Below are 57,671 nucleotides of genomic sequence, written 5' to 3'. Positions count from 1 at the left end.
AAAAATTACAGCTACCGTAGCTACGGCAGCTCCAATTCTTTGCATGGCCATTACCATAATGACAATATACGGCACTCCACACATAGCACCCAACAACTGCCATTTGGGAACATCTAACAAGGTTAAGGTTTGTTTAGGTTCAAAGTAAAAAATAAGGAGTGCTGTAATTAAAGCACCGACCGAGAAAGTCAAAAAAGCACTACGAAATACACCAACCTTAGCTCCAAGTTGACCATTAATTGCAGCTTGCACACTCAGTAAAGCACCACCAATGACGGCGAGAAGAATCATTAAAATTGTCATGCGCGTCTCCTATGCTTTTGCGACAAGTACAAGTGCAACAACAATAAAGATGAGTGCCAAAATTCGTTTACGGTCTACCTTTCGGTGTGGAGTCCCCAACAAACCATAGTGGTCGATGATCAGACTTTTAGACACCTGCCCCGCTAAAATGCCTATCATCGTCATGGCAATACCGATAATTGGAGTGGTAATGGTCAAAATAATGACGTAAGCAGGGCCAAGAACACCACCGAGTAATTGCCAAGAAGGAAGCGTAAAAAATGAAGGACTATTACGTGGACTAAAAAACAGCATGAGTAAAAAGGTAAGTGCTGCACCCACGCCAAAAATACTAAACGTGGCCCACAACTCACCCACCTCCTTTCCTAACGGCCCTAAAAGCCCTGCTTCGACCGATAGCCCCATTCCCCCTAAAATCGTTAGGAGTAGTAATAGAATTTGCATCTACATTGCCTCTTCTGTATCTAGGCAACGAATACTAAAGTAGCCAATTCATCAGAAAAACAGCATAATTCATGAATCACTTTTGCAGAAATTGCACAAATGGATTTAACAAATTCGATTGATATCCGCACGCTTCGCTTCTTTATTAGTGTTTATAACGCACAAAACTTCTCGAATGTAGCGCGTAAAGAAGATGTGTCTGCATCTATGATTTCTCGAACCATCCAACAGCTTGAAGATGCATTGGGACAGCAACTTTTCTACCGTAATACGCGAGCAATCACACCGACCGAATCGGGCAAATTATTTTTTGAATATGCAAAAAGAATTACCGAACAATTTGATGAAGCACAAAAGGCATTACAAGATAAAACTATAGAGCCATCCGGACTCGTCCGAATTAATGCCCCTATGTTTTTTGGTCAACGGCATATTGCGCCGTGGTTGGCAGGTTTATCAGAACGTTATCCAAGACTCTTAATAGAACTAATACAAACCGATGAATTTATAGATCCGTTACGCGAAAGCACCGATTTAATATTTCGCATTGGAACGCTGACCGACTCATCATTTCATGCACGTATTTTTGGTACACAAAAGTATCATTTGGCCGCCTCTCCTCAGTATGTTGCCGAATATGGTGTTCTTGATCAGCCAACAGAACTTAATCAACACAAATGCTTAGTCTATAAAGGTTTTGAAGGTCCTAACCGTTGGTTAGTGAGAAAGCCCAATGAAGAATGGATACATTATCCAATTACCCCCTTACTTTCTTCAAACAATGCCGAGAGTTTAATGACAGCTGCGCTTCATGGTATGGGGATTGTTTTATTTCCGGACTGGTTGATTGGCGAGGCTTTAAAACAAGGCGACTTAATCAAGCTTTTACCTGAATATGAAGTCGCGATTAAATCACAGCCCCAGCATATTGCAGCCATTTATCCAAATGTCCGCCATCCGCCACTCAATATTAGAGCAGTGATAGATTATTTTTCAGAAATCTATGGAGACACACCGTATTGGCAGAATTAATTTTTGATTTATAACAAATCTTAAAGACTAAGATGTATCAATGTTTTCCTATTCGTATACGAAAACTATGAGGACTTACATCCGTAATTTTAATCGTATATAGATATTTAAGCTGTTCTTGATCTTTTCTCATATCAATTTCAACTATCCCATCAGCTTTCTCACCAGTTATATCAACCTTATAAGAGTAAGCTGGTCGCTTAGGACTAGAATAATGGTCCGATCCAAAACTACGAATACTATAACTTTTAATTTCTCCAAATTTCTCACTTATAGTTTTATCGGTATATATCGCTGATTCAACTCTTTGAATATTTCCCTTATTGTTAACAACTAAATACCCACCACTAAAAATAAGAAAAATTACAATTAATAAAGCTATGTTTCGTTTTTTCTTCAAATCTTTAAATTCTATAAACATGTTATTTTAACGTTACTTAGAAGAATTAATTATACAAACTATAATGGCTTAATAGACCAATTAACAAATTTAATTTCAATTGGTAGATTTGGATTTTTCCAAAGGGATTGTATCTGTTCAACCTTCTTTAAATTTTCAATAGTAATTTTTCCTTCAACTTCTGCAACAATATTCCCATTTTTTCATTGTAGCTAACTGTTTGAATGGTATAAAAATAATTTTTTACAAGCTTTAGTACTTTATTTATCTGACTTCTAGCCTCTTCTCTACTTTCTTTAGCCCCGTATTGAATATCAATAGGCAGCTCACCTTTAGAAATTGCGTTTCCTACTACTATATTTCTCTTTTCATTCTGGCCATAACCTTTGACTCTGACCACAATTTTATATGTAGGCAAGTTTTCAATATAAATGCCAGCGATACGTCCTTTAAATTCTTCTTCAATAGCATCTAAGGCAGAGTTTCGGTTAGCTTCTAAAAATAATGCTTTATTTGCTTCTGCTGTGCTAACGCCATGCAATAAAGAATAACTATGGATGTCCTGCTCAATTCCTTCATTTGATGCAGCAAATGTACAAGATGATGAAATTAAAATTGTTAGCGCTAATATTTTTTTCATTTTTACCTTCTGGTCAAAAATAAGACTTAAATATAGCGATATATTGTTTATATAAAAACCAACCAAAATTGAGGCGAAAGCCAAATCCCCTAAAGATTTCCCTTAATATTTTATAAGTAAATATAATATTTTTAAGGAAAAGCTTGGAAATTACAGTTTCTAAAACAAAAAATTATAATCCGTTATTTTTTGTTTATTTTCTAAGTTAACCACACATACTAGCAACTATTCTTTTAGTTTCTGGGTTGATTACTATAGTGACTCTGTCGGGGCGAAATTCTTCTGTAACTGGCTCCCCAATGTAAGCACTTCGATAGACTCTTGCATTAGTCATCGATAGGATCTGCTTTTCTGTTAAATCAGTTTTACCTATGAGATTCTTAGCTTTAACTGGATCACAATCAAAAGACGCATCCCATTCTTTACTTTTGCTAGGTACTAGAGGCTTAGATTCTATCTTTTGTTGCTGTTCTTGAGCTTGTTTAGGAGCTTCAGCATTTAATACATTATTTGAGCAAGCTGAAAGTAGGCTTATCACAAGCCCCCAAAGAATATACTTTTTCATATTTCTAAATACTAATTATCTATTTAGAATCAATATATCATAAATTAGAAAGGTAACCCCCCGCCCACAGCCCATATAGCATAGGGCTTACTGTATTGTTATAATCTATTAATTTTTAAAATAAAATCAGTCAATTTCTTTTTAGCGTAAAGAATTGAAAGACAAATATCATACATCACAAAACTTGCTTAAGCGTGAACACTTCATCCATATTTCTAGAATATTTCTCCACTTTTTTCCCGCTCTATGTTGAAAATATTTTACCAAAATCCCCTCTACTCACCACAATTTAGTAATTTTTCCGTAGCCTTAATAAGAATATCAGTTGGGCTATTCTTTTTAACAACTGGTTATAACAAGCTATTTGTAGAAAAGAATCAGCAAATTATGTTGGATACTATAATTCATGCAGGAATACCATTTCCTGAATTCATGGCTGTCTTTGTGTCTCTTTGTGAGTTTGTACTAGGGCTATTGCTTACCATCGGGCTGTTTACTCAACTTTCTTGTTTGATCTTAATCTTTATTTGTTTTATTGCATTCATCACAGTAGGCATCTATACAATTCCATCAGGACTAGATTTAATAACTTGGACAAGTTGGTTTTTTTATATTCATGATCTGCTTTATATATTTATTCTAACTTTTATTCTTTCCAAAAAGCCTGATCCTTTAACTCTTGATCATTTGTTATTTAAAAATTATATGAAAATAAAAGTTCTGCTAATAATAAATCTTTAGCAGGACTTCCTATAGCTAAACATGTTCGACTAATAGAGACCAATTAACTGGTCTTTTTATATATAGATCACTCATAAAAAACCCACCGAAGTAGGTCATTTATATTCTATATAATAGCTGTTGCCATCAGAACTGTTGAAAACCATATTTAAAGTAGGGTAAATAAATTCACCTCTTAATAAAATATATTCAACTTTAGTTCTCTGAACTCTAGATGAATGATTGATTCTATTAGTATTTTCCTCTGTATAGTTTGCCTGTGCCCTTGTTTCTTTTCCTTGGTAATCAATAATTGTAATGTCTTTTAGCATTTATATGCTCCAATTTAATTAGACATATTATGCTTAACAAAATTTTTATACTATCAATATTTTGTAGGCAACTAATTTAAATTAATTTTTAAAATTTAATCATCTGTACATTGAGAAAATTTATATATGTGTGCTTTATGTACCCCTACTTGAAATTGAGATAGGATAATTTCTAGTTTTAAAGGATAAGACTCAACAGGTTACATATAATTGATTTTATTTACGAAATATACAGTCGAAATAAAGTCCATTTCTATGACATATCAACACATATCAGTCTTAAAACAACCGTAATGTAAAGTGATTTAAAGCGTAGTATGAACTTTCCTTAGTGAAGATAAGAAGATAAAAATGTCAGGTTTTAAAAGTTTTTCTCAAAATACAACTAACAACGCTAATGTCGTTAAAGCCCAAATGAATAAGCATTCTGCAACACAACCATCTACTGAAACTCAACCATCAGAAGTTCCTGGCACCGTAAAAGATCTGCCTGAGAATAATGATCAACCTGATCCAAATAACAAATAATTTCTTATTAACAGTGCCTTGGAAGTTATTTTGAGGTCTTGCTACTATTAAGAATAAATTAGTGCACTGATTTATTATACTATTAACTACTTTTATCAATTTGATTTGTTTAGTTATTTTAAGAAATTGCAGCCATTCATTCCAGAAAATTGATATGACTAGTCTCTCAGATATGAGGGGCTTTTTTAATTGTATTTCTAGTTAACCAGTACTTACCCACTCATTAAAAAGAGCACCTCAGTGCTCTCTCATCCTTATTGATTTTTGTATAAGGCAAAATTTATTGCCCTTTCATATGCCTGTTCCTGTAACTCCGTATATACATAAAAGTGCTGTTCTGCTTTGGTAACAGGATTAATAAGTTTCATGGGTTCATAACTATGAGTATTTAAATCATTAGGATCAACATCAAAAGCTTCTAATTGCTGCTCTCTCCATTCTCCACTTAGTACACCACCTACACAAAGCCATTTCGTTGTATTGTCTGACATATCTAATCCATATTTTGGAGGTGTTTACATACCATAACACGCCGTTCTTTGAGCTGTATTATTTTTTTCATGACTAAAAAATCGATCATCTAATTAAATGACTTCTTCAGTAAAGTAATTTTAAGATCCATCACAATAAAAAAGCCCATCTTCCGATGAGCTTTTTAGTTAATTAAGATTATTAAATGCATTAGGCTTTAAATTCTGCTAATACAAAGTTTTTTACTATTTCATCAAAATTAGGTTTCAGAAGAGTTGGCTTGCTATCTTTTATAGTTTTATACCAATAACTCGCTGCAACTCCCATACTAATCAAAGCTAACAATTTCATTGCTCACCTCACTTATTGGGAAGAGTGAAACTTAAAGTATCATTCGTGTTTGTAGCGTTCCAACTCGTTTTAGGGTGGTTTCTGTATATTTTTTAAGCACTATGTAATAAATAAAGCCCATATCTTTGTGAGCTTTCTTTAAGGTCAGTAGTGCAATTTACTTACATCACATCCATTATAACGCAAAAAAGATTTATTCTTCGGTTTTAACTTCGTCTGTAGCTGGAGTAATTATAAATGGTTGAGTGAAGTAAACTGGATAATCCAGATTCTTATATCTAAGATTCAGCTTTTCCTGAAATTTCATAAAGTTTGCAGCTCTTATCATTTTTAAAATTTTTTCATCTTGCTCTAGATCACCACTACTCTTAGTAAGAACTACCTCAAATGAACCATTTTTATAAAGTTTTATACGTGCCTCTGCTGTTAGATCTTTTGGCGCTGATTTAGAAATATGAGTACTTGGAACTTTATCATTTCCATAGACAGACATGCCAAGAGTTAAAACAAATAGTCCTTTTACTAAATATCTTTTTATCATATTTTACCTATAGTTACGTTTACTCATATTTTTATAAATGCTAGGATTAAATAAATCATTGAATAACCTAAATAATATGAGCTTTAGTATTTATTTACCAGCTAAATCTTTTAAAGGGACACATAACAATACTATTATCGAAGGTAGTTTCGAATCTGGTTCATTTGAAGGCCATCTTTTCTTTAATGGAAATTATTTACTATTACCATCCAAGAGCTGCGGCAATTTGAACTGCTCCTATTGCAGAAGCTAGGAACAAAAAGATTGCAGGCACTTCTATAGCGACAAAAAGTCGCATTACTTGCCAAAAAATTACTTTATCATGTTTTCATGATAGATAAATTCTCTTAAAAAAATTAATAAAATTCTGTTTTAAAGTATCTTTCTTATTCATTGGAATGCCCAAACTTTTAATTCGCTCATCCAATTCATTATTTAATGGTTTAATAAATTGCATAAAGCTAGAGAAACACCAGAAAAATAAAAAACTGATAATTGCTAAAGTAAATATCCAAAAAACTAACCACTGATAAGTCCAGATAGGTAAATGAACAGCTCGATAAAGTAATAATAAGCAAATCGAACCTAATACTGATTGAGTAACTAGATTTGACATAAATTTAGAAAAGGCTTCTTGCCCGTTCTCACTTAAAATATACATAGAAAATTCCTAAAAATATTAATTTTCATAAAGTTAAAGTTATTATGTTTGCAAACATGTGAGTAAAGATAATTGTATTTTTAATCTTCAGCAAGATACTTAATAATTGTTATTCAACAAATTATATACTTTTTTACAACTGATTTTTTACATTAATTATGGTCTAATTCTTTTTAAATCCAAAGCGCCAACTTTTCCCAGTTAGCGCTTTTTTTGTTTACAATTTTCTGATTATTTTTTATAAAATTCTCTAGCGGTGTATTAAGCCAATGATCAATTTACAGCTTATTCTCAGCTAAAAATAACTGATTAATGTACCCGAACAAAAAAACCTCACCACCACATCCCTCTCTTCCAAACTTTTTGAGCTTAAAATCTGGAACATCAAGCCATCAATTAAGTTTAAAAAAAAATTGGCATCGGGCTTTAATGAATGAGTGTCCAAACTAAAAAACAAATCAAAAAGTTCTTTAAGCAGCTATTTTCTATACTCAATTGCCATGTGGTAGGCCTGCGAGTAAATCTGTTTAGTTTCAAAAATGGCTTTAAGTATGCTGTGCCGCCCAATTATGCCACCACACCTCAAGCAGTAAAACTAAGAAAAAAGAGACCTTTTATGGCCTCTTTTTCTAAAAAATAGAACTTGGTAAAAGATTTTAAATTTATTTTTTCATTAGTTTAAAAGCAACTACATAGTCACCGGGCGGTGTTTGCATAAAGTAATGGCCACCTGCAACAATAACAACATACTGCTCTCCATCAATAGAATAAGTCATAGGTGTTGCTTGTCCACCCGCAGGTAATTTGGCACTCCAGATCGACTTACCAGTTTTACTGTCAAAGGCATGCAAACGGTTATCAGTTGCAGCAGCAACGAATACAACTCCACCATCTGTAATAATAGGCCCACCATTATTAGGTGTACCAATATTAATAGGTAAATATGTTGGCAATCCAAATGGACCATTGTGCTCTGCTGTTCCCAAAGGTTTTTGCCAAATCACTTTCTTGGTGTTCATATTAATAGCAGTAACCATTCCATATGGTGGTTCATTACAAAGCACATTGGTAATTGGAGCATAGAATGGTTGAACATTTACTGCATAAGGAGATTCAGCCATTGCTGCAATTGAGCCATTTTTCTTAGCACTAAATTTCGGATCATCCATCGGTAAAATACCTTCTTGATCTGCTTTAGCTCTTGCAACCAACTGATTGTACATTGGGGTATTACTCCAGTTAGCGATCAAAATACCATTTTTAGGGTTATAGGCTATGCTTCCCCAATCACTACCACCATTAAATCCAGGATATTGAATCCATGGTTTATTAACCGTAGGAGGAGTAAATTCACCAACATAATATGCTTGTCTATATTTAATACGACAAAGCATTTGATCAATTGGTGATATGCCCCACATTTTTGATTCTGTTAAATCTGAAAACCCTAATCGAGGAATATCTACAGACCATGGTTGTGTAGGCGAACGCACATCATCTGGAATAACAGATTCAGGAGCTTGGCGCTCGACAACTTTTGAAATGGGTTTGCCTGTAATTCGGTTTAATACAAATGTTTGTCCTCTTTTTGTTGGCATAATGAGCGCTGGAACAATCTTTCCTGATTGATCTTTATAATCAAGTAGAGTTGCTTGTGATCCTAAATCATAATCCCATGCGTCCTTATGAACAGTTTGAAAGCTCCATTTTTTTACCCCTGTTTGAGCATCCAATGCAACAACTGCGGTAGAAACTTGATTTTCTTCTTCTGTACGTAAAGCGCTATAGTAGTCGGGCGCCGAACTTCCAGTTGGAACATAGACTGTATTTAATTTTTCATCAACAGTCATAACTGTCCAAGAGTTAGGCGTACCACGGCTATAGGTTTCACCTTTTGGAGGTAATCCATGTCGATTTGGTTGTCTTACATCCCAAGCCCATTTAAGAGAACCAGTATCAACATCATATGCACGTATTACCCCGGATGGTGCTGTACGGCGTTGGTTATCTTGAACTTTATGGTTGACTACAATTACTCCATTTACGACAGGGGGTGGCGATGTAACAGCCATGAATCCTGGAACTGTATGACCAATTCCTTCTAGCAAGTTCACATGTCCGTTTGTACCAAATTGGGGACATGCCTTTCCTGTTTTTGCATCTACCGCTATAAGTTGCATATCTAGCGTGCCTTCAATCACCTTTTCATGACATATTTCATTCTCAGGAATTACTTTTGAAGTATAGAACGTGACACCGCGACACACTGCAGTCGACGGTAATTTCTCGTAAGCTAAATTGTGTTTATATTCCCAAATTTTCTTACCAGTACGCGCATCTAATTTCAGCATGTTATTAGTAGCAGTACACAAGTAAAGAGCATCATTGACTTTAATTGGTGTTGTTTGGGCAGCCCACTTATTTTTTTTATCTACAGGAGGCATATCTCCTGTACGCGTTACCCAGACTTGTTTTAATTGATTAATATTTTCAGGGTTAATTTGATTAGTGGGTGAAAAACGGGTTGCCTGCACATCTCTTCCATAATACCGCCAATCACTATCTGGTTGAGTACTATCCGCATGGTATACATTTGAAGTATTTTGAGGAATTTGGCTTGTATCGAGAGAAGTGAAATAGGGATACCATGCTAATGCACCTGCTATAACAAAACATGTAACAATTAAGCCGGTAAAACTATAAGCAACTCTTTTTCGTATACCATGCGCAATATATGGCAGGAGTAAAGATAAAAAAATGCGAATACAGCTATGGTCGCTATACGAGGTATCCAGCCCCAAAATCTTGTACCAGACTCCCAAATTGTCCAAATGAGTGTGTACACAAAAACTATGCCAAAGATTTTAGCGCCTATAATCTTGTTTAGATACAGATATATACTTGATATTACGAGTAATAATCCAGTAATGCAGTAATACCAAGATCCATTTAATATTATTAAATATGCTCCACCACCAAACAAAGTCAGAGCAAACAATAACTGTATCACTGCATAAGCTTTTATAAAAAAGCTTGCACTCCCTATAGATTTAGAGCCCATTATTACCTCTTTTTAAATTATTTTTAAACATAATTCCAAGCCATATCTTTAAAATCACCGTATATAATTTCTATTCACAGTCACAGTATCTAGATTTAAAAATTTTGCGAAAGGTTAGGTGAATTTTAAAGGAATAGAGAGTGTGAATAATGCTTAAAAACAGTAAAAGATAGATTTTTCTACAGACAAATACTTTTACAAAGACACTATTAATTATAATTTTTTTAAAAAGCTAAACTATCGCTAAAAATGAAATTATATGTTGCATTTTTTGCAACATAAAAAAATAAATAAAAAATAACAATAGTTTATATTAATATTTTTATAAAAATGTATTTAAAAAATATCTTTCACTCTCTCAAAATACATGGTAAAAATCATATATAAAAAACAAATAGATACACAAAAATTTCTTAAAAAATACTCTACTAAAATATACATTTATTTTTCAAGCTATTACTTATTTTCAGTAAAATTACAAAAAATAAGCATATTATAGAAAAATAAAAATCTTAATTTTTGATGCAGCCCCTATGAAAGACCTGAACGATTTATACATTTTTTCCCTAATTGTAGAGCATGGTGGATTAAGCAAAGTTGAAGAAAAAACTGGTATAAGCAAATCCAAATTAAGCCGTAGATTATCTACATTAGAAAAAAATCTAAATATTAAACTACTACAAAGGGACTCTCGACAAGTCAAAATGACTGCTATTGGCGAACAAATTTATCAATATGTTCAATCTATGCTTAAAGAGGCTCAAAATGTTTATGATTTAATTGATCAATGTCAAGAGGAGCCAATAGGTACTATTAATGTGAGTGTTCCAATTGGAGTTGCAGAAAGACAATTACCTTTGATTGTTCCAGAATTTATGGAGAAATACCCTAAAGTTGCAATAAACTTTATAGTGACTAATAAAAAAATTGATATATTAAAAGAATCAATAGATATTTGTATTAGGGTCGGCTCTAGCAAAGAAGTTGATAACAATTTAGTAATGAGACATTTAGGCTATCTTGAATCCGTTTTAGTCGCTAGCCCTGAATATATTCAACGGTATGGAATACCTAAACATCCAAATGAATTAAATAATCACAAATTATTAAGCAACAACCTGGATAATGAAAATCAGATTTGGTTTTTTGAAAATTTAGAACAAAAGTTAAATACAAGTATAAAGCCATTTATTAAAGCTTCAAGCCTAACATTACTCATGTCATTAGCACAAGATAACCAAGGTATTGCTTTACTCCCTCTTATCAGATGCCGAGATTTAATAATTGAAAAGAAACTTATAGTTATTTTACCTGAATGGAAACTTCCTAAAGGAAATTTTCATATAATATTTCCACCTAGAAGTGGAGCACTTCCCGCATCTAAAGTTTTTCTCGATTTTTTAATTGAAAAAATGCCAAATTTAATCAATAAAATGCAAGCTATAACATAATTTATCTTTAATTTATTTAAATTTCATTCTACAAAATACGTTATTTCTATAATCTATTTTATGACTATAAAATATAAAAGAGGAACACTCGTATGTTCCTCTTTCTACATAAAATTTATTGAGAAAAACTTGATTCAAACTTTAGAACTTCTTGTATAGAACTTCTTTTTTCCAAGTTATATTTCAAATTGAGAATCTTAGGCCATTTCTCTAAGTCTATAGAAAAATAGTCACACCAATGAAGCATTACAAAGAAATAGAAATCTGCGATTGAGATTTCATTGCCGTTTAAATACTGATTTGACTGAAGTTTATTTTCAATAAAATCAAAATTTCTTGATAACTTGTGTTTGGATACTTCAATCCAAGGATCAATCTTTTCTTTGTAGAAAAAAGCAGAGAAATTTTTATGTATATCCATACTAATAAATGACAATAGACTCATCATTTCATAACGTTCAAAAGAACTAGATTTGGGTATTAGATTTTTCTCTGGAACCAAGTCAGCTAAATAAGTCAGTATTGTTGTAACTTCAGTTATGACTTTACCATTTTCAAGTCCAAGTGCTGGAACTGCCCCTTTAGGATTAATCTTTAAATAATCCAATCCGGATCCAGTGACTTTTGTTGATAAGTCTACAAACTCTGTATCAAATACTTGCCCTGTTTCTTTTAAAGCAATATGAATCGCCATTGAACAGGCATGAGGATAAAAAAATAATCTCATTGATAACAACCATTATTTAAATAGAAAAATAAAGGTAAAAATACAAATATGTACCTTTACCTTTTGAAATTATTTAAGTTTCTTATCTACACTCAGGCCGCCTGCGCCAAAGATAACAAGAGCCAGTAGACCTCCAGCCATTGAAATGTTTTTCATAAACATAATTTGGCTGTTCATATCAGAACCACTGTGAAATAGCACTGCTGCCACTAACGAGAAACCAAACAATAGAAATGCTGCAAGTCGCGTTTGAAGACCAATCAATACAAGGAAACCACCTCCAAACTCAACCAGAATTGCTAATGGCAATAATGCAGACGACACTCCCATAGACTCCATATATCCAGCATTACTCGAATATTGAAATATCTTTCCTAATCAGGATAAGACAAAAATTACAGCTATCATTACCCGCATTAGAAGTGATGCAAATCCAAATACTTTTGGATGTTGGATAATTTTTTCGATTGCGTTATTTATTCTAGTCATGATTATTCTCTCTCAGTTTGGAGCAGGAATAGCAAACATTTGTGGAATACTATTAATTGCTTTGCTAATTGATTGAGAACGAGTTGGAAAAGCCATTCCTTCAGCACGTACTACAAATACGTCTTGTATACCTAAGAAATTAAAAATATCTTTTAAATAAGATTCTTGATGATCCATAGGAAATTGATCACCATAAGCACTACCGCGAGCACTCACAATAATCACTTTCTTACCTGAAACTAAGCCTTGTGGCCCATTCTCTGTATATCTGAAAGTCCGACCTGCAATTAAAATTCGGTCTATCCATGCTTTCAATGTAGTGGGAATACTCAAGTTGTACATCGGTGCCCCTAGTACAAAAATATCTGTTTCTTCAAATTGTTGAAGAATACGTTCATCAACTTGTGCTTCTTCACTCAAACTATCAAAGTGTTTTGAAAAATGTGGAAGTGGCTCTACATGCAAGTCACGATAGGTTACCTCTAAAGGCCCATGTTTTTTTAACTCTTGAACAACTGCTTGCCCAATCTCCCGAGTAGCCGAGAATTCACCGAGAGCACTTGAGTCTAAATGTAAAAGTTTCATTTCATACCTATAAGGGTTTTAAGTCGTGAAATGAGTTTATTCGTTTTATATTTGCCACTTAAGCCCTATAATCGGGAACATATGTTGCAAAAAATGCAACCAACAAAGATAAAGTTCGAAGTAAGATAAATTATTGGTTCATTAAGGTTAAAACACCGATGAAAGATTTAAATGATTTATATATTTTTGCTTTAATTGTCGAACATGGTGGTCTAAGTAAAGTAGAACAAAAAACAGGTATATCTAAATCAAAATTAAGCCGAAGACTCTCAAATTTAGAGAAAAATTTAAACGTTAAATTATTACAACGAGACTCGAGACAAATTAAGCTTACGGCAATCGGCGAGCAGATTTATCAATATGTACAATCAATGCTTTTAGAAGCGCAAACTGTTTATGACTTAATAGATCAGTTGCGCGGCGAGCCGATTGGATCAATTACTGTAAGCATTCCTATAGATGTTGCAGAAAGAATTATGCCTCTCATTCTTCCTGAATTTATGGATAGATACCCCAAAGTAGAAATCAAATTTATTGTTACCAACAAGAGAGTTGATATTCTTAAAGAATCTGTCGATATCGGGATCCGTATTCGACAGAACTTAGATAGCGATCACAATTTAGTGATGAGACATCTTGGTTATACACAATCAGTATTAGTCGCCAGTCCACAATATCTCAACCAATACGGTACACCTACGCATCCTAGCGATCTAAGTAAGCATAAATTATTAAGTAATATCGAAAATGAAAATCAAACTTGGTTCTTTAGCAATCAAACTATTAATGAAAACGTAAGTTTGCCTATAAAACCATTTATCAAAGCTGCAAGTTTAACTTTGCTTAATTGTTTAGCTACCGATGGAAAAGGTATCGCTTTGCTGCCTTTGTTAAAATGCAAAAGCCTGATATTAGAAAAGAAACTTATCGTCGTTTTACCTGAATGGGAACTTCCAACTGGAAATTTTCATTTAATCTTTCCATCTCGGAGCGGTGCTTTACCAGCATCAAAGGTTTTTCTTGATTTCTTAATCGAAAAAATTCCTCCTCTACTTAAAGAAATGCAGGATATCTAATTAAAATCAATATATAAAAAGTCTATACCCGATTTTAGGTATAGACATTTTTTACTATTGATAGGCATACATTAATAAAGCTGTGATTTCACCATTCTTTGGAACTGAAGTTTCAAACCCATAATATTGTCCATATTTTGGTCGTAAATATTCAGTTGCCTGATTACCTATTGCATCAAGATATGCTGGTAGCTGGGCCATATGTGAATTTGTTTTCTGAGGATCAGGAGCTCCTACTCCCCACTGCACTACGCCATATGATTGGCCCACTGCTTGTTTCATATCTTTTAGGAACTCTAAATAGAAATCTACATCAGCTTTAGATCCAACATTTCCATGGCCACCACTCAGAAATACCCAATTTAAACTTTTTAATTCTTTTAAATTTTCTTCAAAATAAAGAGGAACTTCAGCACCAGCGAAACCCCAATAAGGTAATTGATCGGCATTTATTAGATCGGGAATATGTGCAACTTTCTCACTTGGAATTAACCAAACACCTGTATCGGCAGTATGTGCTGCATATTTGAAACCATGTACCTGAACATTCACCCCTTCAAAATTAAAACTACCATTTTTAAAAGGAATTGTTTCCGTAGGTTTTGGTAATTTACTTTTAATTCGGTTTAAAAGCTCTGCTGTAGCATCAGATGAAATAATACGTACTTTGACACCTGCCTTTTTAGAAGCTTCAACAATTACTGGAGCTGAGCTGATATGGTCAGCGTGCGCATGCGAATAGACAATTGTTGTAACAGGTAGTTTTGTTACTTCTGAGATCGCTTTTAAAATCTTTTCTCCAGCATTTTCAACTGGGTCAAATAACAGTACTCCTTTTTCACCTACATAAAACATCGTTCCATAAAATTGAGATTGAAAAAAATAAGTATGTTCTGTCATACGTTGCAGTACATACTCTTGCTGAAGATTTCGGTTATATAGCCGGTCAATTTTTTCCGATGGATTTAAAGCTTTTTTACTCGATTGGGAAACATAAATCGCATTTACAGTAGAGGGAGCTTCTGGAATATCTATCGTACTTTGAGCATTGGCTCCATGACTTATGTTCAAATACATTAAGCCTAGTAGTGTGGTATTTAAAAAGATCTTTTTCATTCGAAACCTCAGATATACAATTAAATTAAATGTTCTATACTTGATAAAAACATTCTTATATTTCTGATTTCGAAAGATTAAAACAAGCTACTAAAATAAGAACTTAAGTTGCAAAAATAAGAACAGTCAGCAGTTATTTTTTAACTTAATATTCTCGTATTAATAAATTTTTTTTAAATATAAATGCTCAACGCTATTTTCTAGATTCGTAACAGGCTTTTTTTAAGTTTTCCATTGCCTCTGCTGGCATAGGTGCTGTCATCATTGCATGATAATTCATACATTCTGGGGTCTCTTCCTTTTGCACATTCTGATTAGTAACACAGGCAGAGATAATAAAAGGGATAGATAATATTCCTAACAATTTCATAAGCAAATTCCCAAATTATGATGAAATAATTCTAAATAATTTTATTTTAATATATGTTTGATTTTGTTAAAAAAGAAAATTTACTTCATACAACAACTTTAAAAAAATATTAATTTTTAAAATGAAACAATTAATTGAAAAATATAACTTAATTAAAATTTGGAATTATCGGATATAAATCTGGATAAATTGGATATCTTATATCCTATAAAAAACAATAATAAAGCTTAAAAGCATCTTCATCTTTAACCTAAATTCATAAAACCTATTCTACATTTTTATGAATATTTAAATAAATTTCAGGAATGTATATGATTAAAATAGATGTGAACGATATTGTAGATAGAGAAAAACTAGCCCCCCTCCAGTGGGTAGTCTTTGTTTTAGGTTTCTTAGTATTTTTCTGTGATGGACTTGATACTGGAATCATAGGTTTTATAGCACCACCTTTGTTAGATGAATGGCAAATTTCAAAGGCCGAATTAGCTCCTGTATTTGGTGCTGCTTTAATCGGTATGAGTATTGGCGCCTTAATATCAGGTATTTTTGCAGATAAGTTTGGCCGAAAGAAAATAATGATTATCAGCATGCTAATCTTATCTATATTTACAATAATCTCTGCTTACTCGACCAATACAGCAGAACTCATTATCTATAGATTTATTACTGGACTTGGGTTAGGTGCAACAATGCCTAATGTTAGTACAATCGTTTCAGAATATATGCCTAAAAAGCATCGAGCATTTCTCACGGGTTTAGCTGGTTGTGGATTTCTAATGGGAGTATCTTCTGGAGGGTTCCTTTCAGCTTATCTATTAAAAATTTTTAGTTGGTCTGAATTATTAATTATTATTGGCTTGATACCTGCATTACTTACCCTTGTACTCATTTTCTCCCTGCCTGAATCCACACAATTCCTTATTATCAATAACCAACAGAATAAAGCACTTTTAATTTTAGAAAAAATACATGGAAAAAAAATTGAGAAAGAGTTTGTCTTATCTTTAGCGGAAAAGGAAGTTGTTGAACAAAATAATCCACTTAAAGATATCTTTAGCAAATACTTATTTGGTTCATTAATGTTATGGCTTTGCTCTTTTATGAGTTTATTAGTGTTTTATCTTTTTACAAGCTGGATGCCTACAATTTTAAAAACTGTTGGTTTTGATCTACAACAATTAAGTCTTATGTCTACTTTATTCCCATTCGGGGGTGTGATTGGAGCTATGATCATGTGTAGATTTATGGATAGATTAAATCCAACCAAAGTGATTACTTCTTCATATTTCTCGGCATTCTTATTATTCATTCTTCTTAGCTTTACGCATACAAACATTAGCCTCTTTTCAATACTGATCTTTATGATTGGAGGCCTATTAGCAGGTGCCCAAACAGCATTATTTCCGTTAGCTACTCTTTTTTATCCAGCGAACTGTAGGGGCTCTGGCGTTTCATGGATGCATGGAATAAGCCGTATTGGGGCAATTTTAGGATCATTTTTAGGTTCTTTCATTTTTACTTTAAAGCTAGATATGAGTTCAATTTTCTTAAGTTTAGCCGTACCTAGTTTTATTGCTTTTATTTGTTTAGCACTTAAGTGGTATCGGGAGCTAAATATAGCTAAACAAAAATTTAAAGTTGTCTGAACTAATTAATTACTATCCTTTTATTAAATAAATTGTTATCGAGGCTTATATGACAGACCTATTCTTCTCAAATCTTCAAGAAAGAGAAATTCAATACAATGCAAGAAATTCAGTGGCTGATTTTGATGCTTGTATGAAGGAATATGCACGACTTGCGCAGAAATCCAAAGATGCGATTACAGGCTTATATAATCTACATTACGGCTTAGCTAGAAGAGAAACATTAGATATTTTTCCAGCAAAGAAACAGCCTTCACCAATTTTTATCTATATCCATGGAGGCTATTGGCGGGCACAAAGTAAAGATGATGCTTGCTCTATGGCTGAAAATTTTGTAGCACATGGAATAGCGGTGTCTACAATTGAATATAGCCTCTGTCCTCAAGCATCACTTTTTGAAATTGTGAGAGAAGTAAGAACATCGATTGCTTGGATTTACCATAATGCTAAAAATTATGGCATAGACCCTGAGCAAATATATATAGGCGGGAGTTCAGCTGGAGGACATTTGGTTGCAATGCTGTGGAATGATTGTTGGCAAGAAGAATTTAATTTGCCAAAAAATGTCATTAAAGGTGTTCTTGGGTTAAGTGGCCTTTATAATTTATTACCCTTATGTGATACCAACATTAATGAATGGCTTAAACTCAGTCCAGAACAAGCAACTAACCTCAGCCCTTATGAAAATTTACCATTGCCAGAAAATGCTGCACCACTCATACTCAGTGTAGGAGAGCTAGAGACAGAAGGTTTCAAAAATCAAACCAATTTTTTCTACTCAATATGCAAAGAAAAAGGATTAAACGTTTCATTAATTAAAGATGAAGGACATAATCATTTTGATATTGTGAATACCCTTGCCGACAAAGATAGTCTGTTATTTAAAAAAATGTATGAAATAATCTCTGACTAAGTTTATAAGATTATGGCTCTTTCAATAGAGCCATCTATTTATAAATGTATTTGCTTATTTGTAAAAAACCTCTCCCCCACCACATCCCTCTCTTCCAAACTTTTTGAGCTTAAAATCTGGAACATCAAGCCATCAATTAAGTTTAAAACCATATCCGCACTTGGTTTTAACGCATGATGGGTGTCCAAACTAAAAACCAAATCAAAAAGTTCTTTAAGCAGCCATTTTCTATATTCAAGCGCTATACGGTAGGCCTGCGGGTAAATCTGTTTAGTTTCAAAAATGGCTTTAAGTAATAGATAGTACAGGCTATTAAAACTGACATGTAAAACAATAATCTCTTTAAGTTTATCGCTTGAGGTTCGGTAACGGCTTGAGTAGATAATTGCCAGCACTTCTTCTTTGAGTTTGCTTTTTTGAAAGGATACGCACATTTCAATAAGCCGCTGTTTTGAGTGAAAGTAATTATAAAAAGTGGCTTTAGGAATTTTGGATTTTTTGACGATTAAGTCCACGCCCGTATTGTGAAATCCATAGATATTAAACAGCTCAATTGCTGTATGAAGAACCTGTAATTTTTTGGAAGATCTTTCTAAAGTTGGCATCGTTTTACCGTTATAAATTCTTGTTGTTGCTAAAAGAGATTAAAAAGCCTGTGCCTTTTCTGGGAGAAAAAAAGGCACAGCAAAGCCGTAAAGACTGTGCTTGGCACATCTCAAGTTTTATTGTTGCTAAGTTTTGGTCGTAATGATTTAAAGCCTGAAAAGCCTATGGCTCATCAAACTGCTTTAAATTGATTTAAGTTGTGTCGAGATAGATTTTGACAGTGACTGCCAATAATTTATGAATGTGCATAGCCAACTCCTTCTTTTGGGAGTTCTGCCAAAGCATTATAAATTATGGTGGCAGAACGGAAGCGGGTTGACGGACTGGTTTCGACATCCAGCACACTCGAAAGTGTCCCACTCCCGTCCTACCGCTACGGGAGGGAACGAGGTGCGCACACAAGACTACTCCTCAGAAGAAATAATCCTGATGTGGTCGAATAAACGGTCCGTCAAAACCGACTGGCAATGTAGGCCAGCCCGCAAATGGTAATCTTCAAAAATTAAGGTGTCAATGTGAAATTGGCTAGAAATTATTTAATTAAATTATTGTTTTTCATTTAATTACATAATTAAGAAAAACCTTAAATATTGGCTTAACAATTTGCTTTTATAACAGCACTCTAACGCTTTCTTTTTATTATGACTGCGCTTACTCGGCCATAAATATTTTAAATTTTGAGACTAAAAAAGGAGGTATTAGCCTCCTCTTTTATTTCAAACTAAAACATCTGGTGGTAATTAAATACCTTTATCTGCCAGATATTACTGAAGATTCTTTGAGTATGTTTTAGGTGATATTTGTGTGATCTCTTTCTTTTCTAGACGATTTAGCAAAGTGCCAAAGATTGCAGCAACAATGTACATAAATAATGAATAAACTGCTGCTGGCATAGCGGCCATACTGCTTGCCATTACTGTAAAAGCAATGGTCATGGCTAAGGTACTGTTATGAATTCCAATTTCAAACGCGCAAGCTTTTGCCTGAAAGCTATTTACACCCAATAATCTTGGAACAAAATAGCCAACCATTAAACTACATACGCAAAACAGCAAAGTTGCCAATCCAATTTGTCCAATATACGTCATCAGATTTTGATAATCTCGTGCAACTGCTAATATGATGATCGATACGAGAAAAACGATAGCAAAGATACGCACAGGTTTATTGAGCTTTTCAGCCGTATGCGGCGCAAAATGACGGACTAACATCCCGATCCCAACGGGCACTAAAATAATGAGAAAAACCTGTATGATTTTAGAGAATTGCAAACCTACATTTTGCCCATTTTCCATAAAGTGCTGTATTGCAAAATTCACGATTAACGGAAGTGTAAAAGCAGCAATGACCGAATTTATAGCCGTTAAAGTAATATTTAAAGCGATATCCCCTTTATAGAGATAACTAAATAAATTAGCTGTTGGCCCGCCCGGTGACGCAGAAAGGAGCATTAATCCAACAGCAAGCATGGGTGGTAAAGCAAGAACCTTACAAATAATAAATGCAATACCGACTAAAATAACCAGTTGGCAAAATAATGCGATAAAGACCGCTTTTGGGTGTTGTCGTACGCGTTTGAAGTCATTTATGGTCAGCTCTAGACCTAAACCAGCCATAATAATTGCAAGTGCAATTGGTAAAAATACGGTAATTAATCCTGAACCCATAATCTCATTCCTTTTTTTCCATTTATTGATGGACCTTCTAGTCCCATACGCTTATGTTTTTAATTAAACAATTAAAAATTCTTATTAAACCTTTAGTTCTTTTCTTAAAATTTTACCCACATTTGACTTGGGTAATTCATTAATAAATTGAATATAGCGTGGTTGTTTGTAGCCAGTCAGGTTCTCTTTTGCATAGATTTGGATTTCTTCAACCGATAAAGAGTCATCCTTTTTGACAATAAAGGCTTTCGGCACCTCACCCGATTTTTCATCTGCAATCCCAACCACGGCGACTTCTAAAATTTTTGGATGTTGGGCTAAAACTTCTTCAATTTCGTTCGGAAAAACATTAAAGCCTGAAACTAAAATCATGTCTTTTTTACGGTCAATAATTTTGGTATAGCCTTTTTCATTCATAAAGCCAATATCACCCGTTCTAAAGAAACCATCAGCAGTCATGACCGCTTTCGTTTCTTCAGGTAAATTCCAATAACCTTTCATGACCTGCGGGCCACGAATTGCAATTTCTCCAGTTTCACCGGGTGCTAATTGATGACCTTCATCATCCAAAATAGTAATATCCGTGCTCGGTACAGGAATACCGATCGTGCCACTAAAAGTATTAGAGATTGGTGGGTTAAAGGTCGCCACAGGAGAAGTTTCTGATAAGCCATACCCTTCACGGATAATACGTCCTGTCAGTTTTTCCCATCCATCGGCCGTGGATTTCAAAATTGCCATACCGCCGCCAGTGGTAATTTCTAAACGGCTATGGTCCAGCTTATTAAAGCCTTCATGATGAAGCAGCGCATTAAATAAAGTATTTACAGCAGGAAAAACCGTAGGACGATATTTTTCAAAACAATGTACAAGAGCATCTAAATCACGCGGATTTGGAACTAAAACAGTGGCATAACCTTTATTCATTGCACTGTGCAATAAACAGACAGTAAAACCAAAAATATGATAAAGCGGTAAGGCACAGATTGCTATTTCATCTTCGAAAGCATCTCGGTCACCAAAGTAGCTTTTAAAAACCACATTATTTTGTAATAAGTTGGCGACAATATTTTTATGGGTTAATTCTGCGCCCTTGGAGACACCTGTTGTTCCGCCCGTATATTGTAAAAGCACAGTATCTTCAAGAATAAGCTTAGGACGTATATAGTCTTGGGCATTTGCCTTCAATAAGATTTGCTTAAAAGCGTATTTTTTAGAATCTAAGGTGTCTAATTCAGTAGGTTGCTCGACCAACATTTCAGTCATGGTGGTGGTAATAATTTGTTCAACCGCCACTTGCTCTTTGACAGCATCATAAACAGGTAAAAGTTGTTCTAATATAAATAAGACTTTTGCGCCTGCATCATTTAATTGATGCTTTAACTCGCGGGCTGTATAGAGGGGGTTAATATTGACCAGAATGTAACCTGCACGAATGACGGCAAGTGAAATAATTGGGTAGTGAATAATATTGGGCATCATCACGGCAACACGTGTACCTTTTTCTAGCCCTAAACTTTGCAAGAATGTTGCTATTTGTCGACTATATAAATCGATTTCAGCATAAGAAAAAGATTGATCTGCAAATATAAAAGCCTTTCTTTGCTGGAACTTTTTAAAACTGTTGTCCCAAAAATCGAGAAGTGAAGTTTGTTCATCCGGCAATGTAATCGTACTTTCTATATTCCATTGCTTATATTCATCTAACCAGATCTGATTTGTCATCTTATTGTCCTTTTATGAGAGGGAGAAATGGAACTGTTCCTACTCCACTTTTTATATTTTCTTTAATCTCTTAATCTGCTTACTCTCGTGCAGAAATAAACTGTTTATATAACTAAGCGATCCATCAAATAGTTGAATTAAAATTTATAACCAATTTTCAAACCGTAACCGATTGAATAGTTATTTTTATATTCACCCACATAATATTCACTGCCTGCCTGAGCACCAAGCTGACCTTTGGCGTCACCAAGCCATAGATACTTCATTCCACCTGAGATAAAGTATTTTGAAGTTGGACTATATTGCGCACCAAGACCAACACTGTAATAACCTTTAGCTGGTCCGCCTGTGGACACGCGCTCACCTGCTCCCGAGTCCCAGCCTATAGAAACTGAACCCGACCATTTATCGCTTAGGCGTTGTCCAATTCCAAGATTGGCAGACCATTGATCATCATAATAACGAACCAGATTAAAACCATTTGGACGACTTGGCGTTGATAGAACCCCAACAACTTCTGAGATTTCGCCAAAACGATAGGGTTTAAACTCAAAATCGTTCCAGTGAACCCAACGCACGTTACCGAACAATAAAGTACCTTTGCGTAATCCGGTCTGAAACTCCAAATTTACTGACTCTGGCGCTCTAAACTTAGTTGAGCCTGATGTGCCTGCTTCGGGTAACCCCGCAACAATATGATTGAGTGCCTCCTTCCGCGATTCTGTGAGTTGTCCTATAGAAACCATATACGCCAAATGCTGATCAAGAAAATCACGGCCTTGCTGCGTACTTAACATATCAACCAGTGGTGCATTTTCATTAGCAGTCACTTCATGCATAATTTCTGAACGATAAGTCAATGAGGCTTTAATGGCTTTTTCGGGAATTTGATAACCAAATCCTGCCAACCATCCCCAATCTCCAACTTCTTTGGCATTAAAGTCATAGCCATTATATAAACTGAAAACTTGACCTCTTAAATTGACGTTACTTTTAAATGTCTGATAAACAGGACCTGCATAAAAATTCCAGTTTTTATCCGGTTGATAACCAAATATGAGACTAAAATTTTGCATAACAAAATTCGATTTGGTGTTCCCTGTTACGACTTCTCTACCGGTCTTTTGGGCAAGTGTTGCTGAATCAATGCCTGGTACTAAAATCGTATCACTCGGCTTAGCAACAAAACTGTTATTTCCATAATATTCAGAGTCGGAAGTAAATGGCTGATCGTAAAGAAAACCAAATGAGAACTGAGGTGCTAACTGTAATTTCAAAGCTGCACTGGGACGATAATCAGAGTTTGCAATATCAGAAATACTATTACGTGTTGGGTTTGTACCCGCTTCTTGTCCTTCTAACGAAGTGTCTGAAACAGATAAACTTGCCTCAAAATAATTACCGGGTTGTAGAAATGCAGAAATTGATTGTCCTGTTCGATCAAATGCTGCTGCATAGAGTGGGCTCGTACAAAATGAAGCCATGACCATGACTAATGTTTTCTTTTTCATCTTTTAATCCGTCCTAGATTTTTATTTTTACTTATTAGGGCGCTCTTTACTGAACGCCTGATGTTTGTTTTACATAGTGATTCTTATTAGGCATTTTTTATAAAATTCGGGTTGTTCTCCTTTCCTTTCAAACAGCGCGGTTAAGGAATGGTTCTTATTAGAACCATTCTTCTGACATATTGAGTGGAGTTGTCTCTACTGGATCAAGTACCGCTAACCAACTCATAATTTTCGGCATTTCCCAGCCAAAGAAATAATCACACGCGGCAAGCTTCCCACGCAGAAAATCAGGATCTGTTGAGTTCGGCATGAGTTTATGAATGACTACCGCTTGATCAAGCCATAACCATCCCACCACAAGATGTCCAAAAGCTTCCAGATAATTGGCGGCATTTGCCAGTTGAAGTTCTACATCGGTTAATGCATGCAATTTCTCTGTTACATTTCGGATGAGTTGCCACTTTTGGTCTAATTGATCCGCATGTTCTTTTAAAGAAGGCTCTGCTTTAGCTTGCGCGATCGTATTCATGATTTTTTCATGTAATAGCTTCATCGACAGTCCCTGATTAAGACGAGTTTTTCTTCCTAATAAATCGAGCGCCTGAATGCCAAATGTTCCTTCATGAATCGGGTTGAGTCGATTGTCCCGATAAAACTGTTCAACATTATATTCACGGGTATAACCGTAGCCGCCATGAACTTGAATGGCTAAATCATTTGCCACCAGCCCCCATTCAGAAGACCAGCTTTTCACCACTGGTGTTAATAGATCAAGTAATTGATGGGCTTGATCGCGTTGCTCGGCATCTTCAAGCGAGTGAATATCATCGGTTAATCGAGCTGCATATAGGCACAGTGCCAACGCACCTGAGACATATGCTTTTTGCGCCAATAGCATACGGCGAACATCCGCATGTTGAATGAGCGGGATTTGTGGAGAACTTGGATTGCGTTCAATACGAGAACGACCTTGTACGCGAGTTTTTGCATAATCTAAAGCATGAAGATAACCTGTATATCCTAATGCTGCTGCCCCAAGTCCAACCGAAATTCGGGCTTCATTCATCATATGGAACATATAGGCCAGTCCTTTACCAGCTTCGCCGACTAGCTCACCAATTGCGCCTGCTTCTCCTTCGGGTGTGAAACGACCTTCCCCAAAATTCAGCACACAATTCACTGTTCCCCGATAGCCCATTTTGTGGTTAATTCCAGCTAATACCACATCATTACGTTCACTTGGCTGTCCATTTTCATCGAGTAATTTGCGCGGTACGGTAAACAGAGAAATGCCTTGCACACCTGCTGGTAATTGTCCATTTTCATCTGGAATTTTTGCCAAAACCAAATGAACAATATTGTCAGAGATATCGTGCTCGCCGCCTGAAATCCACATTTTGTTTCCAAACAAACGATAACGACCATCTTTTGTTTTAATCGCACGTGTACGAATATCAGCCAGACTTGAACCTGCTTGAGGTTCAGATAAACACATCGTTCCGAAACATTTGCCTTCTATCATGGAGTTGACATAGGGTTTAACTTTTTCAGGTTCACCATGAGCCATTAATAAATTTGCATTACCAATAGTTAAAAAGGCGTAGCCCGCAGTTCCTGAATTGGCACCGAGTAGATATGCCATACCTGCACGCTCAATGGTATTGGGTAAGTTCATCCCATTCCAATCTGACGGAAACGCTGCACTCATCAAACCTGCATCCGCAAAAGCCTTTAGCGCTTCCCCGACTTCAGGATTGACACTTACACGCTCACCATCAAAAACAGGTTCGTTACTGTCATTTTTTTTATTATGTGGAGCAAATAAATCGGTTGCCAAAGCCTCGTAAACGTTTAAAACAGACGTATATTCAAAACGGTCCTGTCCTGCAAAAGAATTGCGTTGGCTGAGTTCTTCGACTTTTAGCCAATCGAATAGCAAAAAATCGACATCACGGCGAGATAGAATTAATTCATTGCTCATGGGGTATTCCTATACATTTACAAGTGTAAGCCACTCTGTCACAAGTGCTGGTTTTGCCTGATCTTCGATTTCAATCGTGACTTCCATGATCAACTGATAACTTCCCTTATTTTTTTGGGAAACATTTTTTAAGTGAAAATTTCCACGCACCCGCTTACCGCTATGTACAGGACTAATAAAACGCAAATTATTGATGCCATAATTCACGCCAGATTTCTGCCCCTGTACAGTTGGTAAGACCTGAGCTGCCATCGCTGAAAGTAAAGAGAGTGTTAAAAAACCATGGGCAATCGTGCCACCAAAAGGTGACTGACGAGCAGCTTCTTCATCCACATGAATAAATTGATGATCTTGTGTGACATCCGCAAAGGTATTAATCATGCTTTGATCAATGGTCATCCATTGCGAGCTACCTAATGCTTGGCCTTGCAACTCAACAAGCTGGTCGATGCTTAATGTATTTTTTGTCAAAATTATTCTCCTGCCATTAATGAAGCTTTTTTCAGCTCAAGCTCACCCTGAGCGCCTCCTCTGACAGGCACAAACTCATCTGTTCGGTCTGAAACATCAGCTAAACGTTGTGCTAAAACATGCGGAACCTGTTCATCCGTACCTAAATAAATTCCTTGCGTAAGAGTAATGTGGGCAGCTTCAAAACTACCTGCGCCAGCACAAAGAATCATACGGGTAGGTGCATCTTCGCTAACCAAAGTCGCGATTGCCGGACTGACCGCACTTGGAGCAAGAGCTTTAAGGGCTTCTTCGGGTAATAATCCTTCAAGCATACGAGTTGCAGCTGTTGGTGCTAGACAGTTCACCCGAACATTAGATTTTTCACCCTCTAAAGCCAGTGTCTGCATGAGTCCAACCAATGCCATTTTTGCAGCACTGTAATTGGACTGCCCAAAATTGCCGTACAAACCTGAGGATGACGTAGTCATGACAATACGACCATATTTTTGCTCACGCATAATATCCCATACAGCTTTAGTGCAATTTACGGCCCCCATGAGATGCACATCAATTACTGTACGGAAATCTTCTAATGACATTTTACTAAAGGTTTTATCTCGGAGAATTCCAGCGTTATTAATTAAAATATCTACACGTCCCCAACGGGCAATTGTTTCATCTACCATCTGTTGAACTTGTTCAATATCAGTGACTGAAGCGCCATTTGCCATCGCCTCGCCACCCGCTGCAATAATTTCATCCACGACTTTTTGGGCCGCCATGGTTGAGCCGCCCTTTCCGTTTACATCACTACCCAGATCATTCACAACCACTTTTGCACCCAAACGAGCCAGTAACAGCGCATGTTCTCGCCCTAGACCAGCGCCAGCACCTGTAACAATAGCCACTCGATTGTTTAAATTAATTGTCATGATTTTTTCCTAAATAAATGAATAAGATATTATTTAATAAATGTTTTAATAAGCTGTCACGCCGCCATCAATTGCAATGGCTTGACCTGTGAGATATGAGTTTTCTTTGGCACACATCATCAGCATCATTGCCACCACTTCACTTGGATGGCCAAGACGCTTCATTGGCGAGGCCTGCGCTAAAAAGTCTTGTTTCTCTTTGAGTTCACTGTCGACCACCATCGGGGTGGTTGTATAAAATGGACAAATTGCATTAACTCGAATGCCTTTATTTGCATATTCAATCGCTGCTGTTTTGGTTAATCCCACCACAGCATGCTTTGCCGCAGCATAGGCAGCCAATTTAGGAGCCGCACCTAAACCTGCAACAGAAGCAACATTCAGAATAATGCCACCACCTTGTTGCAACATCTGACGAATTTGATGCTTCATTCCAAAGAACACGCCTTTGGCATTGACGGCAAAACTCAAATCCAGATCTGCTTCATCGGTATCAATAAAACTTTTCATAGGCGGACTCATACCTGCATTATTGATCCCGACATCGATTCTACCAAACTGAGTAACTGCACTTTGCACCAAAGCCTGTACATCTGCTTCAGAGCTGACATCACACACTTGCGCAACCACCTCCACTCCTGCTTGGCGTAGCGGTTCAACTACAGTATTTAACCCTTCAATATTCAAGTCACCCAACACTAATTTTGCACCATACTTTGCCAGTTGCTCTGCCAGCAATGCACCAAATCCACTCGCCGCACCTGTGATTAAGACCACTTGACCTGAATAATGTTCGTACATTGCTATTCCTCCCTAAATAGTTAAACCGCCATCAACTACAATACATTCACCATTGGTGTAACTCGCAGCATCTGACACTAAATAAAGTACAGTTCCAGCCATTTCACGTGGTTCTGCGTGACGGCGTAATGGAATTGTGTCCATCCAGCTTTTATAAATATCTTCATTTTCAAATAGTGCCGAAGCAAATTTGGTCTTGGTAAGACCCGGCAATAAAGCATTCACTCGAATGCCCAATGGTCCACATTCTTTTGCAAAGGCTTTGGTCATATTCACTACCGCAGCTTTGGTAATAGAATAAATACCTTGTCGGTCTCCGGGTTGTAGGGCATTTACAGATGCGGTATTAACAATTGCACCGCCACCCTGTTCTTTCATTAATTTACCTGCCTCGACAGACATGAAGAAATATCCACGAATGTTGACTTCAACCGTTTTGTTATATGCAGCAATATCTGTATCGAGAATATGACCAAAATAAGGGTTGGCAGCTGCATTATTGACTAAAATATCTAAACGACCGTGTTCTTTACGAATATATTCAAAAATTGCTGCAATATCTTCGAGTTTACCCACATGACAGGCGGCTGCCTCCGCTTTACCATTTGCTGCAATAATTTCATTAGCAACGCGTTGGCAATCTTCAATCTTGCGACTAGATACAATTACATGTGCGCCTTGTTCTGCTAAAAGTTTGGCAATTTCCTCACCAATACCACGGCTTGCACCTGTAACTAAGGCTATTTTTCCAGTCAAATCAAATAAATGTGTTGCCATATCATTTCCTTATGTTCATAGGTTTTATAAAAATTTGTTGTAATCAACGCTTTCTAAATGCTGTTACCACAAGCGCTACGTTCAAAATTCACAGTATTAATCACTCTATTTCTTATGCTATTTCCTGACCATATCTAACTTGTTACAATGAATAAAATGAATTGTTTGAATAACAAACTATGAATGAAATGAATAATAATATTGCCTCTCTTGCTCGTATTGACCTGAATTTATTTCGTGTATTTGTGGCAATTTATAGAGAAAAAAATCTAACACGGGCCAGTGAACAACTTTTTCTAAGTCAACCTGCTGTTAGCCATGCATTAGCTCGTTTACGTGATCATTTTAATGACCCATTATTTATTCGAGATGGACACGGTGTTGTTCCATCACCTTTAGCCAAACGTTTATGGCCTAAAATTGAACAGTCATTACAACTTATGCATCAAGCAATTCAAAGCACGCATGACTTTGTGCCAGCACGAGATTTAAAGCATCTTACAATTGCTATGAATGATGAGTATGAAGGAATTTTTTTACCCTCTATTATTCAGCACTTAACTCAATTTAATCCTAATTTGCAGTTAAATAGCGTACGCATTGATCGTAAAAACTTAAGACATGAGCTTTCTACAGGGAAAATCGATTTTGCGATTGATGTGCAACATTCGGTTGAAGATAGCATTGGTTATGAATGCCTTACTAAAGATCAATTTGTAGTAATAAGTCGTAAGCAGCATCCCTTATTATCCAAAACGAACCTAACCAAAGAAATTTATTTAGAAGCTAAGCACATTACAGTGTCCTCTCGTCCTACAGGTCGTGTTTTTGAAGATTTTTTCTTATCTAAACAAGGTATCAAAAGAACGATTAGTTTCCGCTGCCAACAATATGAAACGGCAATCCGATTAATTACACAAATGGACCATTTACTCACGATTCCTCAGTGTCAAATTGCTCATTTTAAAGATACTTACCCTCAAATTAAGGTGCATCCGCTACCGATAGATATTGTTGGATATCAGATGAATTTATATTGGGATCAGCAAAAGTCCCATGAACACCAAATCGTATGGTGTAAGAGCCAAATATTACAGCTTATGAATAGTTTATAAAATAGTAAATTTATGACAATAAAATTCTATTTTGCTTGCGCTGCTCATATTTTTATGTATGATTGAGTAATCACTCAATTAATATTTTTGTATATGGCTCGTCCTCGTAGTGAAGATAAACGTAATGCAATTTTAAGTGCTGCTATCGAAACATTGGCAGAACTTGGCGAGCGTGCGTCTACCTCAAAAATTGCCAAAGTTGCTGGCGTGGCAGAAGGTACTTTATTTACCTATTTTAGTAATAAAGAAGAACTGCTGAACCAGTTATATCTTTCGCTAAAGGCCGAACTGCGTCAGGTGATGATGCTTAGTTACCCGACTAACGCTGACCTGCAAACACAAATGTCGCATATCTGGCAAAGCTATTTGGACTGGAGTTTAGAAGCTCCCCTTAAACGTAAAGTAATGGCGCAGCTTTCGACCTCGGAACAAATTACTGAGCAAAGTAAGCAAATTGGTATGCAAACCTTTTATGACCTCACCCAAAACATTCAAGAACGTATTAACGATGGCAAGTTAAGAGACTATCCGCCGTTATTTATTGCTTCAATTTTAGGTGCGCTTGCCGAAGTTACACTCAATTTTATTGCCCAAGACCCTTCTCAAGCCGAGCGTTATCGCAAATCTGGTTTTGAAGCCTTTTGGCATGCAGTTTCAATATAGATAAAAGTAAGGATGCTCGGCGTCCTTATTTTTGAATGAATTAATGAGTGAGTAAATACTCATTTAAATAAATCATAATAAGCACTTAGCCCAAGTTCTTATTTGTACATATAGGTTTGTTCCAATAAGGAAAAACAAAATGACTATTTCAAACACAACAGACTTGCCTACTCCCTTAATGCCATCACAGCAACACAATGGCAAATTTAGAAATACACGTCCGAACCAACACAAGCCTTCTTTTGGCAAAACGCTTCAACTCATGTGGAAGTTTCTATTTAACAAACCTAAAGACACTGTTCCAAACAGAGAAATTCCTGTTTTAAGTTTGTCAAAAGAACAGTTATTAAGTGCGCCTGAACGTTCTCTATTTCGTTTGGGCCACTCAACTATCTTGTTAAAACTTCAAAATGAATTTTGGTTAACCGACCCTGTTTTTTCAGAGCGTGCATCACCTTTTCAATGGCTTGGACCAAAACGTTTCCACCAGCCACCGATCAGCATTGCGGACTTACCACCCATCAAAGGCGTGATTTTGTCGCATAATCACTACGACCACCTCGACTACCATGCAGTCATGCAACTTAACGATAAAGTTGAGCATTTCTTAACACCGCTCGGTGTGGGTGATACGCTCATTAAATGGGGAATTCCAGCAGAAAAGGTTCAACAACTTGATTGGTGGGATACTACCCATGTGGATGGGCTAAAATTGGTGGCTGCCCCTGCTCATCATTTTTCAGGCCGTGGGATGGGCGATAGCAATGCAACACTTTGGGCGTCGTGGGTGATTATTGATAATGACTTACGTGTATTTTTTAGCGGTGACACGGGATATTTTGACGGTTTTAAAGAGATTGGACATCGTTACGGTCCTTTCGATCTGACCATGTTAGAAACTGGTGCTTACGACCCCGAATGGCCCGATGTTCATATGCAACCAGAGCAAACTTTACAAGCACATATCGACTTAAAAGGACGTCATTTGTTGCCTATCCATAACGGTACTTTCGACTTGGCGCTTCATGCTTGGGACGACCCTTTTGAACGTATCGTGGCTTTGGCTCAACAAAATGAGTTAGCCATTAGCACACCGCAAATGGGTGAACTCTTAAACTTAAATGAGCCGAATGTTGAGAATTATTGGTGGCGTTCGTAAGTTTGAAGAAATTATTTGGAGAGTAAAAGAATGCTTTTTCTCTCCAATATTTAAATTTTAACTTTTCTTATGTGCCTTCCAAGGAAACTTAATTGTGCACACAACAAAAACCAGAAATAAAAATTGGGAAATATACATATAGTTGAGCAAGTCTCGCCCTACCTTTAATGTAATCCAAGTGTTGTGAATGACATCACTAAATATAATAAGAAAAGTTAGAATTAAGCCGATACGAGGTCTATAAAATAGAAGAATTGCAGCAAGTGGATCAATAAACGTTAAAGATGTCCAATAAATACAAGTAAATAAAGGCGCATTGTTATAGTCCCAAAACAAACCATGCATCAAAACTGTTTGTAAATGGTTGAACCCTGCACCGATAAGGCAAAGTGCATAAATACATCTAATAATAAATTCAGTTTTCAAAACAACTCTCTTATTCATTCATCATGCTATATAAAAAATATTTTTATTCAGATAAAGCTATTTAATATTTTAAGTAAAACAATCTATGTAAATATAATTTAAATAGCTCTATAAATAAATGATAAATGCCTATCCCGTTTCATCTATCTTACTTATAAGTGGTGAACTATTTGATTAAACACCTGTTAGACATTCTTACGATTAAGAGAACTTAATAAAATATTTTTTATAAATTATTAAAATCTGTTTATTTAATAAAATTTAAATTATTCAATCAGATACATTCATAGTTAACACTTTTAAATAGCCTTCTTTAAACTAGGACTAACTTTGTCCTAGTTTCATTATTGACTTAAAACACAGACTACATTAGTCTGTGTTTGTAATTGATCAATTATGAAATTAAATGGCTTATATCACTAGTAGCGTCGAATATGCGATTCACTGTCTTCTTTTTCTTGTGAACAATGAAGATAAACCTTTGAGTAGTAAGGACCTTGCTGAATTACAAGGAGTCTCTCCGAGTTTTATGGCCAAGATTTTTCCTAAACTTGAAAAGGCTGGTCTTGTAGTTGCACAAGAAGGTGTTCGAGGTGGTTATTTACTGGCTAAACCCGCTCACGAAATCAGTTTTTTAGATATCGTGAATGCAATTGAGGGTGAAAAACCGCTTTTTGAGTGCCAAGAAGTTCGTGGAAAATGTGCAGTTTTTAACAATGCCCCACCCGATTGGGCAACCAGTGGTGTGTGCGCAGTACATGCAGTCATGCTACAAGCCGAAAAAGCCATGCGAGATGCTTTAGGTGGTCATACACTTGGCAATATTGCAGACCGTTTTGGCCGTTATGCACCTGACGTGTTTTTTAGTGATGTAAATGGCTGGATCAATGAACGCATCGAAGGAAGAACAGCAAAAATGCGTAAAAGTAAAATATCGCGGGATACCCCCGACTAATGAACTGATAGGGTTCGTACCCTAACATAAAATTCCCTTAATTCTTTTTAAACGCCTTCTCAGATTTTTCGGACAATCAGAGAAAGGATTCACTCACCCAAAATTTTGTGATGAGCTGGAACGTGTTGTCCGGAAATCTATCAAAAGGATAATCAAATGAGTAAGCGTATTATTATTGCAGGTTCTGGCTTTGCTGGCTTATGGGCTGCACTCGCTGCCCAAAGAGCAATTCACTTAGCGTCGCAAGAACAAAACATTGAGGTGCTGATGGTTTCCCCTAGCCCGAATGTTGGGATTCGTCCTCGTCTTTATGAAGCTGTGCTTGAAAACATGAACCCTGAAATTTCAGAGTTATTAAGTGTGGTTGGGGTTAAATTTCTGGCAGGTTGGGTAAATAAAATTGATGTCGACCAACAGGCAATTGAAGTTTCAACCACCGATGGCAGCAAACAAACTTTAAGCTATGACCGTTTTATTCTGGGAACGGGAAGTACCACTTTTATGCCCCCTATACCGGGTCTAAAAGAATATGGATTTAGCGTAAGCACTCTAGAAGATGCTGAAAAACTAGATCAGCACCTTAAAAACTTAGCAAATAAACCTGCAAATGCAGCGCGTAATACGGTGGTCGTTGCAGGTGGTGGTCTTACCGGGTTAGAAACTGTTACCGAAATGCCTGAACGTCTGCGTAGCATTTTAGGTGAAACTGATGCCCGTGTAGTTTTAGTGGATTCCTCAACAGAAATTGGCGCGGCGATGGGTGACCAAGCTGCGGCTGTCATTCGAGAAGCCCTTAACGAGCTAGGTGTTGAAGGTAAAGCTGGGCTACGAGTTACGGCGTTAGATGCATCAGGTGTAACGCTTTCTAACGGAGAAAAAATTGAAACAGAAACCGTGATCTGGACTGCCGGTATGCGGGCCAACCCACTTGCCTCTCAAATTGCTGGTGAAAAAGATAATTTGGGCCGTTTGATTGGGGATGCTTATTTACATGCACCTGAAGCAAAAAACATTTTTGTGACTGGCGACACTGTAAAAGTTCCAACCGATGATTTGGGTAATTTTAACGTGATGTCGTGTCAGCATGCTATGAGCTTAGGCCGTGTGGCGGGTTATAACGCTGCGGCAGAATTGGTTGATTTACCCCTTCATCCATACAGCCAACCAAAATATGTAACTTGTGTTGACTTAGGTCCTTGGGGTGCACTTTATACCGAAGGTTGGGATCGACAAGTTCAATTTGTGCGTGAAGAAGCGAAAAAAATTAAACAGGAAATTAATACTGTCTGGATTTATCCACCAGTTGCAGACCGTGAAGCAGTTTTTGCAATAGCAAACCCTGATTTTGTGATTGTTCCTTAAATTTAACCTCGTAGGATCAATCCATTTATTTAAAAACCCTAAAAGTAAGCCCATCGCTGGTCCTACTTTTAGGGTTTATATTTGAATTATTAAATTATGACTTTTCTAGCTCTTCTATTATCGCTAAAGCCGTCTTTTTAGCTGAAAAAGGGTTTTGACCTGTAATTAATTTGCCGTCTTGAACGACGTATGGTGCAAAAGGAATAAAAGCTTTTTCATAACGAGCGCCATATTCTTTCGCTAACTCTTCGGCATTGTACGGCACTTTTTTTGCCACCCCTGCCAAAACCTCTTCACTCCATGCAAAGCCTGTTAATTTTTTACCTTTTATAAGTCGTTCACCATTTGAAAGTCTGACATTGAGCAAGCCACAATAGCCATGACAAACACTCGAAACAATGCCGCCTTTTTCATAAATGTTTTTGGTGATTTCTTGCAATTCAGGGTTATCTAAAAAATCCCACATCACCCCATGGCCACCTGTGTAATAGATCACGTCATAGTCTTGCCAATTAATATCGGAAGGCTTAAAGGTATTTGCCAGCAGCGTAATAAAAGCCTGATCTTTTTCTCGGTCTTTAACAGATTTATCTGCCACTAAAGGCACAAGCGATTTTGGTTCAATTGGAGTTTTTCCACCATTTGGACTCACAATATCTTGCACATAACCTTGTTTTTCAAACTCATCATAGGCATGGGTAAGTTCACCTAACCACAGTCCTGTTTGTTGATCTACATCCTTATAGCGTGAAACATTGGTCACGACGTGTAATATGCGTTTAGACATTTTCTCACCTCATTTTCATATTTATAATTCTATTCTTTCGTCTATCAAAGCATAGAAAGTTGTTACTGAAAGTGTGTGCTTGGTAAAGTTATGAACCTTGCTTTTGTGTTACTATAAGTCTAAAGTTAGCTTGAATGTCAAGAGAGTATGTGGCTATGAATATTAGCGAGTTATCGAAATTAAGTGGTTTAAGTACCCCTACTATTCGTTATTACGAGCAAATTAAACTCTTGCCTAAAGCAAAAAGAAAATCGAATGGCTATCGTGAATATACTGATAACGATTTGAAACAACTTTCTTTAATCCAGCAAGCTCAACAAGTCGGGTTTTCTTTAGCAGAAATTAAAGCATTTTTGCCATCGAAAGTTGTCGCTTGGGACCATGATGCTCTCATTCAAACGATTGAAACCAAAATTCAGGAAATAGAAATTTTAGAACAAAAGCTAAAAGTCAGTAAGCAAAACTTACATACCATGATTGAAGCTATTAATAACAAACCAGATGAAATTACATGTGAGCAAAATGCAGAACGTCTGATGAATCTCTATTTTGACAACGCAAAAACACCATAATTTCAATTAGAGTTAATCGCTCTCGCGTTGTATAGATGGGTACTGGTATCAACTAAGTAACCAAAGCGTTTAAGTATCAATCTATAAATCTAAAAAAACGAATTACGGACCAACGCTGTAATTCGTTTTTTCATGCAAATACTATAGAAAAAAATCAGCCAATCTTTTGATAGCGAAAACCTTATTCGGGACCATCAATAAATGTGCTGTTTTAATAAAGGCTTTATTAATTAATGACCAGTGGACCAGAACCCGGTAGTTCGGTCACTAGCTTATAACCCATCAATTTTGCAGGTGTGTATGTACCACCCTTAACGGTATTTTTGAGCAAATAATTCACTACAGTCAGTGAACCATTTACGGTAAGGCTATAAGCGTTTTCCGTTTGGATGCGGGCGGTTTTGATTTCCCCACGTGAATTTCTTGCTTCACCCCAAACATAGGTGGGTACTTTTGCGCGGAGTTCCTCATTTGGCCCAACAACCGTTTTTTCTATACGCGATTTAATAAACTTCTGTACAGCATTTAGTTTTAATACTGGGCGTAAATAGTTCATCATTTTCGCACCAAAAATCATTTTGGGAAATGCGGGTACAAACACTTCAATGTTTGGAATACCTGTTGTATAGAAAGCTGTAGATACGTCTCCCCACGGAACACTCATGGCACTTTTTTTACCATCACCAAAATCAATGGTACGCACATAATGGGCTAATGGAACGGTGGTAATTTTGCCGTTTTTACGAATTTTTCCACCTTCGGCCATGCCTTCTGTACTTGTTTTAGCTGTACCTGGTGAAAACCCTGTTCTAGAGTCAAAACCAAGCGCTAAATGGGTCGTATCTGGTAGTGCTTCTTTCAGTGCAGCGGCAACACAATCTGTTGGAATCACATCAAAACCGACACCCGGACAAAGCACAACATCGGCTTCTTCAGCTTGACTATTAAGTGACTGTACCAATTCAAATACAGCGATTTCACCAGTAATATCTAGATAGTGAGCACCAGCCTTTATACAAGCTTCCATCATGGGTTTTGATGTTGCTGAAAATGGCCCTGCACAGTGCATCACCAATTTAAAGCCTTGGAGTTGTTCACTTACCGCATCTATGTTATCCAGCCCAAAAGCTTTATAGTCAAGTCCCAACTCTTGAGCTAATGTTTCAACCTTAGCTTTGTTACGACCAGCCAGAGTTGGTTTTAGACCTTGGCGTACAGCTTCACGAGCGATTAACTCGCCCGTGTAGCCATTTGCTCCATAAATTATCCAGTTTGAATCGTTAGGATTTGTCATAACACAACTCACTTATTAAGAAGCAAATGAATAGTCACGCATGCCTTTTTTGTATTGGCGGGTACGGCATGAAATCGCTGATTGTTGCAAAATTAAAGCCCAAGCTGGTGAAACATTTGGTTTTGTTTTTTTACCAGAGCTTAAATTACGTAACTGGAATTTGACCACCGCCATATTGGCAAGTGAAGCAAGTGTTTTGTTCTTCCAAGTAATCGGTTTTAATTCAGGGCTAAGATTCTGGCCTTGTTTCCAAGCATTTGGCAAATTAGGTTCAATCGCTAGAGCTGTGGCAATACCGACCATATCTACACCGCTTTCAATCACTTTCTCTGCCACTTGTTTACGGCGTATGCCACCTGTCACCATAACAGGCATTTTGGCAACTTTACGAATTTCTTGTGCAAATTCTAAAAAATAAGCTTCACGAGCAAGAGTACGGCCATCACGTGCTTGACCTTGCATGGCAGGTGCTTCATAGCTACCGCCTGAAAGTTCAACCAAATCTACAGCGTGTTCATTTAGCATTTTAACTACTTGTTGAGCATCTTCAACGCTAAATCCACCGCGTTGGAAATCAGCTGAGTTCAGTTTTACTGCAACAGTGAACGTAGGCGAAACGACTTTACGAACTGCTTCCACAATCTCAATTAAAATACGAGCGCGATTTTCTAAAGAACCACCCCACTGATCTTGGCGTTTATTGCTGAGTGGTGAAAGAAACTGGCTTAATAAGTAACCATGTGCTGCATGAATTTCTACACCAGTAAACCCAGCTTTTTCACTTAGACGCGCTGTGTTTGCAAAACGCTGAATCACCTCTGCAATCATAGATTCAGTCATTTCAATTGGTGTATTAAAACGATTTGACATTTTGCCAAGATCAAGTGAAATAGCCGATGGCGCCCAAGTCTGCTGACCAAGGTTTGCTTGCATTTGACGCCCCGGATGGTTAATTTGAAGCCACACCTGAGCGCCTTTTGAGCGACCAATTTGTGCCCATTTTTTAAAAGTATCTAGATGCTTTTCATCTTCTAATACTACACCGCCCGGTCCAGTCATCGCTCGGCGGTCTACCATCACATTTCCAGTAATAATTAGACCTACGCCACCATTTGCCCAAGCTTGATATAAACGCATTGATTCTTCTGATGGTGCATGGTTTAAATCAGCCATGTTTTCTTCCATTGCCGCTTTAGCAATACGGTTAGGAACATATGAGCCATTTGGGAATACTAATTTTTCGAACACTTTCATTGGAATGACCTCATTCAGTATGGCTTTACTTTAAGATTAAAGCTAACTTTAATGTCAATACCTTTTAGCATTTCTATATTTATTACTTTCAATTTCATTTACTTATAAATAAAAAAGAGGCACTTAATAGGCCTCTTTTTTAAAGTTTAAAGCTTTAAATTATTCGCGAATAAACGTCAACAAGTCAGCATTAATCACTTCATGGTTTACAGTTAACATACCGTGAGAAAAACCCGGATAGATCTTGAGTTGGCTATTTTGAAGTAACTCAGCAGATTTTACGCCAGACGTTTTATAAGGCACGATCTGATCGTCATCACCATGTAACACCAAAACAGGAATGGTGATTTTCTTTAAATCTTCGGTAAAGTCAGTTTGTGAGAACGCCACAATACCATCGTAATGCGCTTTTGCACTACCCGTCATACCCTGACGCCACCAGTTAGCAATAATACCTTCAGATGGTTTCGCATCTGGTCGGTTAAAACCATAGAACGGACCAGATGGAAGATCTCGGAAAAATTGCGCACGGTTGGTGAGAACCTGATTTTGCAGATCATCAAAAACTTCTTTTGGTAAACCTTCAGGATTATTTTCAGTTTTAACCATCAGTGGCGGAACTGCACTGACAAGAACAGCTTTTTTAACATTGTCTTGGCCATGACGTGCAATATAATGAGCTACTTCACCACCGCCCGTTGAGTGGCCAATGTGAATTGCATTTTTAATATTCAGATGTTTAACCACTTCTGCAACGTCATCTGCGTAGTGGTCCATATCGTGACCATCCCACACCTGACTTGAACGTCCATGTCCCCGTCTATCATGGGCAACTACACGAAAACCTTCTTTAAGGAAAAAAAGCAACTGTGTGTCCCAATCATCTGAACTTAAAGGCCATCCATGATGAAAAAATAAAACTTGGGCATCCCGTGGTCCCCAATCTTTATAGAAAATTTCTACGCCGTCTTTTGTGGTTACATATCCCATCTTTGTTCTCCTGGTGAAAAACTGCTTGTTGATTCGTTATAAAGGATTGAATATTTATACTAAGTTTAAAGTTAACTTTAAGGTCAACTATCTTAATCGTCTTTTAAAAATAAAATTTATATGAAGACGCTAGGCGACATTGTATCTTTTTAATCTTTAATTGTTTTTATTTTATTTCCCTTAAATGTCAAAGACTTTACACCTCAAAATTAAAGACTTGACCTTAAAGTTAGCTTTAATCTTATAGTTTCTGTATTGATTCTAAATTAACACGTCTTGAAATATACAGCATTAGCTACTCGGTCAATTAATATAAAGGTGAACTTTCATGAATACAAAACAACAGTTTACTGAAGTTGAATTTGGGCAACAAAAAGTCAAAGTACCCAAAGGTGGTTATTATGACCGTTTCAGAATGAACCCCGATTTAGATGAAGTCGCGCAAGATCCTGCTGTTGGCAACATCGATTTTTTCCGTCATATTCCTAAAAAAATTGTGGAATCCCGAGTAGGTCCTGTTTGGGCACCCAATTTTTATTATCGTAGTGCAAATGTACAACTGCTCATGCTTGCACCTATTAAGCAAATTAAAGCAAAACTTCCTGCTGACTTAACGCCATTACAACCATTTCCGGGTTACGGGTTGGTTGCTGTTACGTTTTTTACCTATTCTGTTTGTGACAATGACCCTTATAACGAAGTGTCGATTGCGATTGTTGTCCGTAAGCCTAATGCTCGTGGTTCACATATTGCAGAGTTAATGAAATCGATGCGTCAACGTCATTTTTATGCTCATGTTTTAGCTTTGCCTGTTGATACTGAAATCGCCAGAGTGCGTGGTGTATATGGTTACCAGCTACCAAAATGGTTAACTAAAATTGACGTCAACATTAACTCAAAAGAAGTGCAAGCCGATATTTTTGATGTTAATGGCAAATTGGATTTAAGCTTAAAGACCGCTGTACCGACTTTAAAATATGTTGATTCTGAAACACATATCAACAGAGCCACCATGCTACATGTTGTTGATGGTAAATGGCATCAAACTGAAGTTGAGTCCAACATTCTTTCTTTTGCACAAAAACTTTTTCCAAAGAATGTTCAACTTGAGAAAAATGAGGGACCGTTAAGTACATTGCTAAATGAGCTTAGTGCTTCAACTATTCTCCGCTTAGATATTATTGAGGATGCTCAGGTGGTGCTTAATTTGCCAGTTAAAGTTTAACAATCAGTTACTTGGTTGATTTAATTTAGTTAAGCTAGATATACGTATTAGTTTGAAGTATTCAATTGTAAGAAATTTAAATTAATTATGGTTTATAAGAATTTTAAAAGGTCATATCAAATAAATGCCATGACCTTTTAAATTTAACCAATCTTTAAAATTGGTTTGAGTGTTATACCTTCTTGGCTATCGATTGCTGCTTGATTAATATCTTTAAAATCATAGAACCTGATCAGTTTATCAAATGGAAATTTACCCTGTTGATATAATGCAACCAGTTCTGGAATAAAGCGTTTAGCAACACTATTTCCTTCTACCACACCTATGATTGATTTACCTCCAATCAGTAAATCATTTACATCAAAAGCGGCAGTTACCCCTAATGGTGGTGCACCAACAATTGCAATTTTGCCGAGAATACCAAGTGCATCAATGCCCTGTTTTACAATTTCAGGACGGCCTGTAGACTCTAGTGCAAATTGAACACCACCTTGCGTAATTTCCTTAATTGCTTCAATGGGGTCTTGGACTTTACTATTAATAACATGTGTTGCCCCTAGTTCTTTTGCAAGAGTTAAACGGGACTCCACAATATCGACAGCAATGATCGTAGTTGCTCCACATACTTTTGCAGCAAGCAATGCACTTAATCCAACGGCACCTGCGCCCCATGTCACAAAGCTGCTGGCAGGTCTAACACCTAATGCATTTATGACTGCACCTGCGCCTGTCTGTATTCCACAGCCCAATGGACCCAATAATTCTAAAGGCACATCTTGAGTGACTTTTACTGCATTATTTTCACGGCTGATCGCATAGGTTGCAAATGAAGATTGTCCAAAAAAATGGTCATGTACTTTATGATGATCGTGTGTACAAATTGCAGAATTCCCTTCGGGATCAGTGCCACCAAAGTTACGACCAAAAAAGTCCTGACAATATGCAGGATTCCCACTGCCACATTGCTCACAAATCCCACAATATCCATAACTAAGAACTACATGATCACCGATTGCTAAATCTTTCACATTTGGACCAATCGCTTCTACAATTCCCGACCCTTCATGTCCTAATACCGCTGGTAAAGGAACAGGATAATATTGATCTCTAACAATTAAATCGGTATGACACATACCTGTTGCTACGATTTTTACCAAAACCTCATCATCTTGGGGTTCACGAATCTGAAGTTGCCTGAGTTCAAAATCTGCACCTTTGCTTTGGGTCACAGCTGCAGTAATCTCTGTAAAATTTTTCATATCTCAACATCCTGTATCAGATTATATTTTTATAAAAACAAGCGTCTTATTCACAGTTCCTTTCGTCTGGACCAACAGCCCCCTAAAAATAGAATGCTATAGATTCCAAGTGAAATAACATCTAAAACAAAATGTATCTAAGCTTAATCAGATACCAAGTTTTATTTTTGCGCCGTAACCCAATGGGTGGTCGTATATTCCTCAACGATCCATTGATCATTGAAACGGCCTAAACCTGAGTTCTTTTCGCCGCCGAATGGGGCATTAGGATGATCGGCAACCGAAATCTCATTAATATGAGACATACCTGCCTCAATCCCCAACGCAAATTTCACTCCACGTTCATGATTTGAAGTACACACCGCACTCGATAAACCAAATTCAGTGTCATTGGCAAGTTCAAGTGCATGAGCTTCATCACGTGCTTTTAAAATTGGTAGAACTGGACCAAAACTTTCTTCTTTCGCCACAGCAAAATCTGGCTCAACATTGATGAACACATGAGGTCCAACCAAATTGCCCTCAATTCCACCGTCAAAGAATAACGAAGCACCTTCATTTTGTGCTTGCTGAATAATACGGCGGATATTGTCAGTTTGCTGATTATTAATAATTGGCCCAACTAGAGTCTCTTCATTGGCTGGATCACCAACTTTAATGTTTGCCAAAGCAGGACGTAATTTTTCTAGGTATTGATCATAAATCTTTTCATCAATGATGACGCGGTTGGTACTCATACAAATTTGCCCTTGATGCAAAAAGCGTCCCATTACCGTTAAATTCACTGCAAGGTCTAAATCAGCATCGTCCAAAATTACTAATGGCGCATTGCCTCCAAGTTCTAAGCCAACACGTTTAATCCGTCTGGCAGACATAGCTTTTTCAGCTACTCGCTTGCCGATCTGTGTTGAACCAGTAAATGAAATAAACTTGCTTGTATCATGCTCAACCACATAGTCGCCAATTTCACTGCCTGCCCCGACAATTACATTCAACACACCCGCAGGGGCATTTGCCAATTCAAAAATTTTGGCAATAATCAACCCACCTGTCACAGGCGTATCACTTGCTGGTTTAAGAACAATAGTATTACCCAAAGCAATTGCAGGAATCACCGAGCGCATGCTCAAATGGAAAGGGAAATTCCAAGGACTTATGACTGTAATTACACCTAAAGCTTTATGGAATACTTGACTAACTTGTCCCTCATGGGCAGGTTTTAAATCAATTACCTCATTTACAGCATTCGCATATTTTAAAGATGCTTGAGAAATTTTAAGTGCCGCATCTACTTCAATATTCGCTTTAAGTCTTGAACTTCCAGCTTCATTTATTAACCAATCTACAAGAGATTCACGATGTTGTGTAATCACCGCAATAATACGTTCAATCAGAGATTGACGTTCACTCACAGTGGTTTTTTGCCATGATTTAAACGCTGATTGCGCAGCTTGATATGCTGCATCAACATCTTGTTGGCTGGCTCCTTGAATATCATCAATATGCTGACGAGTATAAGGATTTGTATTCGTTACAATTTTATTCGATGAACCGTTAATCCATTGTCCATTGATAAATTGTTGGTTAAAACTCTGCGCTAAACTCATGGTATATCCCTTTTTAAAGAAGCAATCCATCTGCTTCATTGTTTAATATCGTCTAATCTTATTTTTCAGGAAGAAATAAGATCGACTATGCTATTGTATTACAATGATTTCTTCATATTTAGGTATAACTTTATCCTGATAAGGTAAACCTACATAATTTTCGGCCAATGTCGTAAACCCAGCATTAGAATCTAAAATATAGTTCAGTTCAGCCTGCTTAATTTTATGATCGAATTCCGTTTCAAAACGATGCAGTAAATTTGTCATCCGCCATGAAAAGCGCTCTACTTTCCAAACACGTTTCAAACATTTTTCAGAATACTCATCTTATGTCGAATTTCTTTGATAGAACTCAATTAAAGCACTCAATAAATAGGTAATATCAAGTGAAGTTTTCCATCACATTTTCTCCATATCCTGATCCATAAATTATTTTTTTTAGAGCGCTTTTGATATAGATAAATTTCAGTAAAAACCGATTAATGATTTTAATGTCCGCATATCGGACAAAATGATTATCAAAAAAAACTAGATATTGAAGGGCTATTAATCAATACATTTTGCTTTAGATTTATTATTCGAAATAGTAAAAAGAGACCAGCGAGTGGTCTCTTTTTTAAATTGCTTAGATAGCCTCTCTGGTCATCTCACCATTCACCAATCTTAAAATCTGCAATGGATTGCTATCTTTTAAAGCTTCTGGCAATAAACTCTGCGGATAGTTTTGGTAACACACAGGTCTTAAGTAACGGTCAATGGCCAAGGTTCCAACTGAGGTGCCTCGTGCATCTGAAGTGGCTGGGTATGGCCCGCCGTGCACCATTGCATCACACACCTCAACACCTGTTGGGTAGCCATTTATAAGTAATCGACCGGCTTTTTCCTCTAAAACTGGAACTACATCTGCAAACTCGGTTAAGTCAGCTTCATCAGCAATTAAAGTCGCGGTCAGTTGCCCATTCATGCTTTGTAAGGCCTGAATGAGTTGGGCTTTATCTTCAACTTCAATGATGACTGTGGTTGGCCCAAAGATTTCTTCTTGTAAAAGCTGGTCACCTGCTAGCAATAATTCAACATCAGCTTTAAACAGTTGCGGTTGCGCCTGATTGCCTTGCTGGGTTTGACCTGCCAAATGTTCAATACCTTGATGCTCAGTTAAATGCTCAAGACCTGCGGTATAACTTTTTAAGGTGCCGGCATTCAGCATAGTCTGTGCAGGTTTGCCACCTATAATTTCGGTTAGGTTGCTAATGAGCTGAGTAAACTCGGCTGATTTAAAACCTAAAATTAAACCCGGATTGGTACAGAACTGACCACAGCCTAAAACAACTGAGTCGGCTAAGTCCTGTGCAATCTTTTCACCACGGGTTTTTAAGGCTTCTGGTAACATCAACATTGGGTTAATGCTGCTCATTTCAGCAAAGACCGGAATCGGTTGTGGACGGGCTGCGGCCATATCACATAAAGCTCGTCCACCACGTAGTGACCCCGTAAAACCTACAGCCTGTATTAAAGGATGCTTCACTAAAGGTTCACCCACGCCATTACCATAGATCATGTTAAATACACCTTTAGGCATATTTGATTTTTCTACGGCACGTTCGATTGCCTGAGCCACAAAATCCGCTGTGGCCATATGCCCACTATGCGCTTTTACCACTACAGAACAGCCTGCCGCTAGTGCCGAAGCAGTGTCACCACCTGCGGTTGAAAAGGCGAGCGGAAAGTTACTTGCCCCAAAGACTGCCACAGGGCCGACACCGATTTTAATCTGACGCAGGTCTGGGCGAGGTAAAGGCTGACGCTCAGGTAAAGCGGTATCAATACGGGCACCTAAAAAGTCACCACGGCGCAGCACTTTGGCAAACAAACGCATTTGCCCACTGGTACGACCACGTTCGCCTTGCAAACGTGCAAGTGGCAAAGCAGTTTCCTGTGAGACGATTTCAAGGAAATCTGTACCCAAAGCATCGAGCTCATCGGCAATATTTTCTAAAAAAGTAGCACGCTGTTCAGGAGACGTATGGCGGTAAGTTTTAAACGCTTGACTTGCTGCTTCACAGGCTTGATTCACCTCTTGTTCGGTTGCATGGTGAAACTCATAAGGCAAAGTTTCGCCAGTCGTTGCATTGACACTTTTTAGTAAAGTGGAACTTTGTGCGCTGCGTGAACCGCCAATAAAGTTGTGTCCAATGACCATTTTTATATTCCTTAGAGAGTAATAACTGAACCGATCGGTAGCTCTGGTTGTGTATGGGCAAGCTTATTTTTGAGTGGAAGTCCGAACTCTTTCATCTCTATTTCAAACTCATCGTTGACTTGCGCTTGAATACCATCAGCGAAAGATAGAGTCGCTGTACCGAAATAATGGATATGTACATCGCCTGCTTTTAAGAATTGTTGATACTTAAAGTGGTGATATTCCAGATTTGCCAAGCTATGGCACATATTGTCTTCACCCGACAAAAACTCTTTTTCCCAAATGATTTGTCCATTACGGCGTAAACGGCTAGTTCCGACTAAATGTTTTGGTAATTCGCCTGTCCGTAAAGCTGGACCAAAACTACAAAAACGTAATTTTGAATGCGCCAGATATAAATAATTACGACGCTCCATCACATGGTCAGAATATTCATTGCCCAGCGCAAACCCGATTCGGTAAGGCTTTAAGTCTTCGCCAATAACATAGAGGCCTGCAATTTCAGGTTCTTCGCCGCCGTCTTCGGCAAATGGAGGTAAAGGCAGCTCTGCTCCCGGCCTTACCACAATTGAACCGTCGCCTTTATAAAACCACTCTGGTTGTGCTCCGATCTGACCTTGTGCTGGACGGCCCTTTTGTAGCCCCCATTGAAATATCCGCATGGTGTCGGTCACCGAGCTGTCATCGCTTAAATTTTGTTGATGCATTTTGTCGCGTGCAGATGCAGAACCTAAATGGGTTAAGCCTGTACCGGACACCAGACAGTGCGTTGGGTCTGGATGATCTAAAGGCGGCAATACCTTTAAATCTGCTAATAAAGATGAATAATCATAGGTTTCCACTTCAAAGCCTAACGCCTCAACTTGCTGTTCCAGTGAAACTTGATTGCGGATTGCTAAAAGTGCTAAATCACGAACCGATTGAATATCTTTAACCGGATATGCCATGTTGCCTTCTACTTTAGCGACAGCACGTTGATTTGCACGATTTTCAAATTGAATAATTTGCATGTTTTATTCCTTACAAAGGCTTTTGAATATTCACTGTTTGTGTTTTTTGACGTTCGAGCTTGGCATAGACGATGTAAGTCAAAATCAGACCAAAAAGCATGACGATAGATAAGAAATACAAACCAGCAGCCATATTTCCCGTGTATTCTTTTAAAAGTCCGATACCAAATGGCCCGACATAGCCACCTAAATTTCCGACAGAATTGATTAAGGCAATACCAGCCGCTGCACTTGCGCCTGTTAAGAATCGGCCCGGTAATGTCCAAAACACGGCAGTAGATGAAAATAGACAGAACGCAACCACAGCCAAAGCAGCCAATTGCATGACTGGAGAATTTAGCCAACCACTTAAAAACATTGCACAAGCGCCTAGTGCGTAGAGAAAACTTAAATGTCCGTAGCGGTCATTTAGACGATCGGTACTACGTGGAATAATTAACAAACCAATAATTCCAAAAACGTAGGGAATGCTAGATAGGAAGCCAATTTGAAGATCAGTACCGCCTCCAAATTGCTTGATAATAGAAGGCAACCACAGATTTAAACCGTAAATACTTAAAGTCACTGGTAAGTAATACAATGCTAATAAAAGTACGCGTTTGTCTTTTAAGGCATGCAGTGGATTGGCATGTCGGGTTTGGTCATATTCGGCTTCATCTTTAACAAGTTCATTTGTAAGCCATTGTTTTTGTTCAATACTCAACCATTTCACTTTATCAATATTATCTGGCAACCACAGGAATGTCGGTAAAGCCAATAAAACCGCGGGCAAGCCAACTGCAACAAACAACCATTGCCAGCCGTGCAAATTTGCAATGCCATCCATTCCAAGTAATAGACCAGCTAAAGGCCCTGCAATCATCATGGCAATCGGTTGTGAAAGCACAAACATTCCCATGATTTTTCCGCGATGCCGCACCGGATACCACTGTGTAATTAAATATAAAACACCCGGGAAAAAGCCTGCTTCTGCTACACCAAGTAAAAACCGTAATAGATAAAAACTTTTAGGGCCTTGAATGAGCGCCATGGCCATGGTGATGAGGCCCCATGTTAATAAAATGCGGGTAAACCATTTACGAGCACCAAATTTGTCTAAAAGCAAATTACTTGGAACTTCAAAAAGAAAATATCCAATAAAAAATAAGCCAGCTCCTAGGCCATAGGCAGCATCACCAATTCCTACATCGGCCCCCATATGCAAATGGGCAAATCCGACAGCGGCCCGATCAATGTATGCCACCAGATATAGTATGACTAATGCAGGTATCAGCTTAAACGTGACCGTCCGTATTACATCCTTTTCGAAATCCATGTTCGACTCCATTTCCTATTATTTACTTATAGAGCATCTTGCTCGTAAATTATCCTTTCAATTTAAAATATAGTAATACTATTTAAATTTCAAACCTTTTAAAAATAAAATTTATGGTGTATTTTTAATTTAATTAATTCTAATAGTAATACTATATAAGGAAATTTGTATGAATAACAAACAAGTTCTTCGTTCGGCTGCCTGGTTTGGTACAACGGATAAAAATGGCTTTATGTATCGCAGTTGGATGAAGAACCAAGGAATTCCAGATCATGAGTTTCAAGGTAAACCGATTATTGGAATTTGTAATACGTGGTCTGAACTCACCCCATGTAATGCGCATTTTCGAAAAATTGCCGAACATGTAAAAAAAGGGATTTTAGAAGCGGGCGGCTACCCTGTTGAGTTTCCTGTGTTTTCAAATGGTGAGTCGAATTTACGTCCTACCGCCATGTTTACACGCAACTTAGCCAGTATGGATGTCGAAGAAGCGATTCGTGGTAACCCTATTGACGGTGTGGTGTTACTGACAGGTTGTGACAAAACCACCCCTGCATTATTAATGGGAGCTGCAAGCTGTGATATTCCAGCTATTGTAGTGACTGGCGGTCCCATGCTAAATGGTAAGCACAAAGGTAAAGACATTGGTGCAGGTACCATCGTTTGGCAAATGCATGAAGAACTCAAAGCAGGCAAAATTGATTTAAATGAATTTTTATCTGCTGAATCTGGTATGTCACGCTCGGCTGGTACATGTAACACCATGGGTACAGCTTCTACAATGGCGTGTATGGCTGAAGCCCTAGGCACTTCTTTACCCCACAATGCGGCCATTCCAGCGGTAGATTCTCGCCGTTATGTGTTGGCTCATCTTTCAGGTATGCGCATTGTTGACATGGTTCATGAAGATTTACGTCTTTCCAAAATCTTAACCAAAGAAGCCTTTGAAAATGCGATTAAAGTCAATGCAGCTATTGGTGGTTCAACCAATGCCGTAATTCACTTAAAAGCAATTGCTGGACGCATTGGGGTTGATTTACAACTCGATGACTGGAACCGTGTTGGCCGTGGCATGCCAACCATTGTTGACTTACAGCCTTCAGGCCGTTTTTTAATGGAAGAATTTTATTATAGCGGCGGCTTGCCAGCCGTGATTCGTCGCATGGGTGAAGCCAATCTCTTACCACATCCACACGCTTTAACCGTAAATGGTCAAGCCATTTGGGAAAATTGCCAGCAATCACCTATTTATAACGATGAAGTAATTCGGAAAATAGATAACCCAATTCGCCAAGATGGTGGCATGTGTATATTACGCGGTAATTTAGCCCCTAAAGGTGCGGTGCTTAAACCATCTGCTGCCACACCTGAACTGATGAAACACCGTGGTCGTGCAGTCGTATTTGAAAACTTTGATGATTATAAAACCCGCATTAATGATCCAGACCTTGATGTTGATGAAACTTGTATTCTTGTGATGAAAAATGCCGGCCCTAAAGGCTATCCCGGCATGGCAGAGGTTGGAAATATGGGACTACCGCCAAAGGTTTTAGCCAAAGGCATTACCGACATGGTTCGTATTTCCGACGCACGAATGAGTGGAACAGCGTATGGCACGGTCGTTTTACATGTTGCCCCTGAAGCTATGGCAGGTGGGCCTTTGGCCGTAGTTCAAAATGGTGACTTTATCGAACTTGATGCCTATGCTGGAAAACTTCACCTAGAAGTGAGTGATGAAGAACTTAAGCAACGTCTTGAAAATTTAGCACCACCAGCTCCACCAAGTTTTATTGGCGGTTACCGTAAGCTCTATGTAGAACATGTTTTACAAGCCGATGAGGGCTGTGATTTTGATTTCTTGGTCGGTTGCCGTGGCTCAGAAGTTCCACGTCATTCCCATTAATATTTATTCTTGAAAAAGATGATCTTGTTAAAACACAAGGTCATCTATACCATAGGATATTCAACATGTCGTAATAGTGAAATATGAGTAAAGCTGACTATAAAAATCCTATTCCAAGCAAAAGCCAACATGCATTAATTGTTCAACAATTGGGATTAAAAATTGTTTCTGGAGAAATTTCAGAAAATGAGAAACTCCCAAGTGAAGTTGATTTATGTGAGGAATATAAAGTCAGCCGCCCTGTCTTTCGCGAAGCAATCCGTGTTTTAAACGCTAAAGGCTTAACTTACTCAAGACCCAAAATTGGAACTGTGGTAAGGCCTAAAGAAGAATGGCATTTACTCGATCCAGATGTATTGTTTTGGCTAATTCAAACCACGCCTGAACACGAATTTTTTAAAACACTTTCTACCGTACGACGCGTTTTAGAACCTGAGCTTGCTTATATTGCAGCAAGTACAGCAAACGAAGAAGATATTGAACGCATTAAACATGCCTATGATGGGATGGAAAAAGCAACAACAGTTGAAGAATTTATAGAGCCAGATATTCAATTTCACTTAGCAATTGCCAAAGCAACGCATAATGACTTATTGGCTTATATGTCAAAAATGCTGGTTTTACCTTTACAGCAATCTATTCAAGTCACCAGTCTACGCCCAAATTTACAAGGCCATTCACTACCTAGACATAAAGCGATTTTAACCGCAATTGAAAATAAAGATCCGCTCTCGGCTCGCCATGCTTCACTTGTTCAGCTAGACGACACCAAAATGGCTTACGATTTAATTAAAAAATAATTTGATATATTCACTATTTAAAGCCTGATCACTCAAAATAAAGTAATCAGGCTTTTTTATTTATAAATTAGAATACCTTTTTAACTAAGACAGTAAATGTCGAATCAATCGGATTTGAAATTGGCGCATCAGGTTCACCATTACTATACTTTTTATAGAAACCATCTTTGTCCCAAGCTTTGGCATACGCTAAACCAGTAGTCCAGCCATCCCCTAAATCTTTAATCAATTCGACTTTCATATCTTGAAAGTTAGCTTCCGAGAAATTTTTAATTCTTTCATAGCCATAGTGAGCACCAAAAGTCCAAGACTCATTGATAGGCTGAGTAAAAGTTAGATCTAGATAAGTTGTTCCTCGTGAACGTTTACCTGCTGGGCCACCCATCGTATCTGAGTTATAGCCTGCATAATCTGGAGTGTAGGTAATGAAATATTTAAGAGTCAAAGGCCCATAACCAATTTGAGGCACAATTTCGCCATAGTTATAACTGGTACTCCCCGTTTCAGGCGTACTTTTGGCTCCTGGATAATAGTAATAAAAAACCGTCATTCCAGCTGAAAACTTATCAAAAGTTTTTATATAACCTGTATAAAAATCCCACTCAACTGAAGCATCACGAATATATTTGGAACTTACATTCGAGGCCCAAGTTCCCACAAATAATCCATTCGGATTTGCATAATCTAGACCAATTTGTAATGCTGGCTTACCCCAAGTTTGTTGAAAACCACGTGATATATATTGACTTGCGAAGGTTACATTAGCACTGTATGGAGAAATTTGTTCTTGTTCGTTTACTTGTTCAGCATGTACAACACCAGTAGACATAATAAGAGAAGCTATCCCTAAAATTTTTCTCATCTATTAATTCCTATTAAATATTACCTATAATCTTAAAGTTTTAAAATAACATGATAATTCAATTTAAAACGTATTAAAAAGTTATAAATTTAAATTTCTGGACACTTCTTCTTCGCTATAAATTTCTTCAATACAATCTAAAATTTTAGGAATATACGAACTTTGGTCCATATTGCGCATAGAAAGAGAAATGGGACTATAGGCTTCTAAGTCTAAGATATTTAAATAAGTTAGATTCTTCATTCCAATATCACAGGCACTTTCTGGAATAATACAAATACCCTCGCCCGATGCTACCAAACCAAGCGCCATGTGAATTTCTCGTACTTCAGTCAGCTTGGCCGGCACAAGACCTAATTTAGTAAATAAAGCTTGAATAGTGGTAGAAAAATTGGGTTTAGGTGTCGTTGGATAAGAAAAAATTGTCTCATTAATAATTTGAGATAAATAAATTCCCGATTCTTGGAACTCACTTAACGGATGCTTTTTATGAATCGCGAGTTTTAATTTTTCTTTTCGAAGTAAAAGTCGTTTAATCGCTGGATCGCTAATGGGTAAACGACCAAAACCTAAATCAATTTTACCTAGTTTTAATGCTTCGACCTGATCACGTGTACCACATTCAATAAGCTCGACATGAATGTCAGTATTTTTTTGTCTAAATAGATAAATGACCTGCGGTAATCGCCCGTAAAGAAGCGAACTCACATAGCCAACTTTAACAACATTCTCGACTAGCTTCAGTTTCTTTGCCATAGAAGCAGCTTGAGCTGTATGGGTCAAAATCTGTACCGCATGTTGGTAAAAAAACAGCCCTGCTTCAGTCACTTTTAATGGACGTGAGCCTTTCACAAATAGATCAATGCCTAACTCTTCCTCTAGTTTTTTGATTTGGCGCGTGAGTGGTGGCTGAGCAATAAAAAGCTTTTCTGCGGCCTTAGTCAGACTTTGTTCTTCAACAACGGTAACAAAATAACGTAGATGTCTTAATTCCATTAATATACCTTTTTAGTATCTTAAAATACCGTTCTATATCTATTTTAGGCTATTACATTCTTCTATGGTATGTAAACAAGTTTGAAATAGTTGAAACTTCATGTATAGAACCATAGAAACCATACTTGTGGATATTCCAACTATCCGTCCTCACCAGTTGTCTGTGACTACCATGCGTACTCAGACTTTGGTGCTCGTTAAAATTACGACCATGGATGGTATTGTCGGTTGGGGTGAAGCGACCACCATTGGTGGACTGAACTATGGTGAAGAAAGTCCTGAAAGTGTCAAAGCCAATATTGATACTTACTTTGCACCATTACTCACATCAGTTAAAGACTTAAACGTTGCACAAACGCTAAAACTGATTCGTAAGAATATTAATGGTAACCGTTTTGCGAAATGTGCCATTCAGACTGCTCTACTTGATATTCAGGCCAAGCGCTTAGGCGTGCCATTAAGTGAAGTTTTAGGTGGCCGTCTACGTAACAGTTTACCTGTACTTTGGACACTCGCGTCTGGCGACACAGAAAAAGATATTGCTGAAGCGCGAAAAATGATTGAGTTGAAACGTCATAATACGTTCAAACTCAAAATTGGTTCACGCCCTTTGCAACACGATGTTGATCATGTGATTGCAATTAAAAAAGCACTAGGTGCAGATATTAGTGTACGCGTTGACGTAAATCGTGCATGGTCAGAGCTGGAATGTATTCAAGGTATTCAACAGCTACAAGATGGCGGAATTGATTTAATTGAACAACCTTGTGCTATTCAAAACACTGAAGCACTTGCGCGTTTAACACAGCGTTTTGATGTCGCAATCATGGCGGATGAAGCTTTAACTGGTCCTGACAGCGCATACCGTATTGCAAAAAGTCATGGTGCAGATGTATTTGCCGTGAAAATTGAACAATCTGGTGGTCTGATCGAAGCGTGTGAAGTTGCAAAGGTTGCAGGTTTGGCTGGAATCGATCTTTATGGCGGCACTATGCTTGAAGGCCCGGTAGGTAGCATGGCTTCTGCTCATGCGTTTGCAACCTTTGAAACATTAGCGTTTGGTACTGAATTATTTGGTCCGTTATTGCTTACCGAAGAAATTTTGAAAGAACCACTACGTTACGAAAACTTTGAATTGCACTTGCCAACGACTCCCGGCTTAGGCATTGAAATTGATGAAGATAAAGTCGAGAAGTTACGTCGTTAAGGCAACAGGATAAGGAGTTTCCCATGTTATTTCATGTACGTATGGATGTGCATATTCCACTTGATATGCCAGCCGACAAAGCAAATGAAATTAAGGCCGTCGAAAAAGCCTATTCGCAAGACTTACAGCGTCAAGGTAAATGGCGTCACATCTGGCGTATTACAGGCCAGTACTCAAACATCAGTATTTTTGATGTCGAGAGTAATGAAGAATTGCACAATATTTTACAGGGTTTACCTCTCTATCCCTACATGAACATCGAAGTGATGGCACTTAATCGCCACCCTTCTTCTGTTCGTGATGATGATTCGTAAACCAAAAGAATTTTTTAAATGTGATCTCTGAAGTCCATTTAAAAACCAAGCAGATTATTCAGAAGGTAACAAGGAACGTGGCGGCACTTATTCGCTAGCAAGACAAAATGCCCGCAGCGCTGCCACCCAAAACCGTATTGCATACTTAAGGAGTTTTAGTATGAACCGTCAACAAATTGATGCGCTTGTAAAACAAATGAATGTCGACACTGCAAAAGGCGAAGTTGATGCACGTGTTCAACAAATTGTAGTGCGCCTTCTCGGGGATTTATTTCAAGCCATCGAAGATTTAGATATTCAACCTTCAGAAGTATGGAAAGGTTTGGAATATTTCACAGACGCAGGTCAAGCAAACGAACTTGGTCTTTTGGCAGCTGGCTTAGGTTTAGAGCACTATCTTGATTTACGTGCAGATGAAGCTGATGCCAAAGCTGGTGTTACGGGTGGCACACCGCGTACTATCGAAGGTCCACTGTATGTAGCTGGCGCACCTGAATCTGTTGGTTTTGCGCGTATGGATGATGGTACAGAATCTGGCAAAATCGATACCTTAATTATTGAAGGTAAAGTAACCGACACGGATGGCAATATCATTGAAAATGCCAAAGTTGAAGTATGGCATGCCAACAGTTTGGGTAACTATTCATTCTTTGATAAGTCTCAATCTGACTTCAACTTACGTCGTACCATCTTAACTGATGCTGATGGTAAGTATGTTGCATTAACAACTATGCCTGTAGGTTATGGTTGCCCACCAGAAGGTACAACTCAGGCCCTTCTTAACAAATTAGGCCGTCATGGTAACCGTCCATCTCACGTTCATTACTTCGTTTCTGCACCGGGTTACCGCAAGCTGACTACTCAATTCAACATTGAGGGTGATGAGTACTTATGGGATGACTTTGCTTTCGCAACCCGTGACGGCTTAGTTGCAACAGCAGTTGATGTGACTGACCCAGCTGAAATTCAACGCCGTGGTTTAGATCACGCTTTCAAACACATCACATTTAACATCGAACTTGTTAAAGATGCCGCTGCTGCTCCTTCAACTGAAGTTGAGCGCCGTCGTGCTAGTGCTTAATTGAAAGTATATGTGAGTTAAAAGTTCGCTTTTGACTCACAAAGTTTATTCCATTTATTACTACCATTAAGAATTTAAATAAATTTTTAGCGGTAGTAATACATCACGTTACCTCATGCTCTAGGGTTTCTCACATGATTGACAAAAGTAAGTCCTCACTAAGCGAGGTTCTATCGCAGATTAAAGATGGTGCAACCATTCTGATTGGTGGTTTCGGTACCGCAGGACAACCCGCTGAACTCATTGACGGTCTTATTGAACTTGGCGTTAAGGACCTGACCATTGTGAGCAACAATGCCGGTAATGGCGATTACGGTCTGGCTAAGCTGCTTAAGGCTGGTTCAGTTAAAAAAGTCATCTGTTCTTTCCCACGTCAGTCTGACTCTTATGTTTTTGATGAACTTTACCGTGCGGGAAAGGTCGAGCTTGAAGTCGTACCACAAGGTAATCTGGCGTGCCGTATTCAGGCAGCCGGTATGGGCCTAGGCGCTGTGTTTACCCCAACAGGCTTTGGAACACTTTTAGCCGAAGGCAAAGAAACCCGCGAAATTGATGGTAAAGACTACGTACTTGAATATCCGATCAAGGCTGACTTTGCTTTGATTAAAGCCTACAAAGGCGATCGTTGGGGCAATCTGGTTTACCGTAAATCTGCACGTAACTTTGGCCCGATTATGGCCATGGCTGCGGATGTCACTATTGCTCAGGTTTCTGAAGTGGTTGAGCTAGGTGGTTTAGACCCAGAGCACATCATCACCCCAGGTATTTTTGTACAGCACGTTGTACAAGTAGCGCCAGCACAGTAAGCAATAAGGAGAAATAACATGAGCTACCAGAAACTCAGCCGTGACCAGATTGCACAACATGTGGCACAAGATATTCCAGATGGCGCCTATGTAAACCTAGGCATTGGCTTACCAACCAAGATCGCTAGTTACTTACCGAATGACAAAGATATTTTTCTTCATTCTGAAAATGGCCTATTGGCTTTTGGCCCACCGCCAGCTGCAGGTGAAGAAGATCCTGAACTGATTAATGCGGGTAAAGAGTTTGTGACCATACTTGAAGGCGGCAGCTTTTTCCACCATGGCGACTCATTTGCCATGATGCGTGGTGGTCACCTTGATATTGCAGTACTCGGTGCATTTCAGGTTGCTGCGAATGGTGACTTGGCCAACTGGCACACGGGGGCACCGGATGCGATTCCTGCTGTGGGTGGTGCGATGGATTTGGCGGTTGGTGCCAAGAAAGTATTTATCACCACAGATCATGTGACCAAGCAAGGTGAGCCGAAGATTGTGGCTGAGCTGACTTATCCGGTTACGGGTAAGAAATGTGTGGATCGTATTTACACTGACCTATGTGTGATTGACGTGACTAAAGATGGTTTGAAGGTGATTGAGAAAGTGGAAGGTCTTAGCTTTGATGAGCTACAAGCTTTAACGGGTGCAACTCTGATTGATGCGACTCAAGGGTAAGGTTTACACAGCATAGCCAATGCTACTACGGTCATTGCCTGTAAATGATAGTGGTCTTCGAAAGCCCTTTGTATAGGCAATACCTTACTTTTTAAGGATAAAAAGTAACAAAAATCCTTTGTTACTCTGACACAACATCCCTGTTGTGCTGAGCAACGAGGCGACATCCGTGTCGCCATCGCGAAACACTGAATAGAACTCTTTGAATACGGTTCTTGCTTATTAATTTGGATTTTACCGTAATTCGCTATTGTGACAGGCGACATGGATGTCGCCCGTTGGACAGGGAGGCATGGAAGCCTCCTCTGTTCAACAAAGGTTTTTGGTTACTTTTTTAAAAAAGTGACAAGAATTAGCTACTGGCATTTGACTCAACACGATAAGACTCTGTCATGACTACTTTTAACTTAGTAACCATGATGATCGCCAGCAAAATCTGGAAAAGTCTAACAATGTGGCAATGACAGCAACAGATTTCAAAATGGAAATGTAAGAATGAAAAACGCTTATATCATCGATGCCATCCGTACCCCATTCGGCCGTTATGCCGGTGGCCTTGCACCTGTCCGTGCCGATGACCTTGGCGCTGTGCCGATTAAAGCGCTCATGCAGCGTAACCCAAATGTAGATTGGGAACAGGTCGATGATGTGATTTATGGCTGTGCCAACCAAGCCGGTGAAGATAACCGTAACGTGGGTCGTATGTCAGCATTACTTGCAGGTCTACCGTATCAGGTACCGGCAACCACCATTAATCGTCTCTGTGGTTCTTCACTCGATGCGATTGCCATTGCTGCCCGTGCCATTAAAGCCGGCGAAGCGAACTTGGTGATTGCAGGTGGTGTAGAAAGCATGAGCCGTGCACCCTATGTGATGGGTAAGTCTGACAGTGCTTTTGGCCGTAGCCAGAAGATTGAAGACACCACCATGGGCTGGCGTTTCATTAACCCTAAACTTAAAGA

Annotated in this window: 59 protein-coding genes and 3 pseudogenes (1 of these 62 running past the window's edge); 22 read left to right on the top strand and 40 right to left on the bottom strand. The window is 37.9% G+C overall.

Translation table 11 applies throughout. The features are described 5' to 3' along the window. Together MKL51_RS02230 and MKL51_RS02225 are read right to left on the bottom strand one after the other, a co-directional pair. Positions 1–303, bottom strand: the 5' portion of a protein-coding gene (locus tag MKL51_RS02230) for a DMT family transporter (protein ID WP_119026717.1). The gene continues 153 nt to the left of window position 1, outside the view; 303 of the gene's 456 nt are visible here — the first part of the coding sequence; it begins with the start codon at positions 301–303; the stop codon falls past the left edge of the window. Between the two features lie 9 nt (positions 304–312). Then, complete coding sequence (locus MKL51_RS02225; protein ID WP_002113861.1) at positions 313–747, bottom strand: DMT family transporter; 435 nt, start codon at positions 745–747, stop codon at positions 313–315. A 99-nt stretch (positions 748–846) separates the two neighbouring features. Here MKL51_RS02225 and MKL51_RS02220 point away from each other — a divergent pair, with 99 nt between their 5' ends. Then, the gene (locus MKL51_RS02220) at positions 847–1,779 is read left to right on the top strand and encodes a LysR family transcriptional regulator (protein ID WP_032006244.1); all 933 of its coding nucleotides are present in this window, start codon (positions 847–849) and stop codon (positions 1,777–1,779) included. Positions 1,780–1,816: 37 nt separating this feature from the next. On the opposite strand, the gene MKL51_RS02215 is transcribed toward MKL51_RS02220, so the two are convergent. The 3 genes from MKL51_RS02215 to MKL51_RS02205 all read right to left on the bottom strand — a co-directional run bounded on the left by MKL51_RS02215 (position 1,817) and on the right by MKL51_RS02205 (position 3,384). Next, on the bottom strand, positions 1,817–2,200 hold the full coding sequence (locus MKL51_RS02215) for a hypothetical protein (RefSeq protein WP_005074246.1): 384 nt from the start codon (positions 2,198–2,200) through the stop codon (positions 1,817–1,819). Between the two features lie 127 nt (positions 2,201–2,327). Further along, positions 2,328–2,819 carry a hypothetical protein gene (locus tag MKL51_RS02210; RefSeq protein ID WP_049069458.1) on the bottom strand — a complete coding sequence of 164 codons (492 nt, stop codon included), beginning with the start codon at positions 2,817–2,819 and terminating at the stop codon, positions 2,328–2,330. 205 nt (positions 2,820–3,024) lie between these two features. Beyond that, positions 3,025–3,384: a hypothetical protein gene (locus MKL51_RS02205; protein WP_017481071.1), complete on the bottom strand. Its 360-nt coding sequence runs from the start codon at positions 3,382–3,384 to the stop codon at positions 3,025–3,027. A 246-nt stretch (positions 3,385–3,630) separates the two neighbouring features. Between MKL51_RS02205 and MKL51_RS02200 the strand changes: the two genes are divergently transcribed. Continuing rightward, positions 3,631–4,125 (top strand): DoxX family protein, encoded by a 495-nt coding sequence (locus tag MKL51_RS02200; protein WP_270904165.1) that lies wholly within the window; start codon positions 3,631–3,633, stop codon positions 4,123–4,125. A gap of 95 nt (positions 4,126–4,220) precedes the next feature. On the opposite strand, the gene MKL51_RS02195 is transcribed toward MKL51_RS02200, so the two are convergent. After that, complete coding sequence (locus tag MKL51_RS02195; protein WP_017481069.1) at positions 4,221–4,436, bottom strand: hypothetical protein; 216 nt, start codon at positions 4,434–4,436, stop codon at positions 4,221–4,223. A gap of 351 nt (positions 4,437–4,787) precedes the next feature. On the opposite strand from MKL51_RS02195, the gene MKL51_RS02190 reads away from it, so the two are divergent. Next, on the top strand, positions 4,788–4,964 hold the full coding sequence (locus tag MKL51_RS02190; protein ID WP_162900695.1) for a hypothetical protein: 177 nt from the start codon (positions 4,788–4,790) through the stop codon (positions 4,962–4,964). Positions 4,965–5,218: 254 nt separating this feature from the next. Here the strand turns inward: MKL51_RS02190 and MKL51_RS02185 are convergent, their stop codons facing one another. The 6 genes and pseudogenes from MKL51_RS02185 to MKL51_RS02160 form a co-directional block, all read right to left on the bottom strand. After that, positions 5,219–5,455 (bottom strand): hypothetical protein, encoded by a 237-nt coding sequence (locus MKL51_RS02185; RefSeq protein WP_017481067.1) that lies wholly within the window; start codon positions 5,453–5,455, stop codon positions 5,219–5,221. A gap of 190 nt (positions 5,456–5,645) precedes the next feature. Next, the gene (locus MKL51_RS02180; protein WP_000770264.1) at positions 5,646–5,786 is read right to left on the bottom strand and encodes a hypothetical protein; all 141 of its coding nucleotides are present in this window, start codon (positions 5,784–5,786) and stop codon (positions 5,646–5,648) included. A gap of 193 nt (positions 5,787–5,979) precedes the next feature. Further along, positions 5,980–6,327, bottom strand: a complete 348-nt coding sequence (locus tag MKL51_RS02175) for a TonB C-terminal domain-containing protein (protein ID WP_017403358.1) — start codon at positions 6,325–6,327, stop codon at positions 5,980–5,982. 328 nt (positions 6,328–6,655) lie between these two features. Continuing rightward, the gene (locus tag MKL51_RS02170) at positions 6,656–6,988 is read right to left on the bottom strand and encodes a hypothetical protein (RefSeq protein ID WP_228132269.1); all 333 of its coding nucleotides are present in this window, start codon (positions 6,986–6,988) and stop codon (positions 6,656–6,658) included. A gap of 295 nt (positions 6,989–7,283) precedes the next feature. Then, a pseudogene (locus tag MKL51_RS02165) lies at positions 7,284–7,541 on the bottom strand (TetR/AcrR family transcriptional regulator); the annotation flags it as partial. A 109-nt stretch (positions 7,542–7,650) separates the two neighbouring features. After that, positions 7,651–10,049: pseudogene (locus MKL51_RS02160) on the bottom strand (membrane-bound PQQ-dependent dehydrogenase, glucose/quinate/shikimate family). Positions 10,050–10,582: 533 nt separating this feature from the next. Here MKL51_RS02160 and MKL51_RS02155 point away from each other — a divergent pair. Beyond that, entirely contained in the window at positions 10,583–11,500 is a 918-nt protein-coding gene (locus tag MKL51_RS02155; RefSeq protein ID WP_032006253.1) for a LysR family transcriptional regulator, read from the top strand. 115 nt (positions 11,501–11,615) lie between these two features. Here the strand turns inward: MKL51_RS02155 and MKL51_RS02150 are convergent, their stop codons facing one another. The 3 genes from MKL51_RS02150 to MKL51_RS02140 all read right to left on the bottom strand — a co-directional run bounded on the left by MKL51_RS02150 (position 11,616) and on the right by MKL51_RS02140 (position 13,301). Continuing rightward, the gene (locus MKL51_RS02150; protein WP_032052084.1) at positions 11,616–12,227 is read right to left on the bottom strand and encodes a glutathione S-transferase family protein; all 612 of its coding nucleotides are present in this window, start codon (positions 12,225–12,227) and stop codon (positions 11,616–11,618) included. A 69-nt stretch (positions 12,228–12,296) separates the two neighbouring features. Beyond that, positions 12,297–12,596 (bottom strand): DoxX family protein, encoded by a 300-nt coding sequence (locus tag MKL51_RS02145; protein ID WP_270904169.1) that lies wholly within the window; start codon positions 12,594–12,596, stop codon positions 12,297–12,299. Positions 12,597–12,728: 132 nt separating this feature from the next. Then, positions 12,729–13,301: an FMN-dependent NADH-azoreductase gene (locus MKL51_RS02140; protein ID WP_017403365.1), complete on the bottom strand. Its 573-nt coding sequence runs from the start codon at positions 13,299–13,301 to the stop codon at positions 12,729–12,731. Between the two features lie 158 nt (positions 13,302–13,459). On the opposite strand from MKL51_RS02140, the gene MKL51_RS02135 reads away from it, so the two are divergent. Beyond that, on the top strand, positions 13,460–14,377 hold the full coding sequence (locus tag MKL51_RS02135; protein ID WP_000654049.1) for a LysR substrate-binding domain-containing protein: 918 nt from the start codon (positions 13,460–13,462) through the stop codon (positions 14,375–14,377). Between the two features lie 54 nt (positions 14,378–14,431). On the opposite strand, the gene MKL51_RS02130 is transcribed toward MKL51_RS02135, so the two are convergent. Both MKL51_RS02130 and MKL51_RS02125 read right to left on the bottom strand, forming a co-directional pair. After that, a complete protein-coding gene (locus MKL51_RS02130; RefSeq protein ID WP_032052082.1) occupies positions 14,432–15,493 on the bottom strand; it encodes an MBL fold metallo-hydrolase in 1,062 nt (353 codons plus the stop codon). 193 nt (positions 15,494–15,686) lie between these two features. Further along, the gene (locus MKL51_RS02125) at positions 15,687–15,863 is read right to left on the bottom strand and encodes a hypothetical protein (protein WP_017481060.1); all 177 of its coding nucleotides are present in this window, start codon (positions 15,861–15,863) and stop codon (positions 15,687–15,689) included. A 311-nt stretch (positions 15,864–16,174) separates the two neighbouring features. On the opposite strand from MKL51_RS02125, the gene MKL51_RS02120 reads away from it, so the two are divergent. Both MKL51_RS02120 and MKL51_RS02115 read left to right on the top strand, forming a co-directional pair. Beyond that, positions 16,175–17,509 carry an MFS transporter gene (locus MKL51_RS02120; protein ID WP_032052081.1) on the top strand — a complete coding sequence of 445 codons (1,335 nt, stop codon included), beginning with the start codon at positions 16,175–16,177 and terminating at the stop codon, positions 17,507–17,509. Positions 17,510–17,558: 49 nt separating this feature from the next. Further along, positions 17,559–18,422 carry an alpha/beta hydrolase gene (locus tag MKL51_RS02115; RefSeq protein WP_032052080.1) on the top strand — a complete coding sequence of 288 codons (864 nt, stop codon included), beginning with the start codon at positions 17,559–17,561 and terminating at the stop codon, positions 18,420–18,422. Positions 18,423–18,460: 38 nt separating this feature from the next. On the opposite strand, the gene MKL51_RS02110 is transcribed toward MKL51_RS02115, so the two are convergent. The 9 genes from MKL51_RS02110 to MKL51_RS02070 form a co-directional block, all read right to left on the bottom strand. After that, complete coding sequence (locus MKL51_RS02110; protein ID WP_068555575.1) at positions 18,461–19,027, bottom strand: TetR/AcrR family transcriptional regulator; 567 nt, start codon at positions 19,025–19,027, stop codon at positions 18,461–18,463. Positions 19,028–19,792: 765 nt separating this feature from the next. Beyond that, positions 19,793–20,695: a bile acid:sodium symporter family protein gene (locus MKL51_RS02105; protein WP_014206870.1), complete on the bottom strand. Its 903-nt coding sequence runs from the start codon at positions 20,693–20,695 to the stop codon at positions 19,793–19,795. Between the two features lie 84 nt (positions 20,696–20,779). Continuing rightward, the gene (locus MKL51_RS02100; RefSeq protein ID WP_270904164.1) at positions 20,780–22,420 is read right to left on the bottom strand and encodes an AMP-binding protein; all 1,641 of its coding nucleotides are present in this window, start codon (positions 22,418–22,420) and stop codon (positions 20,780–20,782) included. Positions 22,421–22,557: 137 nt separating this feature from the next. Next, on the bottom strand, positions 22,558–23,931 hold the full coding sequence (locus tag MKL51_RS02095) for a long-chain fatty acid transporter (RefSeq protein WP_032052078.1): 1,374 nt from the start codon (positions 23,929–23,931) through the stop codon (positions 22,558–22,560). A 157-nt stretch (positions 23,932–24,088) separates the two neighbouring features. Then, the gene (locus MKL51_RS02090) at positions 24,089–25,912 is read right to left on the bottom strand and encodes an acyl-CoA dehydrogenase (RefSeq protein WP_032052077.1); all 1,824 of its coding nucleotides are present in this window, start codon (positions 25,910–25,912) and stop codon (positions 24,089–24,091) included. Positions 25,913–25,921: 9 nt separating this feature from the next. Continuing rightward, positions 25,922–26,383, bottom strand: coding sequence for a MaoC family dehydratase (locus tag MKL51_RS02085; protein ID WP_032052076.1), 462 nt, complete (start codon positions 26,381–26,383; stop codon positions 25,922–25,924). A gap of 2 nt (positions 26,384–26,385) precedes the next feature. Continuing rightward, positions 26,386–27,297: an SDR family NAD(P)-dependent oxidoreductase gene (locus tag MKL51_RS02080; protein ID WP_068555573.1), complete on the bottom strand. Its 912-nt coding sequence runs from the start codon at positions 27,295–27,297 to the stop codon at positions 26,386–26,388. Between the two features lie 45 nt (positions 27,298–27,342). After that, entirely contained in the window at positions 27,343–28,098 is a 756-nt protein-coding gene (locus tag MKL51_RS02075; protein ID WP_032052074.1) for an SDR family NAD(P)-dependent oxidoreductase, read from the bottom strand. A 12-nt stretch (positions 28,099–28,110) separates the two neighbouring features. Further along, the gene (locus MKL51_RS02070) at positions 28,111–28,875 is read right to left on the bottom strand and encodes an SDR family oxidoreductase (protein ID WP_032052073.1); all 765 of its coding nucleotides are present in this window, start codon (positions 28,873–28,875) and stop codon (positions 28,111–28,113) included. A gap of 179 nt (positions 28,876–29,054) precedes the next feature. On the opposite strand from MKL51_RS02070, the gene MKL51_RS02065 reads away from it, so the two are divergent. From MKL51_RS02065 to MKL51_RS02055, 3 genes are all read left to right on the top strand, one after another. Next, positions 29,055–29,990 carry a LysR family transcriptional regulator gene (locus tag MKL51_RS02065; protein ID WP_032052072.1) on the top strand — a complete coding sequence of 312 codons (936 nt, stop codon included), beginning with the start codon at positions 29,055–29,057 and terminating at the stop codon, positions 29,988–29,990. Positions 29,991–30,083: 93 nt separating this feature from the next. Then, positions 30,084–30,653 carry a TetR/AcrR family transcriptional regulator gene (locus MKL51_RS02060; protein WP_032052071.1) on the top strand — a complete coding sequence of 190 codons (570 nt, stop codon included), beginning with the start codon at positions 30,084–30,086 and terminating at the stop codon, positions 30,651–30,653. Positions 30,654–30,792: 139 nt separating this feature from the next. Continuing rightward, positions 30,793–31,812 (top strand): MBL fold metallo-hydrolase, encoded by a 1,020-nt coding sequence (locus MKL51_RS02055; RefSeq protein WP_032052070.1) that lies wholly within the window; start codon positions 30,793–30,795, stop codon positions 31,810–31,812. Positions 31,813–31,869: 57 nt separating this feature from the next. Here the strand turns inward: MKL51_RS02055 and MKL51_RS02050 are convergent, their stop codons facing one another. After that, on the bottom strand, positions 31,870–32,238 hold the full coding sequence (locus tag MKL51_RS02050) for a hypothetical protein (protein WP_002061057.1): 369 nt from the start codon (positions 32,236–32,238) through the stop codon (positions 31,870–31,872). A 406-nt stretch (positions 32,239–32,644) separates the two neighbouring features. On the opposite strand from MKL51_RS02050, the gene MKL51_RS02045 reads away from it, so the two are divergent. Beyond that, on the top strand, positions 32,645–33,193 hold the full coding sequence (locus MKL51_RS02045) for an RrF2 family transcriptional regulator (protein WP_032052069.1): 549 nt from the start codon (positions 32,645–32,647) through the stop codon (positions 33,191–33,193). Positions 33,194–33,349: 156 nt separating this feature from the next. Next, entirely contained in the window at positions 33,350–34,555 is a 1,206-nt protein-coding gene (locus MKL51_RS02040; RefSeq protein WP_032052068.1) for an NAD(P)/FAD-dependent oxidoreductase, read from the top strand. A 94-nt stretch (positions 34,556–34,649) separates the two neighbouring features. Here the strand turns inward: MKL51_RS02040 and MKL51_RS02035 are convergent, their stop codons facing one another. Then, on the bottom strand, positions 34,650–35,342 hold the full coding sequence (locus MKL51_RS02035) for a type 1 glutamine amidotransferase domain-containing protein (RefSeq protein ID WP_032003727.1): 693 nt from the start codon (positions 35,340–35,342) through the stop codon (positions 34,650–34,652). A 155-nt stretch (positions 35,343–35,497) separates the two neighbouring features. Between MKL51_RS02035 and MKL51_RS02030 the strand changes: the two genes are divergently transcribed. Further along, on the top strand, positions 35,498–35,914 hold the full coding sequence (locus tag MKL51_RS02030; RefSeq protein ID WP_002113932.1) for a MerR family transcriptional regulator: 417 nt from the start codon (positions 35,498–35,500) through the stop codon (positions 35,912–35,914). Positions 35,915–36,140: 226 nt separating this feature from the next. On the opposite strand, the gene MKL51_RS02025 is transcribed toward MKL51_RS02030, so the two are convergent. The 3 genes from MKL51_RS02025 to MKL51_RS02015 form a co-directional block, all read right to left on the bottom strand. Beyond that, positions 36,141–37,208 carry a saccharopine dehydrogenase family protein gene (locus MKL51_RS02025; RefSeq protein WP_032052066.1) on the bottom strand — a complete coding sequence of 356 codons (1,068 nt, stop codon included), beginning with the start codon at positions 37,206–37,208 and terminating at the stop codon, positions 36,141–36,143. 15 nt (positions 37,209–37,223) lie between these two features. Beyond that, positions 37,224–38,462 carry an NADH:flavin oxidoreductase/NADH oxidase family protein gene (locus MKL51_RS02020; RefSeq protein ID WP_032052065.1) on the bottom strand — a complete coding sequence of 413 codons (1,239 nt, stop codon included), beginning with the start codon at positions 38,460–38,462 and terminating at the stop codon, positions 37,224–37,226. A 159-nt stretch (positions 38,463–38,621) separates the two neighbouring features. Next, entirely contained in the window at positions 38,622–39,452 is an 831-nt protein-coding gene (locus MKL51_RS02015) for an alpha/beta fold hydrolase (protein ID WP_002113902.1), read from the bottom strand. 328 nt (positions 39,453–39,780) lie between these two features. Between MKL51_RS02015 and MKL51_RS02010 the strand changes: the two genes are divergently transcribed. Next, positions 39,781–40,677, top strand: coding sequence for a hypothetical protein (locus MKL51_RS02010; RefSeq protein ID WP_032052063.1), 897 nt, complete (start codon positions 39,781–39,783; stop codon positions 40,675–40,677). Positions 40,678–40,820: 143 nt separating this feature from the next. Here the strand turns inward: MKL51_RS02010 and MKL51_RS02005 are convergent, their stop codons facing one another. The 7 genes and pseudogenes from MKL51_RS02005 to abaQ form a co-directional block, all read right to left on the bottom strand. Then, a complete protein-coding gene (locus MKL51_RS02005) occupies positions 40,821–41,936 on the bottom strand; it encodes an NAD(P)-dependent alcohol dehydrogenase (protein WP_032042328.1) in 1,116 nt (371 codons plus the stop codon). A 50-nt stretch (positions 41,937–41,986) separates the two neighbouring features. Next, the gene (locus MKL51_RS21015) at positions 41,987–42,052 is read right to left on the bottom strand and encodes a GlyGly-CTERM sorting domain-containing protein (protein ID WP_227063886.1); all 66 of its coding nucleotides are present in this window, start codon (positions 42,050–42,052) and stop codon (positions 41,987–41,989) included. Between the two features lie 45 nt (positions 42,053–42,097). After that, complete coding sequence (locus MKL51_RS02000) at positions 42,098–43,582, bottom strand: aldehyde dehydrogenase family protein (RefSeq protein WP_080973475.1); 1,485 nt, start codon at positions 43,580–43,582, stop codon at positions 42,098–42,100. 51 nt (positions 43,583–43,633) lie between these two features. Then, positions 43,634–43,927 (bottom strand): annotated as a pseudogene (locus MKL51_RS01995) (4-hydroxybenzoate 3-monooxygenase); the annotation flags it as partial. Between the two features lie 241 nt (positions 43,928–44,168). Beyond that, positions 44,169–45,743: an aldehyde dehydrogenase (NADP(+)) gene (locus tag MKL51_RS01990; RefSeq protein WP_032052061.1), complete on the bottom strand. Its 1,575-nt coding sequence runs from the start codon at positions 45,741–45,743 to the stop codon at positions 44,169–44,171. Positions 45,744–45,754: 11 nt separating this feature from the next. Further along, positions 45,755–46,753: an AraD1 family protein gene (araD1, locus tag MKL51_RS01985; RefSeq protein WP_032006274.1), complete on the bottom strand. Its 999-nt coding sequence runs from the start codon at positions 46,751–46,753 to the stop codon at positions 45,755–45,757. A 10-nt stretch (positions 46,754–46,763) separates the two neighbouring features. Then, positions 46,764–48,068 (bottom strand): multidrug efflux MFS transporter AbaQ, encoded by a 1,305-nt coding sequence (gene abaQ / locus MKL51_RS01980; RefSeq protein WP_032042327.1) that lies wholly within the window; start codon positions 48,066–48,068, stop codon positions 46,764–46,766. A gap of 169 nt (positions 48,069–48,237) precedes the next feature. On the opposite strand from abaQ, the gene MKL51_RS01975 reads away from it, so the two are divergent. Together MKL51_RS01975 and MKL51_RS01970 are read left to right on the top strand one after the other, a co-directional pair. Further along, on the top strand, positions 48,238–49,971 hold the full coding sequence (locus MKL51_RS01975; RefSeq protein WP_032006276.1) for an IlvD/Edd family dehydratase: 1,734 nt from the start codon (positions 48,238–48,240) through the stop codon (positions 49,969–49,971). A gap of 83 nt (positions 49,972–50,054) precedes the next feature. Then, positions 50,055–50,771: a FadR/GntR family transcriptional regulator gene (locus MKL51_RS01970; RefSeq protein WP_002113901.1), complete on the top strand. Its 717-nt coding sequence runs from the start codon at positions 50,055–50,057 to the stop codon at positions 50,769–50,771. Positions 50,772–50,838: 67 nt separating this feature from the next. Here MKL51_RS01970 and MKL51_RS01965 read toward each other — a convergent pair whose 3' ends face one another. Both MKL51_RS01965 and MKL51_RS01960 read right to left on the bottom strand, forming a co-directional pair. After that, the gene (locus tag MKL51_RS01965) at positions 50,839–51,633 is read right to left on the bottom strand and encodes a TorF family putative porin (RefSeq protein ID WP_032006278.1); all 795 of its coding nucleotides are present in this window, start codon (positions 51,631–51,633) and stop codon (positions 50,839–50,841) included. Between the two features lie 81 nt (positions 51,634–51,714). After that, positions 51,715–52,629, bottom strand: coding sequence for a LysR family transcriptional regulator (locus MKL51_RS01960; protein ID WP_270904163.1), 915 nt, complete (start codon positions 52,627–52,629; stop codon positions 51,715–51,717). 100 nt (positions 52,630–52,729) lie between these two features. Between MKL51_RS01960 and MKL51_RS01955 the strand changes: the two genes are divergently transcribed. The 6 genes from MKL51_RS01955 to MKL51_RS01930 all read left to right on the top strand — a co-directional run. Further along, positions 52,730–53,836: a muconate/chloromuconate family cycloisomerase gene (locus tag MKL51_RS01955; protein ID WP_032006279.1), complete on the top strand. Its 1,107-nt coding sequence runs from the start codon at positions 52,730–52,732 to the stop codon at positions 53,834–53,836. 23 nt (positions 53,837–53,859) lie between these two features. Continuing rightward, on the top strand, positions 53,860–54,150 hold the full coding sequence (gene catC, locus MKL51_RS01950; protein ID WP_000897236.1) for a muconolactone Delta-isomerase: 291 nt from the start codon (positions 53,860–53,862) through the stop codon (positions 54,148–54,150). A gap of 160 nt (positions 54,151–54,310) precedes the next feature. After that, positions 54,311–55,231 carry a catechol 1,2-dioxygenase gene (gene catA / locus MKL51_RS01945; protein WP_032006281.1) on the top strand — a complete coding sequence of 307 codons (921 nt, stop codon included), beginning with the start codon at positions 54,311–54,313 and terminating at the stop codon, positions 55,229–55,231. Positions 55,232–55,365: 134 nt separating this feature from the next. Next, a complete protein-coding gene (locus MKL51_RS01940) occupies positions 55,366–56,037 on the top strand; it encodes a 3-oxoacid CoA-transferase subunit A (RefSeq protein WP_017386040.1) in 672 nt (223 codons plus the stop codon). Positions 56,038–56,055: 18 nt separating this feature from the next. Further along, positions 56,056–56,709 (top strand): 3-oxoacid CoA-transferase subunit B, encoded by a 654-nt coding sequence (locus MKL51_RS01935; protein ID WP_032006282.1) that lies wholly within the window; start codon positions 56,056–56,058, stop codon positions 56,707–56,709. 495 nt (positions 56,710–57,204) lie between these two features. Continuing rightward, on the top strand, positions 57,205–57,671 hold a 467-nt coding region (locus MKL51_RS01930; protein ID WP_270904162.1), incomplete at its 3' end, for a beta-ketoacyl synthase N-terminal-like domain-containing protein.

Source organism: Acinetobacter sp. AOR18_HL, from assembly GCF_027855145.1.
Taxonomy (GTDB): Bacteria; Pseudomonadota; Gammaproteobacteria; order Pseudomonadales; family Moraxellaceae; genus Acinetobacter; species Acinetobacter pittii.
This window is presented reverse-complemented; position numbering and strand designations above follow the sequence as displayed.

Coding starts and splice junctions, on each gene's coding strand:
- MKL51_RS02225 (WP_002113861.1), bottom strand. CDS start 747: ATGCAAATTCTATTACTACTCCTAACGATTTTAGGGGGAATGGGGCTA.
- MKL51_RS02220 (WP_032006244.1), top strand. CDS start 847: ATGGATTTAACAAATTCGATTGATATCCGCACGCTTCGCTTCTTTATT.
- MKL51_RS02215 (WP_005074246.1), bottom strand. CDS start 2,200: ATGTTTATAGAATTTAAAGATTTGAAGAAAAAACGAAACATAGCTTTA.
- MKL51_RS02210 (WP_049069458.1), bottom strand. CDS start 2,819: ATGAAAAAAATATTAGCGCTAACAATTTTAATTTCATCATCTTGTACA.
- MKL51_RS02205 (WP_017481071.1), bottom strand. CDS start 3,384: ATGAAAAAGTATATTCTTTGGGGGCTTGTGATAAGCCTACTTTCAGCT.
- MKL51_RS02200 (WP_270904165.1), top strand. CDS start 3,631: ATGTTGAAAATATTTTACCAAAATCCCCTCTACTCACCACAATTTAGT.
- MKL51_RS02195 (WP_017481069.1), bottom strand. CDS start 4,436: ATGCTAAAAGACATTACAATTATTGATTACCAAGGAAAAGAAACAAGG.
- MKL51_RS02190 (WP_162900695.1), top strand. CDS start 4,788: ATGTCAGGTTTTAAAAGTTTTTCTCAAAATACAACTAACAACGCTAAT.
- MKL51_RS02185 (WP_017481067.1), bottom strand. CDS start 5,455: ATGTCAGACAATACAACGAAATGGCTTTGTGTAGGTGGTGTACTAAGT.
- MKL51_RS02180 (WP_000770264.1), bottom strand. CDS start 5,786: ATGAAATTGTTAGCTTTGATTAGTATGGGAGTTGCAGCGAGTTATTGG.
- MKL51_RS02175 (WP_017403358.1), bottom strand. CDS start 6,327: ATGATAAAAAGATATTTAGTAAAAGGACTATTTGTTTTAACTCTTGGC.
- MKL51_RS02170 (WP_228132269.1), bottom strand. CDS start 6,988: ATGTATATTTTAAGTGAGAACGGGCAAGAAGCCTTTTCTAAATTTATG.
- MKL51_RS02155 (WP_032006253.1), top strand. CDS start 10,583: ATGAAAGACCTGAACGATTTATACATTTTTTCCCTAATTGTAGAGCAT.
- MKL51_RS02150 (WP_032052084.1), bottom strand. CDS start 12,227: ATGAGATTATTTTTTTATCCTCATGCCTGTTCAATGGCGATTCATATT.
- MKL51_RS02140 (WP_017403365.1), bottom strand. CDS start 13,301: ATGAAACTTTTACATTTAGACTCAAGTGCTCTCGGTGAATTCTCGGCT.
- MKL51_RS02135 (WP_000654049.1), top strand. CDS start 13,460: ATGAAAGATTTAAATGATTTATATATTTTTGCTTTAATTGTCGAACAT.
- MKL51_RS02130 (WP_032052082.1), bottom strand. CDS start 15,493: ATGAAAAAGATCTTTTTAAATACCACACTACTAGGCTTAATGTATTTG.
- MKL51_RS02125 (WP_017481060.1), bottom strand. CDS start 15,863: ATGAAATTGTTAGGAATATTATCTATCCCTTTTATTATCTCTGCCTGT.
- MKL51_RS02120 (WP_032052081.1), top strand. CDS start 16,175: ATGATTAAAATAGATGTGAACGATATTGTAGATAGAGAAAAACTAGCC.
- MKL51_RS02115 (WP_032052080.1), top strand. CDS start 17,559: ATGACAGACCTATTCTTCTCAAATCTTCAAGAAAGAGAAATTCAATAC.
- MKL51_RS02110 (WP_068555575.1), bottom strand. CDS start 19,027: ATGCCAACTTTAGAAAGATCTTCCAAAAAATTACAGGTTCTTCATACA.
- MKL51_RS02105 (WP_014206870.1), bottom strand. CDS start 20,695: ATGGGTTCAGGATTAATTACCGTATTTTTACCAATTGCACTTGCAATT.
- MKL51_RS02100 (WP_270904164.1), bottom strand. CDS start 22,420: ATGACAAATCAGATCTGGTTAGATGAATATAAGCAATGGAATATAGAA.
- MKL51_RS02095 (WP_032052078.1), bottom strand. CDS start 23,931: ATGAAAAAGAAAACATTAGTCATGGTCATGGCTTCATTTTGTACGAGC.
- MKL51_RS02090 (WP_032052077.1), bottom strand. CDS start 25,912: ATGAGCAATGAATTAATTCTATCTCGCCGTGATGTCGATTTTTTGCTA.
- MKL51_RS02080 (WP_068555573.1), bottom strand. CDS start 27,297: ATGACAATTAATTTAAACAATCGAGTGGCTATTGTTACAGGTGCTGGC.
- MKL51_RS02075 (WP_032052074.1), bottom strand. CDS start 28,098: ATGTACGAACATTATTCAGGTCAAGTGGTCTTAATCACAGGTGCGGCG.
- MKL51_RS02070 (WP_032052073.1), bottom strand. CDS start 28,875: ATGGCAACACATTTATTTGATTTGACTGGAAAAATAGCCTTAGTTACA.
- MKL51_RS02065 (WP_032052072.1), top strand. CDS start 29,055: ATGAATGAAATGAATAATAATATTGCCTCTCTTGCTCGTATTGACCTG.
- MKL51_RS02060 (WP_032052071.1), top strand. CDS start 30,084: ATGGCTCGTCCTCGTAGTGAAGATAAACGTAATGCAATTTTAAGTGCT.
- MKL51_RS02055 (WP_032052070.1), top strand. CDS start 30,793: ATGACTATTTCAAACACAACAGACTTGCCTACTCCCTTAATGCCATCA.
- MKL51_RS02045 (WP_032052069.1), top strand. CDS start 32,645: ATGGCTTATATCACTAGTAGCGTCGAATATGCGATTCACTGTCTTCTT.
- MKL51_RS02040 (WP_032052068.1), top strand. CDS start 33,350: ATGAGTAAGCGTATTATTATTGCAGGTTCTGGCTTTGCTGGCTTATGG.
- MKL51_RS02035 (WP_032003727.1), bottom strand. CDS start 35,342: ATGTCTAAACGCATATTACACGTCGTGACCAATGTTTCACGCTATAAG.
- MKL51_RS02030 (WP_002113932.1), top strand. CDS start 35,498: ATGAATATTAGCGAGTTATCGAAATTAAGTGGTTTAAGTACCCCTACT.
- MKL51_RS02025 (WP_032052066.1), bottom strand. CDS start 37,208: ATGACAAATCCTAACGATTCAAACTGGATAATTTATGGAGCAAATGGC.
- MKL51_RS02020 (WP_032052065.1), bottom strand. CDS start 38,462: ATGAAAGTGTTCGAAAAATTAGTATTCCCAAATGGCTCATATGTTCCT.
- MKL51_RS02015 (WP_002113902.1), bottom strand. CDS start 39,452: ATGGGATATGTAACCACAAAAGACGGCGTAGAAATTTTCTATAAAGAT.
- MKL51_RS02010 (WP_032052063.1), top strand. CDS start 39,781: ATGAATACAAAACAACAGTTTACTGAAGTTGAATTTGGGCAACAAAAA.
- MKL51_RS02005 (WP_032042328.1), bottom strand. CDS start 41,936: ATGAAAAATTTTACAGAGATTACTGCAGCTGTGACCCAAAGCAAAGGT.
- MKL51_RS02000 (WP_080973475.1), bottom strand. CDS start 43,582: ATGAAGCAGATGGATTGCTTCTTTAAAAAGGGATATACCATGAGTTTA.
- MKL51_RS01990 (WP_032052061.1), bottom strand. CDS start 45,743: ATGGTCATTGGACACAACTTTATTGGCGGTTCACGCAGCGCACAAAGT.
- araD1 (WP_032006274.1), bottom strand. CDS start 46,753: ATGCAAATTATTCAATTTGAAAATCGTGCAAATCAACGTGCTGTCGCT.
- abaQ (WP_032042327.1), bottom strand. CDS start 48,068: ATGGATTTCGAAAAGGATGTAATACGGACGGTCACGTTTAAGCTGATA.
- MKL51_RS01975 (WP_032006276.1), top strand. CDS start 48,238: ATGAATAACAAACAAGTTCTTCGTTCGGCTGCCTGGTTTGGTACAACG.
- MKL51_RS01970 (WP_002113901.1), top strand. CDS start 50,055: ATGAGTAAAGCTGACTATAAAAATCCTATTCCAAGCAAAAGCCAACAT.
- MKL51_RS01965 (WP_032006278.1), bottom strand. CDS start 51,633: ATGAGAAAAATTTTAGGGATAGCTTCTCTTATTATGTCTACTGGTGTT.
- MKL51_RS01960 (WP_270904163.1), bottom strand. CDS start 52,629: ATGGAATTAAGACATCTACGTTATTTTGTTACCGTTGTTGAAGAACAA.
- MKL51_RS01955 (WP_032006279.1), top strand. CDS start 52,730: ATGTATAGAACCATAGAAACCATACTTGTGGATATTCCAACTATCCGT.
- catC (WP_000897236.1), top strand. CDS start 53,860: ATGTTATTTCATGTACGTATGGATGTGCATATTCCACTTGATATGCCA.
- catA (WP_032006281.1), top strand. CDS start 54,311: ATGAACCGTCAACAAATTGATGCGCTTGTAAAACAAATGAATGTCGAC.
- MKL51_RS01940 (WP_017386040.1), top strand. CDS start 55,366: ATGATTGACAAAAGTAAGTCCTCACTAAGCGAGGTTCTATCGCAGATT.
- MKL51_RS01935 (WP_032006282.1), top strand. CDS start 56,056: ATGAGCTACCAGAAACTCAGCCGTGACCAGATTGCACAACATGTGGCA.